At 68.3% G+C, this 47,323-nt stretch carries 38 protein-coding genes; 19 read left to right on the forward strand and 19 right to left on the reverse strand.

Annotated elements, in window-relative coordinates; all coding sequences use genetic code 11:
- Positions 1-143: 143 nt before the first annotated feature.
- The 3 genes from hisS to ABFX18_RS11240 are packed head-to-tail and all read right to left on the reverse strand — an operon-like array spanning position 144 to position 3,487.
- Positions 144-1,454 carry a histidine--tRNA ligase gene (gene hisS, locus ABFX18_RS11230; RefSeq protein WP_346058363.1) on the reverse strand — a complete coding sequence of 437 codons (1,311 nt, stop codon included), beginning with the start codon at positions 1,452-1,454 and terminating at the stop codon, positions 144-146.
- A 54-nt stretch (positions 1,455-1,508) separates the two neighbouring features.
- Positions 1,509-3,128: a solute symporter family protein gene (locus ABFX18_RS11235; protein ID WP_346058364.1), complete on the reverse strand. Its 1,620-nt coding sequence runs from the start codon at positions 3,126-3,128 to the stop codon at positions 1,509-1,511.
- Positions 3,125-3,487 (reverse strand): DUF485 domain-containing protein, encoded by a 363-nt coding sequence (locus tag ABFX18_RS11240; protein WP_346058365.1) that lies wholly within the window; start codon positions 3,485-3,487, stop codon positions 3,125-3,127. Before ABFX18_RS11240 ends, ABFX18_RS11235 begins: the two co-directional genes overlap by 4 nt.
- A 117-nt stretch (positions 3,488-3,604) precedes the next feature.
- On the opposite strand from ABFX18_RS11240, the gene ABFX18_RS11245 reads away from it, so the two are divergent.
- On the forward strand, positions 3,605-4,519 hold the full coding sequence (locus ABFX18_RS11245) for a LuxR C-terminal-related transcriptional regulator (protein WP_346058366.1): 915 nt from the start codon (positions 3,605-3,607) through the stop codon (positions 4,517-4,519).
- Between the two features lie 10 nt (positions 4,520-4,529).
- Here ABFX18_RS11245 and ABFX18_RS11250 read toward each other — a convergent pair whose 3' ends face one another.
- A complete protein-coding gene (locus ABFX18_RS11250) occupies positions 4,530-5,237 on the reverse strand; it encodes a MazG nucleotide pyrophosphohydrolase domain-containing protein (protein ID WP_234037092.1) in 708 nt (235 codons plus the stop codon).
- Between the two features lie 104 nt (positions 5,238-5,341).
- On the opposite strand from ABFX18_RS11250, the gene ABFX18_RS11255 reads away from it, so the two are divergent.
- The gene (locus ABFX18_RS11255) at positions 5,342-5,884 is read left to right on the forward strand and encodes a hypothetical protein (RefSeq protein WP_200329648.1); all 543 of its coding nucleotides are present in this window, start codon (positions 5,342-5,344) and stop codon (positions 5,882-5,884) included.
- A 93-nt stretch (positions 5,885-5,977) separates the two neighbouring features.
- Here the strand turns inward: ABFX18_RS11255 and mfd are convergent, their stop codons facing one another.
- The 5 genes from mfd to hutH form a co-directional block, all read right to left on the reverse strand.
- Entirely contained in the window at positions 5,978-9,610 is a 3,633-nt protein-coding gene (mfd, locus tag ABFX18_RS11260; protein WP_346058367.1) for a transcription-repair coupling factor, read from the reverse strand.
- Positions 9,607-10,230, reverse strand: coding sequence for an aminoacyl-tRNA hydrolase (gene pth, locus ABFX18_RS11265; RefSeq protein ID WP_211647837.1), 624 nt, complete (start codon positions 10,228-10,230; stop codon positions 9,607-9,609). The genes mfd and pth overlap by 4 nt, the downstream gene beginning before the upstream one ends.
- 116 nt (positions 10,231-10,346) lie before the next feature.
- Positions 10,347-10,928, reverse strand: coding sequence for a 50S ribosomal protein L25/general stress protein Ctc (locus ABFX18_RS11270; RefSeq protein WP_090147625.1), 582 nt, complete (start codon positions 10,926-10,928; stop codon positions 10,347-10,349).
- A gap of 170 nt (positions 10,929-11,098) precedes the next feature.
- Positions 11,099-11,881 carry an IclR family transcriptional regulator gene (locus ABFX18_RS11275; protein ID WP_346058368.1) on the reverse strand — a complete coding sequence of 261 codons (783 nt, stop codon included), beginning with the start codon at positions 11,879-11,881 and terminating at the stop codon, positions 11,099-11,101.
- Positions 11,882-11,916: 35 nt separating this feature from the next.
- Complete coding sequence (gene hutH / locus ABFX18_RS11280; protein ID WP_346058369.1) at positions 11,917-13,491, reverse strand: histidine ammonia-lyase; 1,575 nt, start codon at positions 13,489-13,491, stop codon at positions 11,917-11,919.
- Between the two features lie 207 nt (positions 13,492-13,698).
- Here hutH and ABFX18_RS11285 point away from each other — a divergent pair, with 207 nt between their 5' ends.
- Together ABFX18_RS11285 and ABFX18_RS11290 are read left to right on the forward strand one after the other, a co-directional pair.
- The gene (locus tag ABFX18_RS11285; RefSeq protein ID WP_346058370.1) at positions 13,699-14,643 is read left to right on the forward strand and encodes an arginase family protein; all 945 of its coding nucleotides are present in this window, start codon (positions 13,699-13,701) and stop codon (positions 14,641-14,643) included.
- Between the two features lie 97 nt (positions 14,644-14,740).
- The gene (locus ABFX18_RS11290; RefSeq protein ID WP_346058371.1) at positions 14,741-16,165 is read left to right on the forward strand and encodes an amino acid permease; all 1,425 of its coding nucleotides are present in this window, start codon (positions 14,741-14,743) and stop codon (positions 16,163-16,165) included.
- On the opposite strand, the gene ABFX18_RS11295 is transcribed toward ABFX18_RS11290, so the two are convergent.
- Both ABFX18_RS11295 and ABFX18_RS11300 read right to left on the reverse strand, forming a co-directional pair.
- Positions 16,162-16,833, reverse strand: a complete 672-nt coding sequence (locus ABFX18_RS11295) for a uracil-DNA glycosylase (RefSeq protein WP_346058372.1) — start codon at positions 16,831-16,833, stop codon at positions 16,162-16,164. The genes ABFX18_RS11290 and ABFX18_RS11295 overlap by 4 nt on opposite strands.
- 27 nt (positions 16,834-16,860) lie before the next feature.
- The gene (locus tag ABFX18_RS11300) at positions 16,861-17,634 is read right to left on the reverse strand and encodes an SDR family oxidoreductase (protein WP_200329660.1); all 774 of its coding nucleotides are present in this window, start codon (positions 17,632-17,634) and stop codon (positions 16,861-16,863) included.
- A gap of 222 nt (positions 17,635-17,856) precedes the next feature.
- On the opposite strand from ABFX18_RS11300, the gene ABFX18_RS11305 reads away from it, so the two are divergent.
- From ABFX18_RS11305 to ABFX18_RS11315, 3 genes are all read left to right on the forward strand, one after another.
- Positions 17,857-19,182 (forward strand): bifunctional o-acetylhomoserine/o-acetylserine sulfhydrylase, encoded by a 1,326-nt coding sequence (locus tag ABFX18_RS11305; RefSeq protein ID WP_346058373.1) that lies wholly within the window; start codon positions 17,857-17,859, stop codon positions 19,180-19,182.
- A gap of 75 nt (positions 19,183-19,257) precedes the next feature.
- Positions 19,258-20,463, forward strand: a complete 1,206-nt coding sequence (metX, locus tag ABFX18_RS11310) for a homoserine O-acetyltransferase MetX (protein WP_090147611.1) — start codon at positions 19,258-19,260, stop codon at positions 20,461-20,463.
- A 113-nt stretch (positions 20,464-20,576) separates the two neighbouring features.
- A complete protein-coding gene (locus ABFX18_RS11315; protein ID WP_141653214.1) occupies positions 20,577-21,161 on the forward strand; it encodes a hypothetical protein in 585 nt (194 codons plus the stop codon).
- A gap of 48 nt (positions 21,162-21,209) precedes the next feature.
- On the opposite strand, the gene ABFX18_RS11320 is transcribed toward ABFX18_RS11315, so the two are convergent.
- On the reverse strand, positions 21,210-22,256 hold the full coding sequence (locus ABFX18_RS11320; RefSeq protein ID WP_090147604.1) for a hemolysin family protein: 1,047 nt from the start codon (positions 22,254-22,256) through the stop codon (positions 21,210-21,212).
- Positions 22,253-23,581 (reverse strand): hemolysin family protein, encoded by a 1,329-nt coding sequence (locus ABFX18_RS11325; protein WP_346058374.1) that lies wholly within the window; start codon positions 23,579-23,581, stop codon positions 22,253-22,255. Before ABFX18_RS11325 ends, ABFX18_RS11320 begins: the two co-directional genes overlap by 4 nt.
- 243 nt (positions 23,582-23,824) lie before the next feature.
- Between ABFX18_RS11325 and ABFX18_RS11330 the strand changes: the two genes are divergently transcribed.
- From ABFX18_RS11330 to ABFX18_RS11340, 3 genes are all read left to right on the forward strand, one after another.
- Positions 23,825-27,517, forward strand: coding sequence for a multifunctional oxoglutarate decarboxylase/oxoglutarate dehydrogenase thiamine pyrophosphate-binding subunit/dihydrolipoyllysine-residue succinyltransferase subunit (locus ABFX18_RS11330; protein ID WP_346058375.1), 3,693 nt, complete (start codon positions 23,825-23,827; stop codon positions 27,515-27,517).
- Positions 27,518-27,921: 404 nt separating this feature from the next.
- The gene (locus ABFX18_RS11335) at positions 27,922-28,617 is read left to right on the forward strand and encodes a GntR family transcriptional regulator (RefSeq protein WP_346058376.1); all 696 of its coding nucleotides are present in this window, start codon (positions 27,922-27,924) and stop codon (positions 28,615-28,617) included.
- A 65-nt stretch (positions 28,618-28,682) separates the two neighbouring features.
- Positions 28,683-29,708: an agmatine deiminase family protein gene (locus ABFX18_RS11340; RefSeq protein WP_090147575.1), complete on the forward strand. Its 1,026-nt coding sequence runs from the start codon at positions 28,683-28,685 to the stop codon at positions 29,706-29,708.
- A gap of 52 nt (positions 29,709-29,760) precedes the next feature.
- On the opposite strand, the gene ABFX18_RS11345 is transcribed toward ABFX18_RS11340, so the two are convergent.
- Entirely contained in the window at positions 29,761-30,702 is a 942-nt protein-coding gene (locus ABFX18_RS11345) for a LysR family transcriptional regulator (RefSeq protein ID WP_346058377.1), read from the reverse strand.
- Positions 30,703-30,856: 154 nt separating this feature from the next.
- On the opposite strand from ABFX18_RS11345, the gene ABFX18_RS11350 reads away from it, so the two are divergent.
- The 9 genes from ABFX18_RS11350 (at position 30,857) to ABFX18_RS11390 (ending at position 42,404) form a co-directional block, all read left to right on the forward strand.
- A complete protein-coding gene (locus ABFX18_RS11350) occupies positions 30,857-34,441 on the forward strand; it encodes a proline dehydrogenase family protein (RefSeq protein WP_346058378.1) in 3,585 nt (1,194 codons plus the stop codon).
- Positions 34,441-35,460, forward strand: a complete 1,020-nt coding sequence (locus ABFX18_RS11355) for a proline racemase family protein (protein WP_346058379.1) — start codon at positions 34,441-34,443, stop codon at positions 35,458-35,460. Before ABFX18_RS11350 ends, ABFX18_RS11355 begins: the two co-directional genes overlap by 1 nt.
- 150 nt (positions 35,461-35,610) lie before the next feature.
- Positions 35,611-36,516 (forward strand): dihydrodipicolinate synthase family protein, encoded by a 906-nt coding sequence (locus tag ABFX18_RS11360; protein WP_090147568.1) that lies wholly within the window; start codon positions 35,611-35,613, stop codon positions 36,514-36,516.
- A 58-nt stretch (positions 36,517-36,574) separates the two neighbouring features.
- Complete coding sequence (locus ABFX18_RS11365; protein WP_346058380.1) at positions 36,575-37,582, forward strand: proline racemase family protein; 1,008 nt, start codon at positions 36,575-36,577, stop codon at positions 37,580-37,582.
- Positions 37,579-38,598 (forward strand): ornithine cyclodeaminase family protein, encoded by a 1,020-nt coding sequence (locus tag ABFX18_RS11370; protein ID WP_346058381.1) that lies wholly within the window; start codon positions 37,579-37,581, stop codon positions 38,596-38,598. Before ABFX18_RS11365 ends, ABFX18_RS11370 begins: the two co-directional genes overlap by 4 nt.
- Positions 38,598-39,335, forward strand: coding sequence for a GntR family transcriptional regulator (locus ABFX18_RS11375; protein WP_346058382.1), 738 nt, complete (start codon positions 38,598-38,600; stop codon positions 39,333-39,335). Before ABFX18_RS11370 ends, ABFX18_RS11375 begins: the two co-directional genes overlap by 1 nt.
- Positions 39,332-40,489 carry an NAD(P)/FAD-dependent oxidoreductase gene (locus tag ABFX18_RS11380; RefSeq protein ID WP_346058383.1) on the forward strand — a complete coding sequence of 386 codons (1,158 nt, stop codon included), beginning with the start codon at positions 39,332-39,334 and terminating at the stop codon, positions 40,487-40,489. Before ABFX18_RS11375 ends, ABFX18_RS11380 begins: the two co-directional genes overlap by 4 nt.
- Positions 40,486-40,881: a (2Fe-2S)-binding protein gene (locus ABFX18_RS11385; RefSeq protein ID WP_346058384.1), complete on the forward strand. Its 396-nt coding sequence runs from the start codon at positions 40,486-40,488 to the stop codon at positions 40,879-40,881. The genes ABFX18_RS11380 and ABFX18_RS11385 overlap by 4 nt, the downstream gene beginning before the upstream one ends.
- Complete coding sequence (locus ABFX18_RS11390) at positions 40,878-42,404, forward strand: FAD-dependent oxidoreductase (protein WP_346058385.1); 1,527 nt, start codon at positions 40,878-40,880, stop codon at positions 42,402-42,404. Before ABFX18_RS11385 ends, ABFX18_RS11390 begins: the two co-directional genes overlap by 4 nt.
- A gap of 25 nt (positions 42,405-42,429) precedes the next feature.
- On the opposite strand, the gene ABFX18_RS11395 is transcribed toward ABFX18_RS11390, so the two are convergent.
- The 5 genes from ABFX18_RS11395 to ABFX18_RS11415 form a co-directional block, all read right to left on the reverse strand.
- Positions 42,430-43,140, reverse strand: a complete 711-nt coding sequence (locus ABFX18_RS11395) for an ABC transporter ATP-binding protein (protein WP_090147553.1) — start codon at positions 43,138-43,140, stop codon at positions 42,430-42,432.
- Positions 43,137-43,958: an ABC transporter ATP-binding protein gene (locus ABFX18_RS11400; RefSeq protein WP_346058386.1), complete on the reverse strand. Its 822-nt coding sequence runs from the start codon at positions 43,956-43,958 to the stop codon at positions 43,137-43,139. Before ABFX18_RS11400 ends, ABFX18_RS11395 begins: the two co-directional genes overlap by 4 nt.
- A complete protein-coding gene (locus ABFX18_RS11405) occupies positions 43,955-45,139 on the reverse strand; it encodes a branched-chain amino acid ABC transporter permease (RefSeq protein ID WP_346058387.1) in 1,185 nt (394 codons plus the stop codon). Before ABFX18_RS11405 ends, ABFX18_RS11400 begins: the two co-directional genes overlap by 4 nt.
- On the reverse strand, positions 45,136-46,029 hold the full coding sequence (locus ABFX18_RS11410; protein WP_346058388.1) for a branched-chain amino acid ABC transporter permease: 894 nt from the start codon (positions 46,027-46,029) through the stop codon (positions 45,136-45,138). Before ABFX18_RS11410 ends, ABFX18_RS11405 begins: the two co-directional genes overlap by 4 nt.
- 72 nt (positions 46,030-46,101) lie before the next feature.
- Positions 46,102-47,277 carry a branched-chain amino acid ABC transporter substrate-binding protein gene (locus ABFX18_RS11415; protein WP_346058389.1) on the reverse strand — a complete coding sequence of 392 codons (1,176 nt, stop codon included), beginning with the start codon at positions 47,275-47,277 and terminating at the stop codon, positions 46,102-46,104.
- Between the last annotated feature and the right edge of the window lie 46 nt (positions 47,278-47,323).

Consider the following 47,323-nt stretch of genomic DNA (forward strand, 5'->3'; position numbering starts at 1 on the left):
TGCAGGATTCTGCTGATACGAGGCATAGCGGGTACATCCCTTCGAATGAAGGGTGTTGCAACGACCACATGAAACCGCCGCCCGATCCGACCTCACCGACGCCGAATCTCTCACCGAGCACCGCAGTTCGGCGCCGTCCGGACTCAGTCGGCGAGCTGCCTGAACTCCAGTTCGCCGAGATCCGACATCCCTGGCCGCACGTTGGCGACGCGGCTGAAGCCGTCTTCAGCGATCCGCGCGAGCAGCGTCTTCATGTTCTTCTGGCGCTTCTCGAGGCGAACCCGGTGCCCGCGCTCGACGAGCGCGCGCTTCAACGCCAGGAGATCCGCCGGGACCACGTCGACATCGGCGATGAGCGCCACCGCGTCGGGTCCGGTCGGCTCCGGCAGTGCGAGCAGGTCGACGACGCGTTCGAACCCGATGGAGAACCCGACGGCCGGCACGTCCTGCCCCAGGAAACGGCCGACCATGCCGTCGTACCGTCCCCCGCCGCCGACCGAGCTGCCCGACCCGGGGTGCGCCACCTCGAAGATGGTCCCCGTGTAGTACCCCATGCCTCGCACGAGCGTCGGGTCGAAGCGCACGGCGACGCCCTCCGGCAGCCCGCCCTCGAGCGCCTCCCCCAGCGCGGCGAGGCTCGCGACACCGTCCTCAGCAACCCCATCGGGCAGCACGCCTGCGATGGCTTCACGCGTGAGCGGGATGCCGATACCCGCTCCATCCGCGTTCAGTGCCGGCTCGACGCCCGCGAGCACCGCACCGATGCGGTCGGCCGCATCGGGATCGATCTCGCGCAGTTCCTCGACGACGCCAATCGCACCGATCTTGTCGAGCTTGTCGATGGTGATCAGCGCCCGGTCGTGCGTCTCGGCAGCGAAGCCGCAGTGCGCGAGCAGACCGAAGAGGATCCGCCGGTCGTTCACGCGGATGACGCAGTCGGCGAGGCCGAGTGCTGCGAGCGCCTGCGAGGTCGCCGTGATGAGCTCGACCTCCGCGAGCAGCCCGGATTCGCCGATGATGTCGATATCGGCCTGCACGAACTGACGGTAGCGCCCTCTCTGCGGGCGTTCGGCCCGCCAGACCGGGGCGATCTGGATGGAGCGGAACACGGGCGGCAGCTCGGCGCGGTGCGTTGCGAAGAACCGGGTGAGCGGCACCGTGAGGTCGAATCGCAGGCCGAGATCGGCGAGCTGCTCCGCGTCGCCGGCCTCAGCGGCTGCGGCGAGCGCCTCAGGGCGGATGCCGCGCTTCAGGATCGAGAAGCTCAACTTCTCGTTGTCGCCTCCGAGCCCGGCGTGCAGCCGTGCGTAGTCCTCGACCACGGGCGTCTCGATCTCATCGAAGCCGTGGGAGCGGTAGACGCCCCTGATGATCCCGAGCGCGTGCTCGCGACGCGCCTTGTCGGCGGGAAGGAAATCGCGCATGCCGCGCGGCGGGTTCACGGGTTGGGCCATGGTTCACCATTCTTCCACGGCTCGCACCCGCTCGCCCGCCGCCTGGCGAGGCGCTCAGTGCTGCACGGGCGGCTCGGCGCCGTATCCGGTCAGCGCGCGCACCTCCATCTCGGCAGCCAGCTTCTTCGACTCCTTCCGCGAACTCGTCACAGAGCCGAGCCAGCCGAGCAGGAAGCCGAGAGGAATCGACACGATGCCGGGGTTCTGCAGCGGGAAGATCGCGAAGTCCACGTCAGCCCCGAGCATGGCGGTCTCCGACCCTGAGACGACCGGTGAGAACGCGATGAGCACGACCGCCGAGAGCAGGCCGCCGACCATCGACCAGACGGCGCCGCGGGTGGTGAACTTCGACCAGAAGAGCGAGTACAGAATGGTCGGCAGGTTCGCGGAAGCTGCGACCGCGAACGCGAGCGCGACGAGGAAGGCGACGTTCTGCCCCTGCACCCCGATCCCGCCGAGGATCGCCGCAGCGCCGATCACGAGCGTCGTGATGCGGGCGACCTTCACCTCCTGCTTCGCCGACGCGCGACCCTTCTTCAGCACGCTGTTGTAGATGTCGTGCGCAAATGAAGCCGATGCGGTGATCGTGAGGCCGGCGACCACGGCGAGGATCGTCGCGAAGGCCACCGCCGAGATGAACCCGAGCAGCAGGGGTCCGCCGAGTTCTGCTGCGAGCAGCGGTGCGGCGGAGTTCTGGCCTCCGGGCGCATTGGCGATGGTCTCGGGGCCGACCAGCGCGGCCGCACCGTAGCCGAGCACCAGCGTGAACAGGTAGAAGATGCCGATCAGCCAGATCGCCGAGACGACTGATTTCCGCGCATCCTTGGCCGTCGGCACCGTGTAGAAGCGCATGAGGACGTGCGGGAGACCAGCAGTGCCGAGCACCAGGGCGAGCGCGAGCGAGACGAAGTCGATCGGGTTGGCGCCGTACTGCAGCCCTGGCGCGAGAATCGCGGCACCGTTCGCGTTCTCGGGGTGCTGCACGGCCGCATCGAGCACGGCGGCGAAGTTGAAGCCCTTGAGCGCGAGGACCCAGATCGTCATAGCGGCCGCTCCGGCGATGAGCAGCACTGCCTTGATGATCTGCACCCAGGTCGTCCCCTTCATCCCCCCGATGAGCACGTAACAGATCATGACGACGCCGACGACGGCGATCACCAGTGATTGGCCCAGTGCGTCGCTGACTCCGAGGAGCAGCGAGACGAGGCCGCCGGCTCCCGCCATCTGGGCGAGGAGGTAGAAGAACGACACGGCCAGCGTGGTCAGCGCCGCCGCCATGCGCACGGGGCGTTGCTGCAGCCTGAACGAGAGCACGTCGGCCATCGTGAACTTCGCGGTGTTGCGCATGAGCTCCGCGACGAGCAGCAAAGCGACCAACCAGGCGACCAGGAACCCGATCGAGTAGAGAAATCCGTCGTACCCGTTGATCGCGATCGCTCCGACGATGCCGAGGAACGACGCCGCCGAGAGGTAGTCGCCGGCGATGGCCACACCGTTCTGGCGACCCGAGAACGAGCGCCCACCCGCGTAGAAGTCGGCGGCGCTCTTGTTGTCGCGGCTCGCGCGGATGACGATCACCATCGTCACCGCGACGAATGCGAGGAAGATGGCGATGTTGAGCACCGGGTTCTGCTCGGCGCCGGTCGCCTGAGCGGGGAGGATCGTCGCGATCATCGGGCGTCCCCCTCGAGCCTCTCGAGCGCCTCGAGTTCGGACCGGAGCGCCGTGGTGCGCGGGTCGAGCCTGCGGTTCGCGAACCGCACGTACGCCATCGTGATCGCGAACGTCGTGACGAATTGCGCGAGCCCGAGCCAGAGCCCCACGTTCATCCCGAGCAGGGGTGCCGCCATGAAATCGTGCGCGAATGCGGCGAGCACCACGTAGAGCAGGAACCAGAGCATGAAGGCGACCGCGAGCGGGAAGACGAAGCTGCGGAACCGATGCTTCAGCTCCCGGAAGTCGGGTCTGGCCTGAAATGCGACGTAATCGACGGGCTCCCACTGGTTTTCATGCGTAGATGCTGATTCGGTCACTCGTTTCTCCCTTGAACTCAAGTTTCCTCGTCGCAGCGTTGCGACGACTCATGCTGATCCTAGAAAACGAGTGTTAGCGTGAGCTACCTCCGAAAGTGGGTAGAACTCGTGCAATGAATGGATGAGGATCACGTGCAGCGCATCTTGCGCGAAGCAGTGGACGTGTTCGCTCGAGAGACCCGGTTCGACGTCGCCTTCGGCGGGTTGGAGCGAGCCGGAGTGACGATGCTCACCGCGATCTCCGGTGCCGCGAACAACGCGAATGAGGGCGTGCTCGTGCGCACGGACCAGGGCCTCGGCGGGCGGGCGCTGCGCGAGCGTCGACCGCGGATCGCCGCGAACTACGTGGCGAGCCGGCAGATCACGCACGAGTACGATGCGCACATCCGCGGCGAGCGCATCGTCGGACTGTTCGCGATGCCCGTGCTGGTCGACGGCGAGGCGCGTGCCGTGCTGTACGGGGGAACGCGCGGGTCGATGATGCCGGGAACGAACTTCGCGCGCATCGCCGCCGGTGTTGCGCGGGATCTCTCGCGCGAGTTGAGCATCGAGGATGAGGTCGCTCGACGCGTCGAGGCGCGGGGCGGCGCCCGTGCGAGTGACTGGACCTCCGACCGATCTCAGCTCCTCCCGCTCCCCCAGCACCTCCCGCACTTCCCGCACCTCCCGCCCGCGACGGTCGAGACGCTGCGCACCGTCCACGCCGGACTTCGCGGAGCGATCGCGGAGGCTCCCACTCCGAGGCTGCGCGAACGACTCCTCGACGTCGAGCGGCAGCTCACAGGGCTTTCGGCGGCTCCCCTGGCTCCGGGGCATCACGCCCGAGTCCGGGTGCCGGTCCAGCTCTCTCCGCGGGAGATCGACACGCTCACGCAGGTCGCGCTCGGCGCGACGAACGCGGAGATCGGCGAGATGCTGGGTCTCACCGAGAACACCATCAAGAGCTATCTCAATGCGGCCATGACGAAGCTCGATGCGTCGACCCGGCACGCTGCCGTGTCGCGTGCACGGTCGCTGGGCTTCCTCGTCTGAAAGCGGCGCGTCACCGGTCGTCGTGCAGCACGCGCGCCGTGAGACGATCGATCGCGAGTCTCAGCGCGCGGTCGGGATCCACTCCAGCGCGATTCGCCCGCATCAGCATCGCGAGCATCGCATCACCGATGCCGAATTCGGCCAGTCGCTGCTCATCTGGACCGATCAGCGCGGCGAGCGGATCCTCGGGATACGCGTCCCCCGCACCCGGATCGATCAGACCAGCCCGCTTCAGGCGCTCGATGACCTTGGCGGCGCGGGCAAGAGTCGGCATGCCAGCGGGGATGCCCTCGAGCGGGCCGCGCGACCCCCGCTCCTCGCCAGCAGCATCCTCTTTGAGCCGCTCCCACTCGGCGTGCAGTTCTTCCACCGTCATGTAGCCGCGATCCCCGAAGACATGGGGATGCCGGCGCACGAGTTTCTCGTTCAGCGCCGCAGCGATGCTGTCGAAGTCGTATCCCTCAGAATCGCGCTCCGCGATCGCGGCGTGAAACAGGACCTGGTACAGCACGTCGCCGAGCTCCGACTGCACCTCTGCAGGCGGCAGCTCGCGCTCGACCGCGTCGATGAACTCCGCCGTCTCCTCGACGAGGAACTGGGTGAGCGACTCGTGCGTCTGCACCTCGTGCCACGCGCAGCCACCCGGCGCGACGAGGCGACGCACCGTGGCGATCAGAGCTTCGAATGGACGTGGATCACCGGCTGCGTCGGTACTCATACTCACCCACCCTATCGGGCACCGCGACCCTGAAAAGCGCCTGATAGCCTGGTGCGGCCCCGGGGACATCGGCGGGGCAACCACGCTTACGAGGGGGAATCTCCATGACGGATACGAAGTCGCTGTTCAAGATCGCCGGCATTTTCGGCGCGGCCGCGCTGACACTCAGCCTTGCTTCCTGCTCGGGCGGGCAGAGCGTTGCAGACGCCTGCAAGATCGCTCAGGATTCGATGACGGATGTCGTCGCGCAGTCCCAGACCGACGCGCAGTCGGCGCTGCAGAGTGCGATGTCGGGTGAAGAGACAGATTTCGCCGCGATCTTCACCCCGGTGGTCGATGCGCTTGAGGACACTCAGGGCAAGGTCACCAACGAGGACGTCAAGGGGCCGCTCGACAACTTCGTGACGGAGTACAAGTCGTTCGTCGAGACGTTCGATGGCATCGACCTCTCCGCGATGCAGGAGATTCAGGAGATGTCGCAGCTCGACATGACCGACCCCGCCAACCAGGCGAAGCTCGAAGAACTGCAGACGAAGTCCGAAGAGCTGCAGCAGCAGTCGCAGGAGCTGCAGACGAAGCTGCAGGACAGCCAGTCGACGCTCATGGACGCGAGCTCCGAGCTCAACGACGTCTGCTCCGCGGGCTGACCCACCGCGCGATCGACGCAAGACCACGGTCTTGTCCACTCGCTGCGCGTGTGCGGCCGGCACCCGGCCAGCACCACGCGCAGCGAGTTCTTCTCAGCCAGCCGCCGGCGATTCCTCCTCGAGGAGGGTCGCCAGCACGCGCCCCGTCCAGGCCACGATGTCGTCTTCGTCGCCCACGTGCTTCTGCCCCACTCCGGAGAGCGGACTGCGCGATGACGCGGTGCCGCCCGGAAGCGGGATCTGCAGGCTCTTCGACGCCTCGACGTAGCGAGAGCCCGGGTACATCCGGTTCATGCGCATGCGCCGGGAATCGAGCAGCTCGACCGGTTCGATGCGCAGCGCTGGGCCCGCGGCGACGACCTTCACGAGACCGAGGCGCGACGCCCGACGGCGCAGCGCGGAGACTGCGGCGAGGCGTTCGACCTCGACCGGCGGCGCTCCGTAGCGGTCGGTGAGCTCCTCGAGCACGAGTGATACGTGCTCGGCCGGCGCCTGCGGGTGGGCAGCGGCGGAGAACTTCTGATACGCCTCGAGTCGGAGCCGCTCGCTCTCCACGTACTCCTCGGGGATGTGCGCGTCGACGGGCAATTCGAGCACCAGTTCGGTGGTCCCAGAGATCTCCTCGCCCTTGAACGAGCTCACGGCCTCGCCGATCATGCGCAGATACAGGTCGAAACCGACGCCCGCGATATGACCCGATTGCTCTCCGCCGAGCAGGTTTCCGGCTCCACGCAGCTCGAGGTCTTTCAAGGCCACTTGCATGCCCGAGCCGAGCTCGTTGTTCGTCGCCAGGGTGTCGAGGCGCTCGTGCGCGTGCTCGGTGAGCGGCTTGTCCGGGTCGTAGAGGAAGTACGCGTATGCGCGCTCACGACTGCGCCCGACGCGCCCGCGCAGCTGGTGCAACTGGCTCAAGCCGTACTTGTCGGCGTTGTCGATGATGATCGTGTTCGCGTTCGCGATGTCGAGGCCGGTCTCGATGATCGTCGTCGACACGAGCACGTCGAACTTGCGCTCCCAGAAGTCTTGCACCACTTGCTCGAGCTGATGCTCGCCCAGCTTGCCGTGCGCCACCGCGACGCGCGCCTCCGGCACGAGCTCCGCGATCTGATTCGCGACCCTCGTGATCGATTGCACGCGGTTGTGCACGAAGAAGACCTGCCCCTCGCGCAGCAGTTCGCGCCGGATCGCGGCGGTGATCTGCTTATCGCTCCGCGGTCCGACGAAGGTGAGAATCGGATGGCGGTCTTCAGGGGCGGTCGCCAGCGTCGACATCTCGCGGATGCCGGTCACCGCCATCTCGAGCGTGCGCGGGATCGGGGTGGCGCTCATCGCGAGAATGTCGACGTTCGTCTTGAGCTTCTTCAGGGAGTCCTTGTGCTCGACGCCGAACCGCTGCTCCTCGTCGATCACGACGAGCCCGAGGTCTTTGTAGTGCACGTTCTCGGAGAGGAGACGGTGCGTGCCGATGACCACGTCCACCGTTCCGGCTGCGAGACCCTCGATCGTGTCTCGCGATTCCTTGTCGGACTGGAATCGGCTGAGCGGACGCAGGCGCACGGGGAAGCCGGCGAAGCGATTCTGAAAGGTCTCCAGGTGCTGCGTCACGAGCAACGTGGTCGGCACGAGGATCGCGACCTGCTTGCCGTCCTGCACAGCCTTGAAGGCTGCCCGCACGGCCACCTCGGTCTTGCCGAAGCCGACATCGCCCGCGATGAGGCGATCCATCGGGATCGTGCGCTCCATGTCCCGTTTGACCTCGTCGATCGTGGTCAGCTGATCGAGGGTCTCGGCGTAGGGGAAGGCTTCTTCGAGCTCGTGCTGCCACGGGGTATCGGAGGAGAACGCGAAGCCCTTCGATGCGACGCGCGCCGAATAGAGCTTCACCAGCTCCACCGCGATGTCGCGCACCGCCTTGCGCGCCTTCTTCTTGGCGGTCGCCCAGTCGCTGCCGCCCATCTTCGAGAGGGTCGGCGCCTCGCCCCCGACGTATCGAGAGAGCTGGTCCAGCTGGTCGGTGGGCACGTAGAGCTTGTCGCGGGGCATTCCCCGCTTCGTCGATGAGTACTCGAGCACGAGATACTCGCGCAGCGCCTTCGTCGCATCGCGCCCGATGCCAGTGGGAACCATGCGCTGCGTCAGCTCGACGAACTGCCCGATGCCGTGCGTCTCGTGCACGACGTAGTCGCCGGCGACGAGCTTCAGAGGATCCACGACGTTCTTGCCGCGGCGCTTCGCGAGCTTCTGCGAGGAACCGGCCTGCGATCCTGCCGATCGCCCGAAGAACTCGGCCTCGGTCGCCAGCAGCAGGCGGGCTTCGGCGCTTTCGAAGCCCGACCAGGCGGTGCCTGTGACGAGGTAGACGATGCCGTCCTCCCAGGCCTCCGGCAGTTCGTCGACGATGCGCGCGGCAGCTCCGGCGTCGGCGAGGACGTCGCGCGCGCGCTCCACGAGGCCGACGCCCTGAGCGGAGACGACCGCGTGCCATCCGTCTCGCAGCCGCTCGCCGATCAGTCGTATCGCCGCGCCCGTCGCGTCGCCCGCCTGCGATGGCTTGGGGAAAGCACCGCCCTGCACGGCGATCACCGCTGGGTCGCCGGGCACGGCCGCATCGACGCCGCCGGCGCCCGCTTCGTCACGCACGAAGTTGGAGACCGACCACCACGGCCTCCCCTGCGAGGCTGCGCGCAGCTCTCCGAGGGCCAGCATGCCGCTGTCTTCGACGGGCACCGGCGCATCGGCTCCAGCGGTCGCCGCCTGCCATGCGGCTTCGAGGAACTCTCGATTCGTATCGGCGAGGCTGACGGAGCGGCTGGCAACGCGCTCCGGTGAGACGACGAGGACGGCACCGCCCTCCGGAAGCAGCGAGGTGATGGGCGCAAGGCCTGGAACGAGTTGCGGCAGAAGGCTCTCCATGCCCTCGACGGCGATGCCCTCGCTCATCTTCTCGAGCAGCGATCCGAGTGCCGGGAAGCGTGGCAGCAGCGCCGCAGCGCGCTCGCGCACGTCGTCGGTGAGCAGCAGCTCGCGCGCCGGCCAGAGCTCGATCGCATCGAGCGGATCGCCTGCGCTGCGCTGATCGGAGACCGCGAAGCGCTTGATCTGATCGATCTCGTCGCCGAAGAAATCGACGCGCACCGCCTGATCCGCGGTCGGCGGGAAGACGTCGAGAATCCCGCCGCGGACCGCGAATTCGCCGCGTCGCGTCACCATGTCGACACGCGTGTAGGCGTACTCGACGAGGCGCCGCGCGATGGGATCGAGACCCTTCGTGGTGCGCCCCGAGGCCAGCTCGATGGGCTCGGCGGTGGCGGCGTGCGGCGACACCGGCTGCAGGGCGGCGCGGACCGATGCGACGATCACGAGCGGCACCTCGCCGTCGTACTCGCGGAGCAGCCGCAGAGACTCAGCTCGGCGGCCGACCGTCTCCGCGCTCGGGCTGAGCCGCTCATGCGGGAGCGTCTCCCACGCGGGGAACTCGGTCGTGATCGCTTCGGGGAGGAGCGATGCCAGGGCCGAGCGGATCGCGTCGGCCTCGCGGCTGGTCGCTGCGATCACGAGCAGCGCGCCGCGGTCGCCGGTGGCGCGGCGTCTGCGGAGCAACCCGGCGATGAGCGGTGCGCGCAATCCCTCGGCGATCGAGAACTCCGCGTCGGTCGAGCTGGCTTCCAGTGCGGCCGCGAACGATTCTGACGACTCGAGCAGACGGTCGAGCCCCCGCAGCGTCACTGGGCGCTCCGACCGTGGAAGCGCTGCTGAGCGGCGAGCAGCCCCTCGTCGACGAGGGACTCGGCCGCGTCGGCGGCATCCTCGAGCAGGACGGGGAGCGCGCTGCGCTCCGACGTCGCGAACGGCTTCAGCACGAAATCAGCGGGGTCCTGCTGACCCGGCGGACGACCGATGCCGATGCGCACGCGCAGGAAGCCAGGGGTGTCGAGCGCCTTCGCGATGTCGCGCAGGCCGTTATGACCGCCGTGCCCGCCTCCCTGCTTGAGCTTGACGGTGTCGAACGGCACGTCGAGCTCGTCGTGGAGCACGATGACGCGCTCGGCCGGGATCGCGAAGTACTTCGCGAGTGCAGAGGTCGGCCCGCCCGAAGTGTTCATGAAACCGTTGGACTTGGCCAGGATGAGCTTCGGCCCCCCGGCGCGGAGTCGCCCCTCGGCGACGCGTGCGCCGGCCCGATGCGACGAGAAGCGGCCTCCGATGCGAGCGGCGAGCACATCGAGCGCCATCTGCCCCACGTTGTGCCGCGTCGCCTCGTATTTCGCCCCTGGGTTGCCCAGACCGACGATGAGCCAAGTGTCATCCGACACGGGATCCTCCGCTTTCTTCCGCTTCCACAACATCCGTTCCCCCTTCGGCGTCCATCATCGCAGCCGCCGCCGACACTCGCCCTGACAGACGAACGGGACGTCGGCCGGCGACGCATCGCCGAGCCGACGGGCCCGTAATCGTGTGGAGCTTACTCGGCTGCTTCTGCTGCCTCGTCCTCGTCCTCGGCGGTGCCGCGCGGCACGACGATGTTGACGACGAGCTGCTCGGGATCGCCGAGGAGCGTCGCGCCCTCGGGGAGCTCGATGTCGCCCGCGTGGATCTGCGCGCCTTCCTCGAGACCCTCGACGCTGACCTCGACGCTGTCGGGGATCGATGCCGCGGGAGCGCTCAGGTGCAGGCTGTTGAGCTCCTGCAGGGCGTTCGTACCGGAGAACGACTCGCCGGTGACGTGCACGCGCACCTCGACCTCGACGGTCTCGCCCTGCTTGATCACGATGAGGTCGACGTGCTCGATGATCTGGCGCACCGGATCCTTCTGCACGTCCTTGACGAGCACGAGCTGCTTCTCACCGGCGACGTCGAGCTCGATCAGGGCGTTCGCCTGACGGATGATCAGGCTGAGCGGGTGCGTGTCGACGGCGACGTGGATCGGGTCGGTGCCGTGACCGTACACGACGGCCGGGGTCTGACCGGCGGCGCGAAGCTTGCGCGCCGCTCCCTTGCCGAAGTTCTCGCGTGCGTGGCCGACGAGCTGGCTGGTCTCGCTCATAGTGGTTTCTCCTTGCGGGCTCTCGCCCAATGAGGGCGGTCTGGCCGCCGGATTGGTGTCTCGCACTTGCGTAAATCACGCAGCAAGATGGCCCGCTGAGGCAGTCCGTCCCGCGTCGATCACGGGCTCGCAGGCCCCTCGCCGAAGTACAGCCTCCGAGTTTACACCATTCACGAGGAAGCCCGGCGCCCGTGGATCCTCGCCGACAGCGTCTCCGCCGCCGCGTGCACCTCTGAGGCGAGCGCCGCGGCGACCTCCGGCTCGACCGCGCCCTCCGGGTAGGTCACGGCGATCGCCGCGACGGGCCACCCGCGGTGATCCGGCACCGGCACCCCGATCGAGGAGAGCCCCGCGGTCACCGAGCCCTCCTCCAGCGCGTAGCCGCGCGTCCGCGTCGCATCCAGCACGCTCCGCAGCCTCGAGTACCGGTCGATCCCGCCCGGATCGACGTGACGGTGGACGAAGGACTCGCGGTCGGGGAAGAGCGCCCGCACCTGCGCTTTCGGAAGCGCGGCGAGGATCGCCCGACCGCTCGCCGTGAGCTGCATGGGGAGCCGCACATCGACGTCGGTCACGAGCGGCGGGGAGCCGGGTGCGCGCTCCTCCACCACGTAGAGCACGTCGCGTCCATGGGGCACCGCGAGGTGGCCGCTCAGGCGCACTCGATCGACGAGCGCGGCGAGCAGGGGCCGCCCGATCCTCGCGAGCGGCTCCTGGCGCGCGTAGGCCGAGCTGAGGTCGACTGCGGCGATACCGAGACCGAAACGGCGCTCCTCCGGCAGGTGCATCACGAACCCGTGCTCCTGCAACGCGTCCAGCAGATGGTAGACCGTGGAACGAGGCAGATCGAGCTTGCTCGCGATCATGCTCGCCGCGAGCGGCCCGCGGGAGCCCGCGAGCAGGCTGAGGATCCGCAGCGTCTGATCCGCGGCCGGAACCTTCGGGGTGCCCACGCTCCGCAGCCTATCCGGTCGGCGTCCGCTGCGACTCAGTCGAGCGGCGCGCCGAGCGCCCCGGTGAGCGCCGAGTGCACCGCTCCGCTCACGATCAGCTCGTGAGCGGCCGTGATCGTCGGAGACAGGAAGATGTCGGTCTCCGGCGCGGGAATCCGGGTGCGGAAGAGCGCATGGATCGCCGCCGTCGCGGGCGCCGGCTCGCCGAGACCGGAGGCGGCACGGAAGTCGAGCGCGCGCGTCGATGCGAGCAGCTCGATCCCGAGCACCCGCGCGAGCCCGTCGATGGAGCGCCGGAGCTTGCGGCCCGCCGCCCAGCCCATGGAGACGTGGTCCTCCTGCATCGCCGATGACGGGATCGAGTCGACCGAGGCCGGCGCGGCGAGCCGCTTGAGCTCGGAGACGATCCCCGCCGCGGTGTACTGCGCGATCATGAGGCCGGAGTCGAGGCCAGCGTCCGCCGCGAGGAACGGCGGGAGGCCGTGATTGCGCGCCACGTCGAGGAAGCGGTCGGTGCGGCGCTCCGAGATGCTCGCGACGTCGGCGACGGCGATCGCGAGGAAGTCGAGCACGTAGCCGACGGGTGCGCCGTGGAAGTTGCCGTTCGATTCGACGCGGCCGTCGGGCAGGACGACCGGGTTGTCGATCGCCGAGACGAGTTCGACGCTCGCGACCCTGGCTGCGTGCGCCGCGGTGTCTCGGGCGGCGCCGTGCACCTGCGGGGCGCATCGGAGCGAGTACGCGTCTTGCACGCGCGTGAACTCGCCCTCGCGCGGCCGCTGCACCAGCTGGGAGTTCTCGAGCACGCGCAGCATGTTCGCGGCCGAGGTCGCCTGACCGGGGTGCGGACGGAGCGCGTGGAGATCCGCCGCGAAGACGGCGTCGGTCCCCGTGAGTCCCTCGATGGAGGCTGCGGCCGAGACATCCGCGATCGTCAGCAGGCTGGCGAGGTCGGTGAGGGCGAGGCAGAGCATGCCGAGCATGCCGTCGGTGCCGTTGATCAGCGCGAGCCCCTCCTTCTCGGCGAGCACCAGCGGCTCGATGCCCGCCGCTGCGAGCGCGGTCGAGGCCGGCACGGTGGGCCCGTCGGGCTCTGCCGCCGTGCGCACGTGGCCCTCCCCCATCAGCGTGAGCGCGCAGTGCGCGAGCGGGCTCAGATCTCCTGAGCACCCGAGCGAGCCGTACTCGTGCACCACCGGGGTGATGCCGGCGTTGATGATCGCGGCGTACGTCTCGACGACTTCGAGGCGCACGCCGGTCCGACCGCTCGCGAGCGTGTTCAGACGCAGGAGCATCAATGCTCGGACGACTTCGCGCTCGACCTCCGAGCCGGTTCCGGCGGCATGCGATCGGATCAGGCTCCGCTGCAGTTGCTGACGCTTCTCCACGGGAATCTGGACGTTCGCGAGAGCACCGAACCCCGTCGAGATCCCGTAGTGCGGTCGAGTGTCGTTCGCGAGATCCTCGATGACCCTGCGGCTCGCCGCGACGCGCTGGCGGCTGGAGTCGGAGATGGTGATCCGTGCATCGTGGCGGGCAACCGATACGACGTCGGCGACGGTGAGCGGAGCGTCGCCGAGCACGACGGTCGCTGGGTGGGGAGCTGTCATGCATCGATCCCACCGCACGAGCGGCACCGCGGACAGCTCGGGCAGTCCATCGGTGTCCGGGATCCCGGACGTCGTCTCGATCCGGGATCCCGGACGCGCAGCTCGCTCCTCGTGCTGCGCGAGAGCCGGGAGACGCTCCACACTGGGAAGCAGCACCGCTGCTCGCGCGGTGCGTCGCAGCACCCCTACGATCACGAGGAGACGCCCATGGCACCCGGTCTGCCGCAAGATCCGTCCTGGCCGCGCACGGGAGGATGGCCGTCTCCCGACCCCGATGGACCGGCGGATCTCGCACTCATCGGCGTACCGACCTCGCGCACCTCGCTCTCGCCGTCGAACGCGCACGAGACCCCCGCAGCGGTGCGCGACGCGCTGCAGCGGTACTCGAGCCACATCGTCGGATCCGCACTGCCCGACGATCGCGGCGACGAGTCCGGGATCGTGCTCGACGAGGCCCTGCGCATCGTCGACGCGGGCGACTGCGTCGATCCCGACACCGAGGACGGAGAGCTCGCGGCGGCGTCCGCGATCGCGGCTCTCGCCGCTCGCACCGAACTCGTCGTCGCGCTCGGCGGCGACAACGCGCTGACCGTGCCCGCCGCACTCGGCATCGCGGGATCCGACCTCCCCCAGGCCGGCCTCATCACCTTCGACGCGCATCACGACCTCAGAGACGGTCGCAGCAACGGGTCGCCGGTGCGTCGCCTCATCGAGGCGGGTCTCGACCCGCGGCGCATCGTCCAGGTGGGGATCGCCGACTTCGCGAACTCCCGTGCGTATCGACGACGCGCGAAGGAGCTCGGCGTGACGGTGATCCATCGCGATGAGCTCCACGACCGACCCATGCCCGACGTCATCGCAGAGGCGCTCGACATCGCAGGCGCAGGAGGCGGGCCGGTGCACGTCGATCTCGACGTCGACGTGTGCGATCGCTCCGTCGCTCCCGGCTGCCCGGCCTCCATCCCCGGCGGCCTGCAGGCGCACGAGATCCGTCGTGCAGCCCGACTGCTCGCAGCCGATCCGCGCGTGCGCGGCATCGACATCGCGGAGGTCGACGCCGCCGCAGACGCACCCGACGGTCGCACCGTGCGACTCGCCGCCCTGCTCGTGCTCGAAGCCGCGGCCGGGCTCGCACGACGGCTCGGTCGGTAGCCCCCCGCCCTCCCGCACGGCAGCACTCCCCGCGACACGGGTCCGTCGAGTGCGCCCGATTCCACAGAATCCGTTCGACGACGAAAGGATGTTCTTCATGACCACGACCGATTCCGGCCTCCGGCGCGGCCTCACCGCTCGGCACATCAGGTTCATGGCCCTCGGCTCAGCGATCGGCACGGGGCTCTTCATGGGCTCCTCCGGCGCGATCCAGACCGCGGGCCCGGCGGTGCTCATCGCCTACATCATCGGCGGCGCCGCCGTATTCATGGTGATGCGGGCGCTCGGCGAGATGGTCGTGCGGCACCCGGTGTCGGGATCGTTCGGCCAGTACGCGTCGCGCTACATCCACCCGTTCGCCGGCTTCCTCGTCGGTTGGACCTTCGCATTCGAGATGTTCCTCGTCGCGGTCTTCGACGCGACCGCGATCGGCGTCTACATGCGGTTCTGGTTCCCCGACGTGTCGCAGTGGGTGTGGGTGCTGGCCGTCGTCTGCTTCATCGCGGCCATCAACCTGCTCGGCGTCCGCGTCTTCGGCGAACTCGAGTTCTGGTTCGCGCTCGTGAAGATCGTCGCGATCGTCGCGCTGATCGTCGCGGGCGTCGCCGTCATCCTGTTCGGCTTCGGCGTCGCCGGCCACGATCAGATGGGACCGCAGAACCTGGTCGAGCACGGCGGGTTCATGCCGCACGGCATCTGGGGTGTGATCGCTTCGTTCACGATCGTGATGTTCGCCTTCGGCGGCATCGAGATCATCGGCGTCACCGCCGGCGAAGCCCAGAATCCGAAGCAGGTGCTCCCGAAGGCGATCAACTCGGTGCCGATCCGGATCCTGCTCTTCTACGTGCTGACCCTCGGGGTGATCATGTGCATCCAGCCCTGGGTCGACATCACCGGCGAGACGAGCCCGTTCGTCTCGATCTTCGAGTCGATCGGGTTCCAGGCCGCGGCAGCCGTGTTCAACGTGATCCTCATCACCGCGGCGCTCTCAGCCATGAACGCCGACATCTTCGGTGCGGGTCGCATGCTGCACGGTCTCGCCGAACAGGGCCAGGCTCCCCGATCATTCACGCGCACCACGCGCAACGGCGTACCCATCATGACGGTGCTCACGATGATCATCGGCCTGCTCGTCGGTGTCGTGCTCAACTTCTTCTACCCCGACCAAGTGCTCTTCCTGCTCGGAGCGCTCGCCACGTTCGCGACGGTGCTGGTTTGGCTCGTGATTCTCGTCGCCCACATCCGCATGAAGGCGGAGATCGCGCGCGAGCACCGGCTCCCCAGCGAGTTCCCGGTGCCCCTGTGGCCGGTCGCATCCTGGCTCACGGTCGCGTTCATCGTGGGCGTCATCATGCTCGTCGGAATCGTTCCCGACTCGCGCCCGGCGCTGTGGGTGGGACTCGTCTGGGTCGCCGGTGTGACCGCGTGCTACTTCGCGTGGGTGCGCGGCGACGGGCGTCAGCCGTACCAGCTCGTCGATCAGACCGAGCCCATCGGAGTGGTCCCCGCCGCCGGGCGCTAGAAGAGCGCTGGCTCGACCGGGGGCACGGACCAGTCGACCGGTTCGGCGCCCTGCATCCGGAGCGCAGCGTTGGCACGGCTGAAGGGGCGGGAGCCGAAGAACCCGCGCGACGCCGAGAGGGGGGACGGATGCGCGCTCTCGATGCAGGGCACTCCGTCGAGCAGGGCCCCGAGCGTCTGGGCTGGCTTCCCCCACAGGATCGCGACGAGCGGCCCGCCCCGCTCGGCGAGCGCCGTGATCGCGTGAGCGGTGATCGGTTCCCAGCCCTTCCGCTGGTGGGAACCGGCGTCACCGGCGCGCACCGTGAGCACGCGGTTGAGCAGCAGCACGCCGCGATCGGCCCACGCGGTGAGATCCCCGTGCTCGGCCGGCGGAACGCCGAGGTCGTCTGCGAGCTCCCGGTAGATGTTCCTGAGGCTCCGCGGGATGGGGCGCACATCGGCGGACGTCGCGAACGACAGTCCGATCGGATGCCCCGGGGCGGGGTACGGATCCTGCCCGACGATGAGCACCCGGACGTCCGCCATCGGCCGCTCGAACGCCGCGAGCACGCGATCGGGGCTCGGGAGCACCTCGATGCCGGCGGCGCGCTCCGACTGCACCAAGCGCTCGACGGCGGCCAGCTGCTCCGCGACGGGGCCGAGGGCCGTCGCCCAGTCGGTCGCCATGCCGGCGGTCGAAAGCGGGCGCACCGGTCAGTCGTCCCGCGCTGCGAGCTCGCCCCGGTGCGTGTGGAACACGCTCGTCTGCGCGACCGGCCTGAGCACGATGAGGTCTTGATTCACGTGCGGAGGCTGCTCGAAGGCGCCGACCAGCACCCGCGCCACGTCCTCCGCTTGCAACGGGATCACGTCCGCGTACGGTTTCTGCGCTGCCTCCGCGTCCCCTCGGAGCCGGTTCAGCGTGAACTCCTCGGTGTGCACGAGTCCCGGTGCCAGCTCCATGACCCGGATCGGCTCGCCTCCGAGCTCCAGGCGCAGCACCTGCGTCACGGCGTGCGCCGCGTATTTGGCGGCGTTGTACCCGCCCCCGCCGGGGTACGCATCATGCCCGGCCGTCGACGTCAGGTTGAGGATCGACGCCCATCCCGACTGCCGCGCGCCCTCGCGCAGCACCGGCAGGAGTGCCGCCGTCACCGAGCGCAATCCGATCACGTTCACCTCGAACATACGGCGCCAGTCGGCATTCGAGGCGTGTTCGACGGATTCGGTGCCCCAGGCGCCCCCGGCGTTGTTCACAAGTCCGGTCGCCCCTCCGCTGTCCGCCACCTCGGCTGCGAGGCCGGCGACCTGGGCTTCATCCGTCACGTCGCACGCGATCGCTCGCGCACCGGTTTCGGCGGCGAGCGCCTCGAGACGATCGAGCCGCCGCGCAACGGCGACGGTCTCCCAGCCGAGCTCCGCGAACCTGCGCACCGTCGCCGCTCCGATTCCGGAACTCGCCCCTGTGACCACGACCCGACGTTGCATGCGCTCCTCTTCCGCTCGGCAGTACGTGCTCCGAGCCTAGCGAGGCATCGCGGCTCGCAACAGACGGGTCGACGCGCGCTGACGAGGCGCGAATCACGTTACGCAATACGACTCGCTCCGTTGCCGCCGCGGCACGCGTCTCGTACGCTCGGACCGCACCGCAACTTCATCTCGCACCGCAGCTTCACTCGCACATCGCAATCTACTCACCGAGGAGTCATCATGACCGACCAGAGCGCCTGGGGGTTCGAAACCCGGCAGATCCACTCGGGCCAGCAGCCCGACGAGACCGGGGCTCGCGCCGTTCCGATCCACCAGACCACCTCGTTCGTGTTCGACGACACGACCCAGGCTGCGAACCGATTCGCGCTCGCGGAGCTCGGCCCGATCTACACCCGCATCACGAACCCGACCCAGGCCGTCGTCGAAGAGCGCATCGCCGCGCTCGAGGGCGGAAGCGGCGCGCTGCTGCTCGCGAGCGGGCAGGCGGCGTCGACGTTCGCCGTGCTGAACATCGCGAACTCGGGTGATCACATCGTGTCGTCGGCGTCGATCTACGGCGGCACGTACAACCTGTTCAAGTACTCGCTCGCGAAGCTCGGCATCGAAGTCACCTTCGTCGAGGATCAGGACGACCCCGCAGCGTGGCAGCGCGCCGTCCGCCCCAACACCAAGCTCTTCTTCGCCGAGTCGATCGCGAACCCGCGCTCCAACGTGCTCGACATCCGTGCGGTCGCCGATGTCGCGCACGAGAACAGCCTGCCGCTCATCATCGACAACACCGTCGCGAGCCCGTACCTGGTGCGCCCGTTCGAGCACGGCGCGGACATCGTGCTGCACTCCGCCACGAAGTTCCTCGGCGGGCACGGCACGACCCTCGGCGGCGTGATCGTCGACGGAGGCGTCTTCGAGTGGTCGCAGCACGCCGACAAGTTCCCCGGGCTGACGGAGCCCGACCCCTCGTACAACGGCGTCAGCTACACGGGAGCCGTCGGCGACGCGATCGCGTACATCATCAAGGCGCGGGTGCAGCTGCTGCGCGACCTCGGGGCGTCGATCGCCCCGCTCAGCGCCTGGCTCCTGCTGCAGGGCATCGAGACGCTGTCGCTCCGCGTCGAGCGCCACGTGCAGAACGCCCAGGAGGTGGCTGAGTGGCTCGATTCCCACGATGACATCGCGACGGTCTACTACTCGGGCCTGCCGTCGAGCCCGTGGTACGCCGCAGCGAACCGCTACGCACCGAAGGGCGTGGGAGCGGTGCTCGCGTTCGAGCTCAAGGGCGGGGTCGACGCAGGCCGCGCGGTCGTGGAGAACGTCGAGCTCTTCAGCCACGTCGCCAATATCGGCGACGTGCGCAGCCTGATCATCCACCCGGCCTCGACGACGCACTCGCAGCTGACACCCGAGCAGCAGCTGACGGCGGGCGTCACGCCCGGGCTCGTGCGTCTGTCGGTGGGCCTCGAGCACATCGACGACATCAAGGCCGATTTGGAGCAGGGATTCGCTGCGGCTCGCAAGGTCGTGGCCGAGTCGGCCGCGAACGCCTAGACGGTGCGGTGCGGGGGCGGACGCAGCGCGTAATATTCGCCCTCGCACCGGCTGCGCACGACAGAATTGGTGCTCATGGACTGGCAGACTCCCGAGGACTCGTTCCCGACCGATTTCATCACCGATGCGCAACTGCGCGCGCTGATGGGGCGGCCGCCGATCTCGGGCGGATGGCGGGACGGCGATGCCGTCGGCGAGCGCTCATTCGTGTCGGTCGGAGAACTCGAGACCGAAGCCGGCAGTGTCATTCCCCACGTGCGCATTGCATACGAGACGTTCGGCGCGCTCAATGAGCGGCGCGACAACGCGATCCTCGTCTTTCACGCCCTGACGGGCGACAGCCATCTCGTGGGACCCGCCGCGGCCGGGCACCCGACCGACGGCTGGTGGTCTGAGATCGTCGGCCCGGGCAAACCCCTCGACACCGATCGCTTCTGCATCATCGCCCCCAACGTGCTCGGAGGGTGTCAGGGATCGACCGGGCCCGGCTCCCTCGACCCGTCGGGCCTGGAGTGGGGCGGGAGGTTCCCCTACCTCACCATCCGCGATCAGGTCACCGCTGCCGGCCGTTTCGCCGACGCCCTCGGCATCGAGCGGTTCGAGGCGGTCATCGGGGGCTCCATGGGCGGAATGCACGCCCTCGAGTGGGGCATCTCGCACCCGGATCGCGCGGCGCGGATCGCGGTCATCGCCGCTCCCCCGGTGACCACCGCCGACCAGATCGGCCTCAATCTCGTGCAGCTCGAAGCCATCCGCTCAGACCCCTTCTACCGCGGCGGCAACTACTACGACGCCCCCGACGGGGTCGGACCCCACCACGGTCTCGCCACCGCGCGCAGGCTCGCCCTGCTCAACTACCGGAGCAATACCGAGCTCGACGAACGGTTCGGTCGCGCGTGGCAATCCGCGGTGAGTCCGCTCGGCGGCGGCGGTCGCTTCGCCGTCGAGTCGTACCTCGACTTCCACGGCAACAAGTTCACCCGACGGTTCGACGCGAACAGCTACGTCACGCTCGTGCAGGCGATGAACTCGCACGACGTCGGCCGCGGCCGCGGCGGCGTGCGCGCCGCACTCTCCACGATCGACGTGCCGACGCTCGTGCTCGGCATCCCCAGCGATCGGCTCTTCACGCTCGAAGGCCAGGATGAGATCGCGCGGCACACGCCCGGCAGTCTCGACGGGTCGCGCGCGACGCGCATCGATTCGCCGTTCGGCCACGACGCGTTTCTGATCGAGTTCGAGCGCGTCGGCGCTCAACTCCGACGACTGCTCGCTGCCTGAACGGCCTCGCAGCAGCCACTCGGGGGCCTCCCACCTTTGCGCCGTAGTCTCTCCCCATAACCTGACCGGCGCGTCCGCCCGAGTCTCTGCGTCACCGGAAGAGGAGCATCAGCTTGACTATCGTGCACGCGCGTTCTTCTTGGCGCGCTCTGGGTGTGGTCGCGTCCGTCACCGCCGTGATCCCGCTCTGCCTCGCGGGCTGCGCCCCGGCGGTGGAGAGCGACGCGAGCGCCGCCGAACTCCGCGCCGCCCCGGATTCGAACCTCATGACGGTTCCGGTGGATCGCACGTACGACGTCACCGAGATCAACCTCATCGCGCCCCTCGGCGCCTCCTCGCTCCACGAAGCGCTCGGCGAGCGCATCTCGTCCACGGGCACCATGGTCGTGCGCGACGGCATGATCATGTCGGCCGACCTCCAGGTGGTCATCGACGACATGCCTGAGGCCTCCTTCGTGCAGACCCGGCCGACGATGCTCGTACGCGACGACATCGAAGAGACCGTGACGTCCGTCGGCACCCTCTCGGTCGGGGGCCTCACGCAGCCCAACACGAGCGTCGAGCTCAAGCCGACCGAGCTCGGCGAGGATCAGGCGCAGTTCGACGTGACCTTCGCCATCCCCGACAATCTGCTCGTCTCGACGGCCGGGCTCCCGTTCGACGAGATCTCGGCCCACCTCGTACTCACGGCGCAATAGCGCCGGGCCGCGCGTCGCTTCGGCACGCGCCGTGGACGCCCGCCCGCCCTAGGCGAAACGCTGTCGGCGCGTCGCGTCGTGGATCTCGCCGACGAGCTCTTCGATGACGTCTTCGAGGAAGACGACCCCGAGGACGGATCCCGCGTCGTCGTGAATGCGAGCGAGATGAATGCCCCTGCCCTGGAGCCGGGCGAGCACATCCTCGAGTTCTGTCTTCGCATGCACCGATTCCATCTCGCGGATGCGCTTCGCCGGGATCGGCTGCGCAATGCGATCCTCGCCCAGTCGCACCAGGTCCTTGATGTGCACGTAGCCGACGAGCTCGCCGCTCGCGTCGGCGATGGGATACCTGGAGAAGCCGTGCCGGGCGACCGCGGCCTCCACGTCCTCCGGCGTCGACCCCTCAGGGAGCACGACGAGGCGGTCGGATGCGACGAGCAGGTCCTCCGCTCGCTTCGTCGTGAACTCGAAGGCGGCGGTGAGCGCACCGCTGCGGTCTTCCAGCACGCCCTCGCGCGTCGAGTGGCTCACGATGCTCGCCACTTCTTCCAGCGTGAACGTGCTGTTCGTCTCCGACTTGGGCTCCACGCCGAAGAGACGCAGCACGCCGTTCGCGACGGCGTTGAGCGCCGCGATGATGTGCCGGAGCAGGCGCGAGATCGCGACGAGCGGCGGCGCGAGGAGCAGCACGGCGCGATCCGGCATCGAGAACGCGGCGTTCTTCGGGACCATCTCGCCGAACACCACGTGCAGATACGAGACCCCGACGAGCGTGAGCACGAACGCCGCGATGGTCACCGCCTGCTCGGGAATGCCCGTCCAATGCAGCGGCCCCTCGAGCAGGTGGTGGATCGCCGGCTCGGAGACGTTCAGGATCAGCAAGGAGCACACGGTGATGCCCAGCTGACTCGTCGCGAGCATGAGCGTCGCATGCTCCATGGCGTAGAGCGCTGTCTGCGCGCGCTTCGACCCTGCCTCCGCGCGCGGCTCGATCTGCGACCGCCGAGCGGAGATCACGGCGAACTCGGCGCCGACGAAGAACGCGTTGGCGGCGAGCAGTACCACCAACCACAGGATTCCGACCCAGTCGCTCATGCGCTCTCCCCCTCGGCCGCCGATGGCGCCGCTGGCGCGCTCGTGTACTGCAGACGGGCGATGCGCCGACCGTCCATGCGCATCACGCGCAGCGTACCGCCATCGGGCAGCTCGACGGCGTCGCCGGCCTCGGGAATGCGACCGAGCTCGTGCAGCACGTACCCGGCCGCGGTGTCGTAGGCGTCGTCTTCCGGGATCTCGACTCCCGTCTGCTCGCGCACCTCGTCCGGGCGCAGGTCGGCGGGGAAACTCATCTGCTCAGCAGTTCCCACCACGCCGGCGGCCGCCCGGTCGTGCTCGTCGGCGACCTCGCCGACGATCTCCTCGACCAGGTCTTCCAGGGTGACGATACCCGCCGTCCCGCCGTACTCGTCGGCGACGATCGCGAGCTGGAACCCGCTCGCCCGCAATTCCTCGAGCAACTGGTCGAGGTGCATCGTCTCGGGCACGCGCACCGCATCCTCCATGAGCGCCGCCACCGGGACGTCCTCGCGCTTCGCTCGGGGCACGGCGACCGCCTGCTTCACGTGCACGACACCGACGATGTCGTCGCGATCCTCATCGATCACCGGGAAGCGGGAGAAGCCGGTGCGACCCGACAACTCGAGCACGGCCTTCGCGGGTTCGAGTCGCTGCAGACTCTCGACTTTCAGGCGCGGCGTCATCACGTCGCCAGCGGAGAGCTCCGAGAAGCGCAGGGTGCGATCGAGCAGGGTCGCGGTATCGGCCTCCAGCAGTCCGGCGCTCGCCGAGTGACGGACGAGTGACGAGAGCTCCTGCGCGGACCGGGCGCCCGACAGCTCTTCCTGCGGTTCGATGCCGAGCGTGCGCAGAATACCGTTCGCGCTCCCGTTCAGCACCATCACCGCGGGCTTCAACGTGGTCGTGAACGCGGCCTGGGCCGGCATCACGAGCCGAGCGGTGGCCAGCGGCTTGGAGATCGCGAAGTTCTTCGGCACGAGCTCGCCCACGATCATCGAGAACACCGTGGCGATGGCCACCGCGATCGGAGCGCTGATGGCGCGTCGCAGATCCTCGGGCACCCCGACCGCGGCGAGCGGGCCGCCGAGGAAGGTGCTCAGCGCCGGTTCCAGCGTGTACCCCGCGAGCAGCGTCGTCAGCGTGATGCCCAGCTGGGCGCTCGAGAGATGCGTCGACGTGCGAGAGAGACCTCGGATCACGCGGTCGAGCCCGCGCTCCCCGGCGCCGCGACGGCGCTCCAAGTCGTGCCGGTCGAGTGCCACGAGCGAGAACTCGGACGCCACGAAAACACCCGTCCCGAGCGTCAGCACGACGCCGATGAGCAGGAGGAGCCAGTCGTTCATCCACGACTCCGGGAGAAGACGATCTGCCGCGCCTCAGCGCGGCCGGTACTCGGAGGGTCGGAAGGTCTTCGAGAGTCAACGTCCATAGCCCTCCGAGATTACCACCAGAACCCGGAATCTGCGCTGAGAGTATTCGGGCACCGGCGCCGAGATGGGCGTAGGCTTGTTCCCGGTACGGCTCAGGAGCCATTACCTCCGACTACATCAATCTTGCAGGCATTGCACGAACGAGAGGAAGTCGCTTTGGCGGAGCGCACGGAGACCACCAATCAAGCTGGTCCCGCAGGAGATTTCGGCGCGAATGCGTGGCTGGTGGACGAACTCTGGAAGCAGTTCCAAGTCGACAAGAACTCGGTAGACCGGTCATGGTGGCCCGTTCTCGAGAAGTACGGCGCCGCTCAGGCGGGTGAGGCGAAGACGCCGGCTCCCTCCGGCGGTGCGGCCCCCGCGACGAGCCCGATCACCACTCCGACGCAACCCGCGAGGACGACGAAGGCGGCGCCGCGCGTCGCTCCGATCCCGGCCGACGCCCCGAGCACGGCGCGCAACACGAACGCCGAGCAGGAGGCGCCCGAAGCCGATCAGGTGACCCCGCTCAAGGGCATGGCCCGAACGCTCTCCAAGAACATGGACCAGAGCCTGGCGGTGCCGACGGCGACGAGCGTGCGCACGATCCCCGCGAAGCTGCTGATCGACAACCGCATCGTCATCAACAACCACCTGCGCCGCAGCCGCGGCGGCAAGGTGTCGTTCACCCACCTCATCGGCTGGGCCCTGATCCAGACGCTGAAGGAGTTCCCGAGCCAGAACGTCAGCTACGCGGAGGTGGACGGCAAGCCCTCGATCGTCACGCCAGCGCACATCGGGCTCGGCATCGCGATCGACGTGCCGAAGCCCGACGGCACCCGCTCGCTGCTGGTCCCGTCGGTGAAGCGAGCCGAATCGCTCAACTTCAACGAATTCCTCTCCGCCTACGAGGACCTCGTGAAGCGAGCCCGCGACAACAAGCTCGCGGCCGGGGACTTCCAGGGCACCACGATCTCGCTCACCAATCCCGGCGGCATCGGCACGGTGCACTCCGTCCCCCGCCTCATGCAAGGCCAGGGCAGCATCATCGGCGCCGGCGCCCTCGAGTACCCCGCTGAGTTCCAGGGCGCGTCGCAGGAGACGCTGAACCGGCTCGGCATCTCCAAGACCATCACGCTCACGAGCACCTACGACCATCGGGTCATCCAGGGCGCCGGTTCCGGCCAGTTCCTGAAGCTCGTGCACGAGCGCCTGATCGGCAAGCACAACTTCTACGAAGAGATCTTCGCCGCACTGCGCATCCCGTACAAGCCGGTGCAGTGGGCCTCCGACATCCATGTCGACATCGTCGGCGCGGTCGACAAGTCGGCGCGCGTGCAGGAGCTCATCAACTCCTTCCGCGTGCGCGGCCACCTCATGGCCGATGTGGATCCGCTCGAGTACGTGCAGCGCACCCACCCCGACCTCGAGATCGAGTCCCACGGACTGACCTTCTGGGATCTCGACCGCGAGTTCGCCACCGGAGGCATCGGCGGCAAGCGCACCATGCCGCTGCGCGACATCCTCGGCGTGCTGCGCGACTCGTACTGCCGCAAGATCGGCATCGAGTACATGCACATTCAGGATCCCGCGCAGCGGCTGTGGCTGCGCGATCAGCTCGAAGTGCCCTACGCGAAGCCGAGCCACGACGAGCAGATGCGCATCCTCGAGAAGCTCAACGAGGCCGAGGCCTTCGAGACCTTCCTGCAGACGAAGTACGTCGGCCAGAAGCGCTTCAGCCTGGAGGGCGGCGAGACCGTCATTCCGCTGCTCGACGCGATGCTCATCGATGCGGCGGAGGACGGCGTCGACAGCGTCGACGTCGGGATGGCGCACCGCGGCCGTCTGAACGTGCTCTCCAACATCGCGGGCAAGACGTACGGACAGATCTTCCGCGAGTTCGAGGGGGCGCAGGCGCAGAAGGCCGGATCGGGCGATGTCAAGTACCACCTCGGCACTTCCGGCGTCTTCACCGCCCCCAACGGCACGCAGGTGCCGATCCATCTTGCGGCGAATCCGTCGCACCTCGAAACGGTCGACGGCGTACTCGAGGGCATCGTCCGCGCGAAGCAGGACTTGAAGCCGATCGGCTCCTTCACCACCCTGCCGATCCTGATCCACGGCGACGCGGCGATGGCCGGCCAGGGAATCGTGTACGAGACGATGCAGATGTCGCAGCTGCGCGGCTACCGCACGGGCGGCACCATTCACATCATCATCAACAATCAGGTCGGTTTCACGACGCTCCCACTCGATTCCCGTTCGACGGCCTACTCCTCGGATATCGGCAAGGTCGTGCAGGCGCCGATCTTCCACGTGAACGGGGACGACCCGGAATCGGTCGTGCGCGTCGCGAAACTCGCCTACGAGTTCCGTCAGCGCTTCCACATCGACGTCGTCATCGACCTCGTGTGCTACCGCCGTCGCGGCCACAACGAGGGCGACGACCCCTCGATGACCCAGCCGCTCATGACCGACCTCATCGAGGCGAAGCGCTCGACGCGCCGCCTGTACACGAGCGCCCTCGTCGGACGCGGTGACATCACCGAGGAAGAGTACGACAAGGCGAAGCAGGATTTCCAGGATCGGCTCGAACGGGCGTTCCAGGAGACCCATGCCGCTCAGACCGGATCGATCCCGGTCATGGACACGAGCGGCATCGCGGAGGTCTCGGAATCCGGCGGCCGCTCCGAGCAGCAGCTCGAAACCGCGGTGGATCGCACGGTCATCGAGCGGATCGGCGATGCGCACGCCAACAAGCCAGAAGGCTTCATCGTGCATCAGAAGCTGCAGCAGCTCCTCAACAAGCGTCTGGAGATGAGCCGGGAGGGCGGCATCGACTGGGGCTTCGGAGAGCTGCTGGCGCTCGGCTCGCTCCTCATGGAGGGCACTGCGGTGCGCTTCGCCGGTCAGGATGCGCGGCGCGGCACCTTCGCCCAGCGGCACGCGGTGTTCCACGATCGCGCGAACGGACAGGAGTGGATTCCGCTGCTCAACCTTTCCGAGGAGCAGGCGCGGTTCTGGATCTACGACTCGCTGCTCTCCGAGTACGCCGCGCTGGCCTACGAGTACGGGTACTCGCTGCAGCGAGAGGATGCGCTCGTACTCTGGGAAGCGCAGTTCGGAGACTTCGCGAACACCGCGCAGGCCGTGATCGACGAGTACATCGCCGCTGCCGAGCAGAAGTGGGGCCAGCAGTCCTCCGTCGTAATGCTGCTCCCCCACGGCTACGAGGGTCAGGGACCCGACCACTCCTCCGCGCGCATCGAGCGGTACCTGCAGCTGTGCGCTGAAGACAACATGATCGTCGCCCGCCCGTCGACGCCGGCGAACTACTTCCATCTGCTCCGGCGACAGGCGTACGCCCGTCCGCGCAAACCGCTCATCGTGTTCACGCCGAAGTCGATGCTGCGCCTGCGCGGAGCGACGTCGAAGGTGGAGGACTTCACCGAGGGCTCGTTCCAGCCAGTGATCGACGACCCGGCGATCACCGAGCCCACGAGCGTGGAGCGCGTGCTCCTCGTGTCCGGCAAGGTCTACTACGACCTGCGATCCGCTCTCGAGAAGCGCCCCGACCCGCGCGTCTCGGTGGTTCGCGTCGAGCAGTTCTACCCGATTCCGGCGACGCAGCTGGGTCGCGTGCTCGCGCAGTACCAGGGCGCCGAGATCGTCTGGGTGCAGGACGAGCCCGAGAACCAGGGCGCGTGGCCGTTCATCTCGCTCGAGCTCTCCAAGAAGCTCGCGAACGACCGCATCCGCGTGGTTTCGCGTGCGGCTTCGGCAGCGCCCTCGACGGGCTCGGCCAAGGTGCACGCGGTGGAGCAGGAGGAGCTCATCTCCCGCGCGCTGCGCTTCGACGGCGACGCCTAGGAGTTCCAGTGCACCAATCGCTGATCGGGGACTCGCCGAGTGCGACCGGCGGCTCGGTGAGCCCCCAGATCAGCGGTATCGCGCAGAAGATCGCGTCCGCGATCTCCGTCGGCATGCCGTCGACAGCAATCGCGCATCTCATCCCGAGACGCGTGACAAGAACCTACTCCTACATGTTTTATTCATCAAGTATGAACTTGCAAGTTTCTCGAGCAATCGCGAATATTCCCTCTATTCATTCACGCATGAATGAATTACTCGGGCGCGCTCGACGCGGGCGCGCGCCCCAGCAGGGGCGGCGGCGAGGCGGCTCACCGGCACTTTCGGAACCCTCGTGGGAAGATGAGGGTCCGACCGTATGAACGGCGTGCGCACTGCGCCGCTCTGGACTCCGAGGAGCCCGCATGCCCACCCCCGACGCCGAGCACGAGCGCGATTCGTCGCTCGTCCCTCTCAAACGACCCCTGAGCCTTCGGGAGACGGTGCTGGAGCAGTTGCGCACCGCGATCATCACCGGCCGCCTCGCAGAGGGCGAAGTGGTTTCCGCCCCGGCGCTCGGCGTCACCCTCGGCGTCTCGGCGACGCCGGTCCGCGAGGCGATGATGGACCTGGCCCGCGAGGGGCTGGTCGAAACCCTGAAGAACAAGGGATTCCGCGTCACCACGATGAGTGAGAGCGACCTCGACGACCTCGCGCAGATCCGACTCCTGCTCGAGCCGCCCGCCATGCGACTCATCGCCGGCCGCGTTCCCGAGGCGGATCTCCCCAAGCTCCGGAGTCTCGCCGACGCCTGCTTGGAGGCGACGGATCGCGGCGACCTCGAAGAATACCTTCGCATCGACCGGGAGTTCCACGCGCTCGTGCTGAGCTATACCGGCAATGCCCAACTCGTGGAACTCGCCACTTCCCTGCGGCGCAGAACCCGCCTGTACGGCATCGGCACGCTCTCGCGCGAGGGGCGGCTGGCCGACTCCGCCAGAGAGCATCACGAACTCATCGACCTCCTCGCCACCGGCGATGGCGCCGGCGCCGAGCGCGTGCTCGCCCGGCACGTCTCTCACGCACGCACGCTGTGGGCGACGGGACGCGATCAGCCCTGATCCCGTTATTGGTCAGGTGCCCATTAGACTGGGGCGACGTCATTTTTTCACACGAGGGAGTATCGATGACCACCTGGCGCATGCCGATCGAGGGACACGAGCAGGAGCGACTCTGGTTGGCCTGGCCGACCAGCGGGTACACCCTCGGAGACACCGAGGCCGAAGCCGAAGAGGCTCGCACGACCTGGGCGGCCGTCGCGAACGCCGCGAGCGAGCATGAGGCGGTGACGGTCGTCGTGAACCCGGGCGATGAGGCCGTTGCGGCCCGCTACCTCTCCTCCCAGGTCGAGCGCATCGTCGCACCCCTGAACGACGCTTGGATGCGCGACATCGGGCCGAGCTTCGTCATCGGAGACGATGGTCGGCTCGGCGCCGTGAACTTCGTCTTCAACGGCTGGGGCGGCCAGGAGTGGGCGCAGTGGGATCACGACCAGCACATCGGCCGCATCGTCGCGGAAGCAGCCGGCGCGGAACTCATCGACTCCGAGATGACGAACGAGGGCGGCGGCATTCAGGTCGACGGAACCGGCCGCGTGGTCATCACGAAAACCGTGCAGCTCGATCCCGGTCGCAACCCGGGTTGGACGCAGGAGCAGGTCGAAGCCGAACTGGAGCGCACGATCGGCGCGACCAGCGCGCTGTGGCTCCCCCGAGGTCTGACCCGGGATCACGATACCTTCGGCACGCGCGGCCACTCGGACATTCTCGCCGCATTCACGAGCCCCGATCTCCTGCTCATGCACCGACAGGATGCCGAGTCGCACCCCGACCACATCATCGCGCGCACGAACCGCGACGTGGCCGATCGCTATCGCGACGACACGTCGGCGGGCTTCGACATCATCGATCTCCCCGCACCGGAGACGCTGCAAGACGACGAAGGCTACGTCGACTACAGCTACATCAACCACGTCGTCATCAACGGCGCGGTGCTCGCCTGCGCATTCGAAGATCCGGCCGATGATCGCGCCCTGGCGATTCTGCGCGAAGCCTACCCGGGACGCGAGGTGATCGGTCTCGACGCGCGCCCGCTCTTCGCTCGCGGCGGCGGCATCCACTGCATCACGCAGCAGCAGCCGAAGACGAAGTAGTTCCGAAGGCGGTGCGGGATGGGGTGTCGGACGCATACCCCTCCCGCACGCCTCACGGCGCAGCCGTGCGCGAGTGCCCTCCCCCCGATTCGAGCAGCACCGCCTCCTCGCGAAGCGCATCGCGCACGGCGGTGAGCGCAGGGTGCCCGTGCGCCGAGGCGCGGGCCGCCGTGAACACCGTTCGTTCGGGGTCGTCGGCCAGGTCGACCAGACGCATGGCTCGTGAGGCCCCGGCATGCAGCAGGCCGGGAAGCAGCGCCACCGCGTTTCCGGTCTCGATGAGACGCACGTGGGCCTGCATATCCGCCGTCTCGTATCGCACGTCGGGCTCGAAGCCGGCGCTGCGACAGGCCTGCAGCGCCCAGTGCCGCGATGCGGCTCCCTCGGGCTCGAGCACCCACGGCAGTGCGGCGGCATCGGCCAACCGCTCGACGTCGTCGAACGCGGCGACCCCGACGCCCGGCAGCGGCAGCCCCAGGCGAATGCGGTCCGTCACCAGCGGTTGCCGGTCGAGCCCGGGGAAACGCGGAGCGGCGTGCCCCGGGTACTGCTCGGCGATCACGAGGTCGAAGCCGCGGGTCCAGGTCTCCTCGAGGCCGGCCTCGGGTTCGTGCTGCACCATCTCGATCCGCAAACTGGGGTGCGTGTCGCGCAGCCGCCTGAGCACCTGGGGCATGAGCGCGAGCAGTGCGGTCTGAAACACCGCGACACGCACGGTGCCGCCGACCTCCGCGTGCGCGCGGTGCAGTGCGGCCTCCGCGCGCTCGAGCCCGGCGAGCAGTTCGTGCGTCTCGCCGACCAGCGCTTGAGCGGCCGGCGTGAGCTCGAGCGTCCGACCCGTCCTGCGCAGCAGCGGCACCCCTGCTTCACGCTCGAGCAGCGCCAGCTGCTGCGATATCGCAGAGGGGCTGTAGTTCAACGCCTCGGCCACCGCGGCGACGGTGCCCCGGGAGTCGAGCTCCCACAGCAGGCGCAGCCGTTTCATCTCGAGCATGGGCGCTCCTCGGAATCGGAAGTTGTGCTTCACACTATTCCACAGAAACCGTTGCTGTACTGCACGCTTCCCGCGCGGGAGACTGGACGGGACGAGCCCAGAGCGCCGCATCGACGCGACGCCGCGTCCCATTCCCCGTCCAGAGAGGCCGACCATGAGCACCGCCGACGACATTCGCCCCCAGGAACTCGCGGATGAGGCGATCTCGCTCGTCCGACGCTGGCTGGCGGAGGCCGCGGAGATCCCGACCGACGCAGCGGCAGCGCGCCTCGCAGGCGTGCTCCGCGACCCGAACGGGCTCGACTTCACGGTCGGGTTCGTCGACGGCGTCGTGCGCCCGGAAGATCTCGCCGTCGCCGCGAAGAAACTGCGCGAGCTCGTGCCCATGACCCCCTCCTTCCTGCCCGCGCCGATGCGAGGAGCGATCGGCGCCGGCGGCGCTCTCGCCGTCCCGCTCCCTGGCGTCGTGGTGCCGATCGCGCGGCGCGTGCTGCGACAACTCGTGAGCCACCTGATCATCGATGCCAGCGACGCGAAGCTGGGGCCCGCGATCAGCAAGATCACCCGCGACGGCGTGCGACTGAACATGAATCTGCTCGGCGAGGCCATCCTCGGCCAGGGCGAGGCCGAACGTCGCCTGGCCGGCACGCATCGACTGCTCGCCCGCGACGACATCGACTACGTCTCGATCAAGGTCTCCGCGACCGTCTCGCCGCACAACCACTGGGCGTTCGACGAAGCGGTCGATCACATCGAGCAGCAGCTGCTCCCGCTCTTCGAACGCGCGGTTCACGCTTCCCCGCAGAAGTTCATCAATCTCGACATGGAGGAGTACAAGGACCTCGATCTCACCCTCGCGGTCTTCACCCGCCTGCTCGACCGGCCCGAATTCGCGCACCTGGAGGCCGGCATCGTGCTGCAGGCGTACCTGCCCGATGCGCTGGGCGCGATGATGCGGCTGCAGCACTGGTCCGCCCAGCGCGTAGCGCGCGGCGGTGCTCCGATCAAGGTGCGCGTGGTCAAGGGTGCGAACCTCCCGATGGAACTCGTCGACGCCGCGATCCACGGCTGGCCGTCGGCGACCTGGCCGACGAAGCAGGCCTCGGATACGGGATACAAGGCGGTGCTCGACTACGCGCTCCACCCGGACCGCGTGCGCAACGTGCGCATCGGCGTCGCCGGCCACAACCTCTTCGACGTCGCACTCGCCTGGCTTCTCGCGCAACGTCGTGGCGCGACGGAGGGCATCGAGTTCGAGATGCTGCTGGGCATGGCCACGGGACAAGCCGAAGCCGTGCGACGCGAAGTGGGGCATCTGCTGCTCTACGTGCCGGTCGTGCACCCCGAGGAGTTCGACGTTGCCATCGCCTATCTCATCCGTCGTCTCGAGGAGGGAGCGAGCACCGAGAACTTCATGTCCGCCGTCTTCGAGCTGCACGACCGTGCGGAGCTGTTCGAGCGCGAACGAGAGCGCTTCTCGGCCTCACTCGCAGATCTCGAGGCGATCACCGCAGACGGAGATCCGGAGCATTACCGGGTGCCGTCGCCGAATCGCACTCAGGATCGCGGCGCCGAGTCGGACGCACCCGTGCCTGAGCGTCTCGCCGATCCAGCGACCACCGCACGCATCGAGCAGCGAGTGGCTGCGGGCGCCGAGGGATTCCGCAATACACCAGACACCGACCCAGATCTCCCCGGCAACCGCGCGTGGGGTCGGTCGATCGCCGAACGCATGATCGACTCCGACCTGGGCTCGGCGACGGTCGCGGCTGCGCGCATCACCGACGCCGGTGCGCTCGACGCCGCGGTCGAACGCGGGCGCGCGGCGTCATCCGGGTGGCAAACGCTCGGCGCCGACGAGCGGGCGCGGATCCTGCACCGCGCCGGCGAGGCGCTCGAGGCGCGACGCGGCGAACTGCTCGAAGTCATGGGCGCCGAGTGCGGCAAGACGCTCGACCAGGGCGATCCCGAGGTGTCGGAGGCCATCGACTTCGCGCACTACTACGCGGCGCTCGGTCAAGACCTCGAACACGTCGACGGCGCCCGATTCGTGCCGCAACGACTCGTCGCGGTGATTCCGCCGTGGAATTTTCCGGTGGCCATTCCCGCAGGAGGAGTGCTCGCCGCGCTCGCGTCGGGTGCGAGCGTCATCATCAAGCCTGCGGCGCAGTCCGCGCGCTCGGGCGCGGTGATGGTCGAAGCGCTCTGGGAGGCCGGAGTACCGCGCGATGTGCTGCAACTCCTGCAGTTCGGCGACCGCGAACTCGCATCCAGCTTCGTCTCCGACCCGCGCGTCGATCGGCTGATCCTGACCGGCGCGTACGAGACCGCCGAGACCTTCCGCGCCCTCCGCGAGGACCTCCCGATCCTGGCCGAGACGAGCGGCAAGAACGCCATCATCGTCACGCCGAACGCGGACCTCGATCTCGCCGCCCGCGACGTCGCCCAGTCGGCGTTCGGGCACGCCGGCCAGAAATGCTCGGCCGCCTCACTCGTCGTACTGGTCGGCTCCGTCGCGCGATCCCAGCGATTCCGCGGGCAGCTGCTCGATGCGGTGCGATCGCTGAAGGTCGGCACCCCCAATGCGCTCACCAGCCAGATGGGGCCGCTGATCGGCGCGCCGACGGGCAAACTGCTGCGCGGACTCACGGAACTCGAACCCGGCCAGCGCTGGGCCATCGAACCGAAGCCGATCCTCTCGGATCACCCGCTCGCCGTGGATCGACACGGCGACGCCAAGCTCTGGTCGCCCGGAGTGCGCGACGGGGTGCAGCGCGGCAGCGAATACCACCTCACCGAGTACTTCGGCCCGATCCTCGGCATCATGACCGCTGAGACGCTGGAGGAAGCGATCGACATCGTCAACGACATCGAGTACGGGCTGACGAGTGGACTCCACTCGCTCGACCGCGACGAGCTCGAACACTGGCTCGCCCGCATCGAGGCGGGCAACCTGTATGTCAATCGCGGCATCACCGGGGCCATCGTGCGGCGGCAGCCCTTCGGGGGCTGGAAGAAGTCGGCGATCGGTGCTGGCACGAAGGCCGGCGGCCCGAGCTACCTCTACGGCCTCGGCGACTGGGTCGATGCTGCGAGCACGGCACCGCTTCGCGCTCCGCTCCCGGCCGCGGCTCGCCTGGTCACCGCTGCCGAGCAGGCGGGAATCTGCGGCGCTGACCTCGCCTGGCTGCGAGCCGCACTCGGTTCGGACGCCGTGGCGTGGGAGCAGGAATTCGGCGCTCGCCGCGACGCGTCCGGCATCGGCGTCGAGCGCAATGTGCTGAGATATCTGCCGACCTCCGTCGTGATCCGCGCGGCCGCCGATGCGCAGCCCGCGCGGGTGCTGCGCGCGGTCGCCGCGGGAATCGGAGCCGGGGCGAAGCCGCAGCTCAGCACACCGGTCGCCCTACCCGCCCCGATCGTCGCTGCGCTCGAAGCAGTGGGAGTGCGCATCGCCTTCGAGGACACCGCCGCTTGGAAGGCCCGCGTGGCCGCGCTCGCGGCGCGCCGGGGCCCGCATTCCGGCGCGCGGGTGCGCATCGTCGCCGAGGAGTCGCGAGCGGACGTCGTCCGCGAGGTCGCAGCCGCGGCTCAGGGCAAGCCCGACATCGCGGTCTACGGGGGGCCCGTCGTGGGCGCCGGGCGAGTCGAGATGCTGCCGCACCTGCGCGAACAGGCCGTGTCGATCACCGCGCACCGTTTCGGTACGCCCAGCCGGTTGAGCGAGGGGGTCATCTGATGCCGAACGGAATCGCGACGACCGACTATCACACGGCCGGAGAACCGTTTCGCATCGTTCACGCCGATGCGCCGGTGCCGGACGGAGTGACGGTCGCCGACCGTCGCATCGCCGCGATGGCAGACGATGCGGGAGCCGACAGCGTGCGCGGGCTCCTCTGCCGGGAGCCCCGCGGCCATGCCGACATGTACGGAGGATTCGTCGTCCCGCCAGACCCGGCCGATCAGGATGCAGCGCACTTCGGTGTTCTCTTCTGGCATCAGGACGGCTTCTCGACCGCGTGCGGTCATGGATCCATCGCGCTGGGGGTCTGGGCGACCGATACCGGACTCGTGGAGAGCGATCCGGATGGTGTGACCGACGTGCGGATCGACGTTCCGTCGGGGCGTGTCGTGACCTCGGTCGAGCGTTCGGAGGGGCGTCTCGTCCGTGCGACATTCCGCAACGTCGCGTCGCACGTCATCGCACGCGACGTCGAGATCTCGACCTCGCGAGGACGCGTTCGAGTCGACCTCAGCTTCAGCGGGGCGATCTACGCGTCCGTGCGCGCGTCCGACGTCGGCCTGTCGGTCTCACCCGAGCACTACTCCTCCCTGGTCGATTTCGGGCGAGAGGTCAAATGGGTGCTGAACGATGCCCCGGAGGCCCAGCACGCAGCCGATCATCGGCTGTCGGGCGTCTACGGAACGATCCTGTGGGACGATCTCGGCCACGGCGATGCCGGGCCGCGACAGCGAAACGTCACGGTGTTCGCCGACGGCGAGGTGGATCGTTCGCCGTGCGGTTCCGGGACGGGCGCGCGAGTCGCCTTACTCGCGGCGTCAGGCGAACTCGCCGCGGACGAAGTACTCGAGCACCGCTCCATCATCGACACCGCGTTCGAGGCGCGATGGGAACCGGCGATGGATCACCCCGAGGCCGTCATCCCGCTCGTATCGGGCACGGCGCATCGCACCGGTGAGCACCGCTTCTTCCTCGACTTCGACGACGACCTCGGCCGAGGCTTCGTGCTGCGCTGATCGCAGCTACGCGACTCTGCCGCACCAGTCCGGACCCGCCCACCGGCTCCACCCCCGGGCGGAAATCGCAGTTGACGGACCCGCCCCCGAGCATGGTACCGTGTGCAATGTCACACTGCAGTGACTCGATCGCAGCCCGAAAGGACCCCCATGACCGAGCAGAAGCCCTGGCACGGCGTCATCGTCGCCACCGCACTCCCCTTCACGGACGACCTCTCGGTCGACTACGACGCCTATGCCGAGCACGTGGCCTGGCTCGCCGAAAACGGCTGCGACGGCGTCGCCCCGAACGGCTCCCTCGGGGAATATCAGAACCTCACCGAAGCCGAACGCGCGCAAGTCGTCAAGACCGCCGTCGAAGCAGCACCCGAGGGCTTCACCGTCATGGCCGGCGTCGGCGCCTACGGCGCCCTGCAATCGGCCCACTGGGCCGAGCAGGCCGCCGAGGCGGGCGCTCAGTGCGTGATGCTGCTCCCGCCGAACACCTACCGAGCCAACCACGAACAGGTGAAGCACCACTACGCCACGGTCGGCAAGGTCGGCCTGCCGATCGTCGGGTACAACAATCCAATCGACACCAAGGTCGACCTCGTGCCCGAACTCATCGCCGACATCCATGCCGCCGGCAACATGGTGGGCGTCAAGGAGTTCTCCGGCGATCCCCGCCGCATCTACGAGATCAAGGAGCTGGCCCCCGAGATCGACATCATCATCGGCACCGACGACACCGTGCTCGAAGTGGGGCTCGCCGGCGCCGTCGGCTGGGTGTCGGGGTACCCGAACGCGATTCCGCAGTCGTGCGTCGAGCTCTACCGACTCTGCACGTCGGGCGACTACGCAGACCTCGAGCGCGGCCAGCAGATCTACCGCGACCTGCACTCGCTGCTGCGCTGGGATTCGAAGACGCAGTTCGTCGAGGCGATTAAGCTGTCGATGGACATCGTGGGTCGCAAGGGCGGCGCGAGTCGCCCCCCGCGCCTCGCGCTTCCACAGGATGTCGCGGACCGGATCGTCGCCGATACCCGGGCCGCCATCGCCAAGGGCTACGACAGGTAGCGCGAGGCGAGCACGCAGTTCCAGGGGCAATGCGGCCTCGTTCACTGAAAGGGCGCACATGCGTACGAGTCACGTCTATCACGCCGTCGATTCGCATACCGAGGGCATGCCGACACGGGTCATCACCGGGGGCGTCGGCGTGCTGCCCGGTGACACGATGACCGAGCGGCGCCTCTGGTTCATGGAGCATCGAGACGACGTGCGTCAGCTGCTCATGTTCGAGCCGCGCGGGCACGCGTCCATGAGCGGCGCGATTCTGCAGCCGCCGACGCGCCCCGACGCCGATTGGGGCGTGCTCTACATCGAGGTCTCCGGGTGTCTGCCGATGTGCGGGCACGGCACCATCGGTGTCGCGACCGTGCTCGTCGAGACGGGAATGGTCGACGTCACGGAGCCCACGACGACGATCCGGCTGGATACCCCGGCTGGTCTCGTCGTCGCAGAAGTGGCCGTCACCGACGGGCACGCCGACCACGTCACGATCACGAACGTGCCGTCGTTCGCCGAGCGCCTCGGCGCGATCGTGGCGGTGCCCGGCCTGGGCGCGGTCGGCTACGACCTCGCCTTCGGCGGCAACTTCTACGCCGTCGTCGAGCTCGAACGGCTCGGCATCGAGTGGCATGAGGATCGCCGCAACCAGAGCGAGCTGCTCGCCGCAGGCCTGTCGATCATGGATGCCATCAACGCGACGGCCGAGCCCGTGCACCCCGAGCGCCCCGACATCCGCGGGGTGCACCACGTCTATCTGCAGGCACCCGGCTCGACGGCGCAGCACTCCCGCCACGCGATGGCGATCCACCCGGGCTGGTTCGACCGCTCCCCCTGCGGCACGGGAACGAGCGCCCGCATGGCGCAGCTGCACGCCCGCGGCGAGCTGCCGCTCGACACGGAGTTCATCAACGACTCCTACATCGGTTCCCGTTTCCACGGCACGCTCATCGCCGAGACCGAGGTCGGCGGTCGCCCCGCGGTCATCCCGACGATTCGAGGTCGCGCCTGGGTGACCGGCACCGCCCAGTACTTCCTCGACCCCAGCGACCCGTTCCCGAACGGCTTCCTCCTGTGAGCGGCGCATCGGCAGCGCTGCCCTACTTCACGGCTGCGGACATCACGCGGCTCCTGCCGATCCCCGACGCCATCGCGGCACTGCGCGCTGCGCTGCGCGACGACGTCGATCCCGAGCGCGACGCGCCGCGCCTGTTCAGCGACTTTCCCGGAGGCGAATTCTTGCTGATGCCCGCCCAGGGAACCCGATTCAGCGGGTTGAAAGCCCTGACCGTGGCGCCTGAGAACCCCGCTCGCGGTCTCGCGAAGATTCAGGGGGTGTACATCGTGTACTTGTCAGACACCGCTGAGCCCCTCGCGATCCTCGAGGGAGCCTCCCTCACGGCGATCCGCACCCCCGCGGTCGCGCTGCTCGCGGTGCAGCATCTCGTGGCGATCGCGCCGCCCGGAGGTGAGCCCGCGCCTCATCCGCGCATCCTCGTGTTCGGCGCCGGAGTGCAGGCGGCAGCGCACATTCGGGCCGCCGCCACCGCGTTTCCCGACGCGACGTTCGACGTGGTCGGCCGCCGACCGGAGCGAGTGGATACGATGATCGAAGCACTCTCGGGTGCGGGCGAGACCCGCGGAGTCTCCATTCGCAATCGCACCGGCAGCGCGGAGGCCGCGGTACCCGAGGCCGACATCATTCTGTGCACCACATCGACGAGCACGCCCCTGTTCGACGGCGCTCTGGTCGCCGAGCACGCCGTCGTCGCCGCGAACGGGACCCACGGCACGGACAAGCGCGAACTCGATGACGCGCTGATCGAACGCTCCGATCTGGTCGTCGAAGGCCGCGCGTCCGCGCAGCGTGAGAACGGAAATCTCACCGCCCTCGACGCAGAGGTGTGGGGCAGCGCCAGTGCGCCCGCCAACCTGCGGGATCTCGTCACCGGCGACATGCGGCGCACCCCCGGCCGCCCCGCGGTGTTCACCGGCGTCGGCATGGCTTGGGAGGACTTGATCTGCGCGTCTGCGGTGCTCGAATCCGCCTCCCGGAGGGACGCGGCGCCTCCACGGGCCGAGGGAGCGTCGTGATGCCGACGTCCGATCCCGCCGTCGCCGTTCGCTCGACGCCCGCCGTCGAGCGCGTCGCGCGACCCCGGTACCTCCGCGAGACGGTCCTCGAACGGCTGCGCACGGCGATCATCACCGGAGAGCTCGCCGAAGGCGCGCTCTTCTCAGCGCCGATGCTCGGGCAGGCACTCGGCGTGTCCGCCACTCCCGTGCGCGAGGCGATGATGGATCTCGCCCGTGAAGGCCTCGTGGAGACCGTGAAGAACAAGGGCTTTCGCATCACGCGCATGTCGGAAGACGACCTGGACGACCTGGCCCAGGTCAGACTGCTGCTGGAGCCCCCCGCGATGCACCTCGTCGCCGGTCGCGTCACCGACGTGGAGCGCACGGCACTCCGCGAGGCCGCCGAAGCGTGCGCAGCGGCGGCAGAACGCGAAGATCTGCAGCAGTACCTGCAGTTCGATCGCGCATTCCATGCCCGACTGCTCTCCCTGACGGGGAATCAGCAGCTCGTCGCTCTCGCGACCGAGCTGCGTCTGCGCACCCGCATGTACGGGCTCATCGCCCTTGCACGGGACGGACGGCTCGCAGCCTCGGCGCAAGAGCATCACGATCTCGTCGAGCAGCTGCACCGAGGTGATGCGGACGCAGCCGAGCATCTGCTCCGTCAGCACATCGGTCATGCACGGGCGCTGTGGGCGACGGGGACGGAGAGCGGCCCGAGCGCCGACGAACTGACGCGGAGGCGGGACACGTGACGCGGGGCCCATCCGACGTGCTCATCATCGGAGCGGGAATCATGGGGTGCGCCACGGCGTATTTCGCAGCCCGAGCCGGCCTCTCGGTGACCGTGCTCGAACGGGAGCTCCCGGTCAGCGGTTCGACTTCCCGGTGCGAGGGCAACATCCTCATGAGCGACAAGGAGCTCGGCCCCGAGCTCGAGCTCACCCACTACTCGCTCGACATCTGGCGCGGCGAACTCGCCGAATTCGGGCGCTTCTGGGAGTTCGAGGCGAAAGGCGGCATCATCGTCGCTTCTCGCGAGTCCAGCCTGGCCTCGCTCGAGCGCTTCTCCGCCAGTCAGCGCGCGTTCGGGATCCGGTCGGAGCGTCTGGATCCCGGAGCACTGCGCGAGTACGAGCCGCTCGTGACCGATCGTGCGCTCGGAGCCGCGTACTACCCGGACGACTGTCAAGTGCAGCCGATCCTCGCGGCTGCCACCTTCCTCCGGCTCGCCCGCGGCCTCGGCGCCGAGCTGGTCACCCGCGCGCCGGTGACCGCGCTGCTGCGCGATCGCGACCGGGTCGTGGGTGCTCGAACCCCCAGGGGGGATTTCAGCGCGGCCCACATCGTGAACACGGCGGGCGCCTGGGCCGGCAGCATCGGCGACCTCGCAGGAGTGCGGGTGCCCGTGCTGCCACGACGGGGATTCGTTCTGGTCACCGAACCGCTGCCGCCCCGCGTGCACCACAAGGTGTACGCCGCCGAATACGTCGACAACGTCGGAAGCGCGGACGCCGGCCTGCAGGCCTCACCCGTCGTCGAGGGCACGCCGGCGGGCACGATTCTGATCGGTTCGAGTCGGGAGCGCGTCGGGTTCGACCGAACCGTCAGCGTGCCGGCGCTGCGCTCCATCGCACGGAACGCGATCGAACTGTTCCCCTTCCTCGCAGGTACGCGCATGCTGCGGCACTATCACGGGTTCCGGCCCTACTGCCCCGATCACCTGCCCGTGATCGGCCCTGATCCTCGCGCGCCCGGCCTCTGGCACGCCGCAGGCCATGAGGGCGCCGGCATCGGACTCGCCGCTGGCACCGGAAAGCTCCTCGCCCAGGCGCTCTCCGGCGACGCTCCCGAGCTCCCCCTGCACCCCTTCCGCCCCGAACGCTTCGATGAGGAGGTATCGGCATGACACGGCGATCCCGTCGCGCCGCAGCCCGCCCCGATCCCGCTCCCGAGGAAGCGGCCGGGGATGTCGTCGCCGCGTTCGACGGTGCCCCGATCTCCGCGCCCCGCGGCGCGAGTATCGCTGCTGCCCTCATCTCCTCCGGCCGTACGTCGTGGCGCAGCACGCGCGACGGCGAGCGCCGGGGCATCTTCTGCGGCATCGGCGTGTGCTTCGATTGCCTGGTCGAGGTCGACGGGGAGTCGGGACAACGCGCCTGCATGATCCCCCTGCGCGCTGGCATGGACGTCCGCTCGGCCACCGGAGCATCGACTCCCGAATCGGGCGGAGAGGCACCCGCGGGGCTTGACGCCGCTCCGCCCGCTGACACGCGCACGGCCGGCGGAGGACACGCATGAGCGACCAGACCGGCCTCGCGGGAAGCGATCCGATCGCGCCACCGCTGCGCCGCACGGCAGCGCAGCCGCACGCCGACGTCGTCGTCGTGGGAGCGGGACCCGCCGGGCTCGCTGCGGCTGCCACCGCGTCCGAGTCGGGGGCATCGGTCATCGTGATCGACAGTGCTGAGCAACCTGGAGGCCAATACTGGCGGCACCGCAGTGAGGCCGCCGGTGACGACGACGGCGCGCTGCATCACGGCTGGCAGGAGTACCTCGCGCTGCGCGCGCGGTTCGACGCTGGAATGGGTGCCGGTGCGATCCGCTACATTCCCGCGACGAGCGTGTGGATGGTGCAGCGGACGCCCCCGGCTTCGCCCGATGCGGCGCCCTGCTTCACGCTTCGGCTGGCTCCCTCGTACGGGCCGGGCGCGGGCGCCGCGACCACCGTTCGGGCGCGCACGCTCGTGCTCGCGACCGGAGGGTACGATCGGCAGATCCCGCTTCCCGGCTGGCACCTCCCGGGCGTGATGGCAGCCGGGGGCATACAAGCCTTCATCAAGCAGAACGGCGCCTTGCCGGGTTCCCGTTTCGTCATCGCAGGCACTGGCCCGTTCCTCCTGCCCGTCGCTTCGAACATCGCGCACTCGGGGGGTCTCGTCACGTCCGTCCTCGAATCATCGTCGCTCGTCGGCTGGCTCCCTCGAGCGCATCGCGCATTCGGCGTCCCCGCAAAGGGCGCCGAAGGGGCGGAGTACATCGCCACCTTCCTGCGTCGACGCATTCCGTATCGACGCCGCACGGTCATCACCGAGATTCTCGGAGACTCCCATGTGGAGGCCGTGCGCACCGCGCGGATCGGGCGGTCGGGGGAAGTAGAGCCGAAGAGCTCCCGCATCATCGAGGACGTCGACGCCGTCGGCCTGGGATGGGGCTTCACTCCGCAGCTCGAGCTTCCCGTGCAATTGGGGGCCCAGACGAGGCTCGACGCGGACGGCTCACTGGTGGCGGTCGTCGACCAGAACCAGCGATCCTCCGTGCCGGGGCTCTTCCTCGCGGGTGAACTGACCGGGGTCGGCGGCGCAGTGCTCGCGGTACTCGAAGGCACCGTCGCCGGCCGGGCGGCCGCCGCAGACGCAACCGGTGAGATCGGGAGCGCGACGACGGCGGAGCTTCGGGCGATGCGGCGTCAACGCTCGTTCGCGGAGGCGATGCATCTCGCGCATCCGGTACCCGAGGGCTGGGAGCAGCGCCTCCACACCGACACGATCGTCTGCCGATGCGAGGAAGTGCGCTACGGCGCCCTCTCCCACGCCCGCGAAGTGCTCTCGGGCGAGGACTCCCGCACGCAGAAGGGTGTGACGCGCGCCGGGATGGGCTGGTGCCAGGGTCGTGTCTGCGGATACGCAGTCACCTGCATCGCCGGAGCGCCCGCTCCCACTCGGGCGGGCGCACGGGATTCCGCCGCGTCTCTTGCACAGACGAATCACCGGCCGATCGCGCAACCGATCCCGCTCTCCGCACTCCTCGACGTCGAGGAGTGAGCGGGATCGGCCGCGCCCAGCGCTCCTAGGCCCCCAGGTACGCCTCGATCACTCTCGGGTCCGCGGCGAGTTCCGCCGCCGACCCCTGCATCGTCACGCGCCCTGATTCGAGCACGTAGCCCCGATGCGCGATCTTCAGAGCCGCCCGCGCGTTCTGCTCGACCAGGAGCACCGTCGTGCCCTGGGCGTTCACGCGCTGCACGATCTCCATGACCTGCTTCGCGATGAGCGGCGCCAATCCCATCGAGGGCTCGTCGAGCAGGAGGAGCTTCGGTCCGCCGACGAGTGCCCGCCCGAGCGCGAGCATCTGCTGCTCACCGCCGGAGAGCGTGCCGCCCTGCTGCCCGCGACGCTCGGCGAGCCTCGGCATGAGCTCGTAGGCCTCCTCCGCTCTCCGCGCGATGACCTTCTGGTCCTTCACGAGGTAGCCTCCGAGCAACAGGTTCTCGTGCACCGTCATCGTGGAGAAGATGCGCCGCCCCTCGGGAATGTGGAGCAGCCCGGCTCCGACCGCATCCCAAGGCTGCATGCGCAGGAGGTCGTGATCCCCCCAGCGCGCCCGGCCCGTCTTGGCGCGCACGAGACCGGAGATCATCGACAGGGTCGACGTCTTTCCGGCTCCGTTGTTCCCGAGGAGCGACACGATCTCTCCCTCGCGCACGGTCAGACTGAGGTCGCGCAGCGCGTGCACGCGGTGGTAGTACAGGTCGATGTTCTCGAGCACCAAGTCGCTCATGCGTCCTCCTCTTCGCCGAGATACGCGGCGATCACCGCGGGGTCTTGCTCGATCTGCTGCGGGGTGCCATCGGCGATCTCGGTGCCGTAGTTCAGCACGACGATCCGCTCAGAGACCTGCATCACGAGCCCCATGTCGTGCTCGATCAGCACGATGCTCACGCCGAGATCGCGAATCCTGCGGATCAGGTGCATCAGTTCGATCTTCTCGCTGTGGTTCAGGCCGGCGCCGGGCTCGTCGAGCAGCAGCAGCTTCGGCTGGGTCGCGAGCGCCCGCGCGATCTCGACGCGCCGCTGCTCGCCGTACGGCAGCTGGGTCACCAGCAACTCGTCGTCCGCCCGAAATCCCACGAAGTCGAGCCAGCCGCGCGCATCCTCCGCGCACTGCGCTTCGCTGCGGGTGTAGCGCGGCGTGTGCAGCATCGCGTCGAAGACGTTCTGACGCAGATGCGCGTGCATCGCGGTCTTCACGTTGTCGAGCACGCTCATCTCCTTGAAGAGCCGCACATTCTGGAAGGTACGAGCCATTCCGAGCTGCGTGACCGCCGACGGCTTGCGCCGCGCGATCGACTCTCCGTCGAAGACGACCGTGCCCCGGTCGGGCCGGTAGAAGCCCGAGATGCAGTTGAACGCGCTCGTCTTCCCCGCTCCGTTCGGCCCGATCACGGAGACGATCTCGCCCTCGTGCACGGAGAACGAGAGACCGTCCACGGCTTTGATCCCGCCGAACGATACCGCGAGGTCAGCGACTTCGAGCAGCACCCGCGCGTTTCCGCTCGGCCGAGCCCCTGTCTCGGTCAGCTGTGAGGTGTCGCTCATCGTCGTCCCTCCTCGTCATTCGGTGCTGTTGCAGGGTCGCTGGCGGGGCTGCCGGTCGTGTCACCCGCGTTCTCGACGACGCCCACCACGCCGACGCTCTCCGTCGGCGGCACCTCTGGAATCTGCCGCTTCTTCAAGAACGGCAGTACGGCGTTCGCCGGCCAGATGCCCCGCGGGCGGAAGATCATCGCGACGACGAGCAGCACGCCGAACAGGAGGAAGCGCCACTCGCTGAACTCGCGGAGGAACTCGGGGGCGAGCGAAACGAAGAGCGCCCCGATGATGACGCCGGGCGTCGAGCCCATCCCGCCCAGCACGACAGCCATCAGCACGAGCGCCGAGTACAGGAATTCGAAGCTGTTCGGGGCGATCGCCGAGAGATGGCCGGCCATCAGCGTTCCGGCGAACCCGCCCCAAACCGCGCCGATGATGTACGCGAGCAGCTTGGTCGCATACCCGTTGATCCCCATCGCCTCGCTCACGTCTTCGTCGTCTCGCACCGACTTCCATGCGCGGCCGAGCTTCCCTCTGCCGAGGCGCGAGACCGCCACAACGGCGACCCCGATGCCGACGAAGAGCACGAAGTAGTAGAACAGCACCTTGGCATTGAAATGGATCCCGAGGATGTCGAGGCCGTCGGAGAACGACCACCCGAAGAACGACCACGTCGGGATGCCGTGGATGCCGCTCGGGCCGCCCGTGATCTGCAGATTGTTGGCCGTGATCCGAATGATCTCACCGAACCCGAGCGTCACGATCGCGAGATAGTCGCTCCGCAGGCGCAGGGTCGGGCCCCCGATGATGACGCCGGCGAGGATGCAGGCGATCACCACGAATGGAATCGTCTCGAGCATCGAGAGCCCGAACTGCGTCGTGAGGATCCCGCTCGTGTAGGCGCCGACGGCCATGAACGCGATGTACCCGAGATCGAGGAGTCCCGCGTAGCCGACGACGACGTTCAAACCCATCGCGAGGACGATGTAGATGAAGGCCGAGGTGAGGATCGAGATGATGTACGGCGTCGCGGTGACGAACGGGAGGATCGCCGCCGCGGCGAAGAGCACGATCCCGAGCACCTTCATGAAGCGTTCGGGAGCGAGAAGCCCGCGGATGGCCGGCGGGCGTTCGAGCGTGGGTTTCGGCGCCTGCAGGCGCGGAGTCTTCGGTCGGGCCATGGTCATACCCTCTCCACGACGCGCTCGCCGAGAATGCCGGTCGGTTTGAATACGAGGAACAGGATGAGGAAGCCGAATGCGAAGACATCGCGCCACTGACCTCCGAGAAAATGAGTGCCGAAGGATTCGAGGAGCCCGAGCACGACGCCGCCGAGCATCGCGCCGTAGAGGTTCCCGATGCCGCCGATCACCGCCGCGGTGAACGCTTTGAGGCCGATAACGAACCCCGTCAGGAAGTCGATGGTGCCGTAGTACGCGGCGGCCATCACCCCCGCGGCTCCCGCGAGCGCCGAACCGATGAAGAATGTGCGGGAGATGACTCGGTTCACGTTGACGCCCATGAGCAGGGACGCCTTCTGATCGAGGGCGATCGCGCGCATCGCGCGGCCCTCCCGCGAATGCATGACGTAGCGTTGCAGCAGGAACATGAGGATCGCGGCGACCAGCATCAAGACCAGCTGCGGCATGGTGATCCGCGCGCCGAGGACCTCGACGGGGGCGCCCTGGAGCCGGATCGGGAAGACGAGCGGGCTCGCCCCGAAGATCTGACGCACGGCGTACTCGAGGGTGAACGAGACGCCCACCGCCGTGATCAGTGCGGCCAGGCGCGGACTTGACCGCAGCGGACGGTAGGCGATGCGCTCGATGAGCACGCCGATTCCGCCGGTGAGCAGCATCGTGATGAGCAGCACGAGCAGCAGGATGGGGATCGAGCCGAGGCCGAACAGCCCCGTGAAGCCGCCGAGCACCACGAACGCGAGGAACGAGCCGAGCATGTAGAGATCGCCGTGCGCGAAGTTCAGGAGTTTGATGATGCCGTAGACCATGCTGTAGCCGAGTGCGACGAGCGCGTAGAACGAGCCGACGAAGAGCCCGTTCCAGATGAGTTGGAACATGAATGCCTTCCCTGGGTTGCCGATGCGTGATGAGCCGGACGAACGGCGCACCGTCCGTCCGGCTGCTCATCGCTAGCCCTGCAGGTCGTCCTTCAGCACGAACGCGCCACCGTCACCGGTCGGCTCGACGATGACGAAGCCGCCTCCCTCTCGGGAGCCGTCGTCAGCGAACGTCAAGTCACCGGTCAGCAACGGGAATCCCTCGAGCTCATCGAGCGCGGTCGTCACGGCTTCGAATTCGGTACCACCGGCCTCGGTGAAGGCCTCGGCCATCGTCTTCACCGCCTCATACGTTTGAATCGAGTACGGCCCCGGAGCGGCCCCGCCCGACACCTCCTCGTAGTCGGCGATCCACGCGTCGCCGCCTTCGAGCATGTCGGGGGTCTTCGTGAACGTGCCCACCACGTTCTTGATGCTCTCGTCGCCGGCGATCGCGGCGAGCTGCGCGTCGACGGAGCCGTCGCCGACGAGGATCGGACCGTCGTAGCCTGCGCCGCGGAGCTGATTCACGAGCAGACCGCCGGCCTGGTAGTACCCGCTCCACACGATGAAATCGGGGTCCGCACCCAGCACGCTGTTCACGTTGGCCGAGAAGTCCTTCTCGTCAGGATTGACCGACTCCCGCTTCGCGATCTCGAACCCTTCGGCCTGCTCCTCGACGGAGTCGGCGAGGTCGACCGAGTAGTCGGTATTGTCGTCGATCACTGCGACACGGGCGGCACCGACCGATTGGATGTACTCCACGGCTGCTTCGGCCTGCTGCGCGCCGGTCCCGTTGATCATGAAGGCGCCCTGTCCGACGAGCTGGTTCGAGTTCGCGGCGGGGATCACCATCGGCACCTGCGCGTCGGTGAAGACCGGGATCGTGGGCAGTGTCGCACCGGAGCAGTATCCGCCGACCGAGCCCTTCACTCCCGCGGTGACCAGCTTGTTGGCCGCTGCGACAGCCGCTGTCGGATCGCAGCCGTCGTCTTCGGTGACGAGCTCCAGATCACGACCATCGATGCCGCCATCCCCGTTGACCTCGTCGATCGCGAGCTGAGCCCCGAATTTCATGTAGTCGCCGAATGCGGCCTCCTGACCGGAGAACGGTGCGAGCATACCGATCTTGATCGGACCATCCTCGCTCCCCCCGTCGTCGCCGTTGCCGGCGAGACCGCCCGAGCAGCCGGAGAGCGCGAGCCCGAAGGCGAGCGTGAGAGCCCCGGTGGCGGCGAGCCGTGCTGATGCTGAACGTCGTGAAGACATCAAGACTTCCTTTCGTGGATACGTCATTGAATCGCTGAAAGTGCAG

The sequence above is a fragment of the Leucobacter alluvii genome (assembly GCF_039530485.1).
In the GTDB taxonomy this organism is placed as follows: domain Bacteria; phylum Actinomycetota; class Actinomycetes; order Actinomycetales; family Microbacteriaceae; genus Leucobacter; species Leucobacter alluvii.

Coding starts and splice junctions, on each gene's coding strand:
- ABFX18_RS11295 (WP_346058372.1), bottom strand. CDS start 16,833: ATGGCGACCGACTGGGCGACGGCCCTCGGCCCCGTCGCGGAGCAGCTG.
- ABFX18_RS11290 (WP_346058371.1), top strand. CDS start 14,741: ATGACCACGACCGATTCCGGCCTCCGGCGCGGCCTCACCGCTCGGCAC.
- ABFX18_RS11345 (WP_346058377.1), bottom strand. CDS start 30,702: ATGCTCGAGATGAAACGGCTGCGCCTGCTGTGGGAGCTCGACTCCCGG.
- ABFX18_RS11365 (WP_346058380.1), top strand. CDS start 36,575: ATGCGTACGAGTCACGTCTATCACGCCGTCGATTCGCATACCGAGGGC.
- ABFX18_RS11375 (WP_346058382.1), top strand. CDS start 38,598: ATGCCGACGTCCGATCCCGCCGTCGCCGTTCGCTCGACGCCCGCCGTC.
- ABFX18_RS11340 (WP_090147575.1), top strand. CDS start 28,683: ATGACCACCTGGCGCATGCCGATCGAGGGACACGAGCAGGAGCGACTC.
- ABFX18_RS11305 (WP_346058373.1), top strand. CDS start 17,857: ATGACCGACCAGAGCGCCTGGGGGTTCGAAACCCGGCAGATCCACTCG.
- ABFX18_RS11395 (WP_090147553.1), bottom strand. CDS start 43,140: ATGAGCGACTTGGTGCTCGAGAACATCGACCTGTACTACCACCGCGTG.
- ABFX18_RS11335 (WP_346058376.1), top strand. CDS start 27,922: ATGCCCACCCCCGACGCCGAGCACGAGCGCGATTCGTCGCTCGTCCCT.
- ABFX18_RS11325 (WP_346058374.1), bottom strand. CDS start 23,581: ATGAACGACTGGCTCCTCCTGCTCATCGGCGTCGTGCTGACGCTCGGG.
- pth (WP_211647837.1), bottom strand. CDS start 10,230: ATGTTGTGGAAGCGGAAGAAAGCGGAGGATCCCGTGTCGGATGACACT.
- ABFX18_RS11250 (WP_234037092.1), bottom strand. CDS start 5,237: ATGAGTACCGACGCAGCCGGTGATCCACGTCCATTCGAAGCTCTGATC.
- hisS (WP_346058363.1), bottom strand. CDS start 1,454: ATGGCCCAACCCGTGAACCCGCCGCGCGGCATGCGCGATTTCCTTCCC.
- ABFX18_RS11270 (WP_090147625.1), bottom strand. CDS start 10,928: ATGAGCGAGACCAGCCAGCTCGTCGGCCACGCACGCGAGAACTTCGGC.
- ABFX18_RS11255 (WP_200329648.1), top strand. CDS start 5,342: ATGACGGATACGAAGTCGCTGTTCAAGATCGCCGGCATTTTCGGCGCG.
- ABFX18_RS11410 (WP_346058388.1), bottom strand. CDS start 46,029: ATGTTCCAACTCATCTGGAACGGGCTCTTCGTCGGCTCGTTCTACGCG.
- ABFX18_RS11235 (WP_346058364.1), bottom strand. CDS start 3,128: ATGATCGCGACGATCCTCCCCGCTCAGGCGACCGGCGCCGAGCAGAAC.
- ABFX18_RS11400 (WP_346058386.1), bottom strand. CDS start 43,958: ATGAGCGACACCTCACAGCTGACCGAGACAGGGGCTCGGCCGAGCGGA.
- metX (WP_090147611.1), top strand. CDS start 19,258: ATGGACTGGCAGACTCCCGAGGACTCGTTCCCGACCGATTTCATCACC.
- ABFX18_RS11350 (WP_346058378.1), top strand. CDS start 30,857: ATGAGCACCGCCGACGACATTCGCCCCCAGGAACTCGCGGATGAGGCG.
- ABFX18_RS11405 (WP_346058387.1), bottom strand. CDS start 45,139: ATGACCATGGCCCGACCGAAGACTCCGCGCCTGCAGGCGCCGAAACCC.
- ABFX18_RS11355 (WP_346058379.1), top strand. CDS start 34,441: ATGCCGAACGGAATCGCGACGACCGACTATCACACGGCCGGAGAACCG.
- ABFX18_RS11285 (WP_346058370.1), top strand. CDS start 13,699: ATGGCACCCGGTCTGCCGCAAGATCCGTCCTGGCCGCGCACGGGAGGA.
- ABFX18_RS11385 (WP_346058384.1), top strand. CDS start 40,486: ATGACACGGCGATCCCGTCGCGCCGCAGCCCGCCCCGATCCCGCTCCC.
- hutH (WP_346058369.1), bottom strand. CDS start 13,491: ATGACAGCTCCCCACCCAGCGACCGTCGTGCTCGGCGACGCTCCGCTC.
- ABFX18_RS11415 (WP_346058389.1), bottom strand. CDS start 47,277: ATGTCTTCACGACGTTCAGCATCAGCACGGCTCGCCGCCACCGGGGCT.
- ABFX18_RS11245 (WP_346058366.1), top strand. CDS start 3,605: ATGGATGAGGATCACGTGCAGCGCATCTTGCGCGAAGCAGTGGACGTG.
- ABFX18_RS11360 (WP_090147568.1), top strand. CDS start 35,611: ATGACCGAGCAGAAGCCCTGGCACGGCGTCATCGTCGCCACCGCACTC.
- ABFX18_RS11320 (WP_090147604.1), bottom strand. CDS start 22,256: ATGAGCGACTGGGTCGGAATCCTGTGGTTGGTGGTACTGCTCGCCGCC.
- ABFX18_RS11390 (WP_346058385.1), top strand. CDS start 40,878: ATGAGCGACCAGACCGGCCTCGCGGGAAGCGATCCGATCGCGCCACCG.
- ABFX18_RS11300 (WP_200329660.1), bottom strand. CDS start 17,634: ATGCAACGTCGGGTCGTGGTCACAGGGGCGAGTTCCGGAATCGGAGCG.